The organism is Rhodococcus sp. YH1, assembly GCF_009939605.1.
GTDB lineage: Bacteria > Actinomycetota > Actinomycetes > Mycobacteriales > Mycobacteriaceae > Rhodococcus > Rhodococcus aetherivorans.
Genome location: NZ_WVTE01000033.1, coordinates 1 through 53,754 on the forward strand (window position 1 = coordinate 1; position 53,754 = coordinate 53,754).

At 71.5% G+C, this 53,754-nt stretch carries 56 protein-coding genes, 1 tRNA gene and 1 pseudogene (1 of these 58 only partly in view); 34 read left to right on the forward strand and 24 right to left on the reverse strand.

All coding sequences use genetic code 11. The features are described from left to right. Nucleotides 1–187: pseudogene (locus tag AIIKEEIJ_RS03580) on the reverse strand (glucose-6-phosphate isomerase); the annotation flags it as partial. Between the two features lie 79 nt (nucleotides 188–266). Between AIIKEEIJ_RS03580 and AIIKEEIJ_RS03585 the strand changes: the two are divergent. Beyond that, nucleotides 267–1,718, forward strand: a complete 1,452-nt coding sequence (locus tag AIIKEEIJ_RS03585) for an aldehyde dehydrogenase family protein (protein WP_161994948.1) — start codon at nucleotides 267–269, stop codon at nucleotides 1,716–1,718. Nucleotides 1,719–1,853: 135 nt separating this feature from the next. Here AIIKEEIJ_RS03585 and AIIKEEIJ_RS03590 read toward each other — a convergent pair whose 3' ends face one another. Beyond that, nucleotides 1,854–2,162, reverse strand: coding sequence for a chorismate mutase (locus AIIKEEIJ_RS03590; RefSeq protein WP_029541984.1), 309 nt, complete (start codon nucleotides 2,160–2,162; stop codon nucleotides 1,854–1,856). A gap of 289 nt (nucleotides 2,163–2,451) precedes the next feature. Here AIIKEEIJ_RS03590 and pcrA point away from each other — a divergent pair, with 289 nt between their 5' ends. Then, nucleotides 2,452–4,896, forward strand: a complete 2,445-nt coding sequence (gene pcrA / locus AIIKEEIJ_RS03595) for a DNA helicase PcrA (RefSeq protein ID WP_065922907.1) — start codon at nucleotides 2,452–2,454, stop codon at nucleotides 4,894–4,896. 77 nt (nucleotides 4,897–4,973) lie between these two features. Here pcrA and AIIKEEIJ_RS03600 read toward each other — a convergent pair whose 3' ends face one another. Beyond that, nucleotides 4,974–6,017, reverse strand: coding sequence for a peptidoglycan DD-metalloendopeptidase family protein (locus tag AIIKEEIJ_RS03600; RefSeq protein ID WP_161994949.1), 1,044 nt, complete (start codon nucleotides 6,015–6,017; stop codon nucleotides 4,974–4,976). A gap of 226 nt (nucleotides 6,018–6,243) precedes the next feature. On the opposite strand from AIIKEEIJ_RS03600, the gene AIIKEEIJ_RS03605 reads away from it, so the two are divergent. The 3 genes from AIIKEEIJ_RS03605 (at nucleotide 6,244) to sucD (ending at nucleotide 10,191) form a co-directional block, all read left to right on the forward strand. After that, the gene (locus AIIKEEIJ_RS03605) at nucleotides 6,244–7,959 is read left to right on the forward strand and encodes a hypothetical protein (RefSeq protein ID WP_161994950.1); all 1,716 of its coding nucleotides are present in this window, start codon (nucleotides 6,244–6,246) and stop codon (nucleotides 7,957–7,959) included. A gap of 144 nt (nucleotides 7,960–8,103) precedes the next feature. Continuing rightward, the gene (gene sucC, locus AIIKEEIJ_RS03610; RefSeq protein ID WP_006945023.1) at nucleotides 8,104–9,273 is read left to right on the forward strand and encodes an ADP-forming succinate--CoA ligase subunit beta; all 1,170 of its coding nucleotides are present in this window, start codon (nucleotides 8,104–8,106) and stop codon (nucleotides 9,271–9,273) included. 15 nt (nucleotides 9,274–9,288) lie between these two features. Beyond that, nucleotides 9,289–10,191, forward strand: coding sequence for a succinate--CoA ligase subunit alpha (gene sucD, locus AIIKEEIJ_RS03615; RefSeq protein WP_003937757.1), 903 nt, complete (start codon nucleotides 9,289–9,291; stop codon nucleotides 10,189–10,191). Nucleotides 10,192–10,261: 70 nt separating this feature from the next. Here the strand turns inward: sucD and AIIKEEIJ_RS03620 are convergent, their stop codons facing one another. Continuing rightward, nucleotides 10,262–10,885, reverse strand: coding sequence for a YigZ family protein (locus tag AIIKEEIJ_RS03620; protein WP_161994951.1), 624 nt, complete (start codon nucleotides 10,883–10,885; stop codon nucleotides 10,262–10,264). A 107-nt stretch (nucleotides 10,886–10,992) separates the two neighbouring features. On the opposite strand from AIIKEEIJ_RS03620, the gene AIIKEEIJ_RS03625 reads away from it, so the two are divergent. The 4 genes from AIIKEEIJ_RS03625 (at nucleotide 10,993) to purH (ending at nucleotide 16,192) form a co-directional block, all read left to right on the forward strand. Then, on the forward strand, nucleotides 10,993–12,243 hold the full coding sequence (locus tag AIIKEEIJ_RS03625; RefSeq protein WP_161994952.1) for a DUF5336 domain-containing protein: 1,251 nt from the start codon (nucleotides 10,993–10,995) through the stop codon (nucleotides 12,241–12,243). Between the two features lie 66 nt (nucleotides 12,244–12,309). Beyond that, entirely contained in the window at nucleotides 12,310–13,938 is a 1,629-nt protein-coding gene (locus AIIKEEIJ_RS03630) for a cell division protein PerM (protein ID WP_161994953.1), read from the forward strand. Nucleotides 13,939–13,992: 54 nt separating this feature from the next. Next, complete coding sequence (gene purN / locus AIIKEEIJ_RS03635; RefSeq protein WP_081637056.1) at nucleotides 13,993–14,640, forward strand: phosphoribosylglycinamide formyltransferase; 648 nt, start codon at nucleotides 13,993–13,995, stop codon at nucleotides 14,638–14,640. Then, nucleotides 14,627–16,192, forward strand: a complete 1,566-nt coding sequence (gene purH / locus AIIKEEIJ_RS03640; protein ID WP_161994954.1) for a bifunctional phosphoribosylaminoimidazolecarboxamide formyltransferase/IMP cyclohydrolase — start codon at nucleotides 14,627–14,629, stop codon at nucleotides 16,190–16,192. The genes purN and purH overlap by 14 nt, the downstream gene beginning before the upstream one ends. Before the next feature lie 23 nt (nucleotides 16,193–16,215). On the opposite strand, the gene AIIKEEIJ_RS03645 is transcribed toward purH, so the two are convergent. The 3 genes from AIIKEEIJ_RS03645 to AIIKEEIJ_RS03655 all read right to left on the reverse strand — a co-directional run bounded on the left by AIIKEEIJ_RS03645 (nucleotide 16,216) and on the right by AIIKEEIJ_RS03655 (nucleotide 18,320). Next, on the reverse strand, nucleotides 16,216–16,452 hold the full coding sequence (locus AIIKEEIJ_RS03645) for a hypothetical protein (protein ID WP_006945013.1): 237 nt from the start codon (nucleotides 16,450–16,452) through the stop codon (nucleotides 16,216–16,218). 312 nt (nucleotides 16,453–16,764) lie between these two features. After that, on the reverse strand, nucleotides 16,765–17,724 hold the full coding sequence (locus AIIKEEIJ_RS03650; RefSeq protein WP_006945011.1) for an alpha/beta hydrolase family protein: 960 nt from the start codon (nucleotides 17,722–17,724) through the stop codon (nucleotides 16,765–16,767). Between the two features lie 23 nt (nucleotides 17,725–17,747). After that, nucleotides 17,748–18,320 carry a DUF4126 family protein gene (locus AIIKEEIJ_RS03655; RefSeq protein WP_161994955.1) on the reverse strand — a complete coding sequence of 191 codons (573 nt, stop codon included), beginning with the start codon at nucleotides 18,318–18,320 and terminating at the stop codon, nucleotides 17,748–17,750. A 136-nt stretch (nucleotides 18,321–18,456) separates the two neighbouring features. Between AIIKEEIJ_RS03655 and AIIKEEIJ_RS03660 the strand changes: the two genes are divergently transcribed. After that, nucleotides 18,457–19,842, forward strand: a complete 1,386-nt coding sequence (locus AIIKEEIJ_RS03660; RefSeq protein WP_029542008.1) for a sigma 54-interacting transcriptional regulator — start codon at nucleotides 18,457–18,459, stop codon at nucleotides 19,840–19,842. Beyond that, on the forward strand, nucleotides 19,842–21,779 hold the full coding sequence (locus AIIKEEIJ_RS03665; protein WP_006945008.1) for a vWA domain-containing protein: 1,938 nt from the start codon (nucleotides 19,842–19,844) through the stop codon (nucleotides 21,777–21,779). Before AIIKEEIJ_RS03660 ends, AIIKEEIJ_RS03665 begins: the two co-directional genes overlap by 1 nt. A gap of 106 nt (nucleotides 21,780–21,885) precedes the next feature. Here the strand turns inward: AIIKEEIJ_RS03665 and AIIKEEIJ_RS03670 are convergent, their stop codons facing one another. Genes AIIKEEIJ_RS03670 through AIIKEEIJ_RS03680 form a run of 3 tightly spaced genes read right to left on the reverse strand, consistent with a single transcriptional unit; the run spans nucleotide 21,886 to nucleotide 24,398 of the window. Then, a complete protein-coding gene (locus tag AIIKEEIJ_RS03670; protein ID WP_161994956.1) occupies nucleotides 21,886–23,052 on the reverse strand; it encodes an MFS transporter in 1,167 nt (388 codons plus the stop codon). A 3-nt stretch (nucleotides 23,053–23,055) separates the two neighbouring features. Then, nucleotides 23,056–23,448: a hypothetical protein gene (locus AIIKEEIJ_RS03675; protein WP_161994957.1), complete on the reverse strand. Its 393-nt coding sequence runs from the start codon at nucleotides 23,446–23,448 to the stop codon at nucleotides 23,056–23,058. A gap of 23 nt (nucleotides 23,449–23,471) precedes the next feature. Further along, entirely contained in the window at nucleotides 23,472–24,398 is a 927-nt protein-coding gene (locus AIIKEEIJ_RS03680) for an AEC family transporter (protein WP_006945002.1), read from the reverse strand. 169 nt (nucleotides 24,399–24,567) lie between these two features. On the opposite strand from AIIKEEIJ_RS03680, the gene AIIKEEIJ_RS32495 reads away from it, so the two are divergent. Beyond that, on the forward strand, nucleotides 24,568–24,726 hold the full coding sequence (locus AIIKEEIJ_RS32495; RefSeq protein WP_006945001.1) for a hypothetical protein: 159 nt from the start codon (nucleotides 24,568–24,570) through the stop codon (nucleotides 24,724–24,726). Nucleotides 24,727–24,778: 52 nt separating this feature from the next. Here AIIKEEIJ_RS32495 and AIIKEEIJ_RS03685 read toward each other — a convergent pair whose 3' ends face one another. Continuing rightward, a complete protein-coding gene (locus tag AIIKEEIJ_RS03685; protein WP_006945000.1) occupies nucleotides 24,779–25,495 on the reverse strand; it encodes a GntR family transcriptional regulator in 717 nt (238 codons plus the stop codon). A gap of 97 nt (nucleotides 25,496–25,592) precedes the next feature. Here AIIKEEIJ_RS03685 and AIIKEEIJ_RS03690 point away from each other — a divergent pair, with 97 nt between their 5' ends. From AIIKEEIJ_RS03690 to AIIKEEIJ_RS03715, 6 genes are read left to right on the forward strand one after another with little or no spacing between them, the layout of a single operon-like run. After that, the gene (locus tag AIIKEEIJ_RS03690; protein ID WP_161994958.1) at nucleotides 25,593–26,723 is read left to right on the forward strand and encodes a TIGR03364 family FAD-dependent oxidoreductase; all 1,131 of its coding nucleotides are present in this window, start codon (nucleotides 25,593–25,595) and stop codon (nucleotides 26,721–26,723) included. Nucleotides 26,724–26,755: 32 nt separating this feature from the next. Then, nucleotides 26,756–27,433: a phosphonatase-like hydrolase gene (locus tag AIIKEEIJ_RS03695; protein WP_161994959.1), complete on the forward strand. Its 678-nt coding sequence runs from the start codon at nucleotides 26,756–26,758 to the stop codon at nucleotides 27,431–27,433. 30 nt (nucleotides 27,434–27,463) lie between these two features. Then, nucleotides 27,464–28,426, forward strand: coding sequence for a phosphate/phosphite/phosphonate ABC transporter substrate-binding protein (locus AIIKEEIJ_RS03700; RefSeq protein ID WP_006944992.1), 963 nt, complete (start codon nucleotides 27,464–27,466; stop codon nucleotides 28,424–28,426). Nucleotide 28,427: 1 nt separating this feature from the next. Further along, nucleotides 28,428–29,360: a phosphonate ABC transporter ATP-binding protein gene (gene phnC / locus AIIKEEIJ_RS03705; RefSeq protein WP_029542021.1), complete on the forward strand. Its 933-nt coding sequence runs from the start codon at nucleotides 28,428–28,430 to the stop codon at nucleotides 29,358–29,360. Continuing rightward, entirely contained in the window at nucleotides 29,357–30,958 is a 1,602-nt protein-coding gene (gene phnE, locus AIIKEEIJ_RS03710; protein ID WP_161994960.1) for a phosphonate ABC transporter, permease protein PhnE, read from the forward strand. Before phnC ends, phnE begins: the two co-directional genes overlap by 4 nt. Next, nucleotides 30,934–31,947 (forward strand): alcohol dehydrogenase catalytic domain-containing protein, encoded by a 1,014-nt coding sequence (locus AIIKEEIJ_RS03715; protein WP_161994961.1) that lies wholly within the window; start codon nucleotides 30,934–30,936, stop codon nucleotides 31,945–31,947. The genes phnE and AIIKEEIJ_RS03715 overlap by 25 nt, the downstream gene beginning before the upstream one ends. A gap of 31 nt (nucleotides 31,948–31,978) precedes the next feature. Here AIIKEEIJ_RS03715 and AIIKEEIJ_RS03720 read toward each other — a convergent pair whose 3' ends face one another. The 5 genes from AIIKEEIJ_RS03720 to rpmB form a co-directional block, all read right to left on the reverse strand. Next, on the reverse strand, nucleotides 31,979–32,872 hold the full coding sequence (locus tag AIIKEEIJ_RS03720) for a DUF559 domain-containing protein (RefSeq protein ID WP_161994962.1): 894 nt from the start codon (nucleotides 32,870–32,872) through the stop codon (nucleotides 31,979–31,981). Nucleotides 32,873–33,065: 193 nt separating this feature from the next. Then, complete coding sequence (gene rpsR / locus AIIKEEIJ_RS03725) at nucleotides 33,066–33,326, reverse strand: 30S ribosomal protein S18 (protein WP_006944985.1); 261 nt, start codon at nucleotides 33,324–33,326, stop codon at nucleotides 33,066–33,068. Between the two features lie 10 nt (nucleotides 33,327–33,336). Then, nucleotides 33,337–33,642 carry a 30S ribosomal protein S14 gene (gene rpsN, locus AIIKEEIJ_RS03730; protein WP_006944984.1) on the reverse strand — a complete coding sequence of 102 codons (306 nt, stop codon included), beginning with the start codon at nucleotides 33,640–33,642 and terminating at the stop codon, nucleotides 33,337–33,339. A 3-nt stretch (nucleotides 33,643–33,645) separates the two neighbouring features. Continuing rightward, complete coding sequence (gene rpmG, locus AIIKEEIJ_RS03735) at nucleotides 33,646–33,810, reverse strand: 50S ribosomal protein L33 (protein WP_003937781.1); 165 nt, start codon at nucleotides 33,808–33,810, stop codon at nucleotides 33,646–33,648. Beyond that, a complete protein-coding gene (gene rpmB, locus AIIKEEIJ_RS03740) occupies nucleotides 33,810–34,046 on the reverse strand; it encodes a 50S ribosomal protein L28 (protein WP_161994963.1) in 237 nt (78 codons plus the stop codon). The genes rpmG and rpmB overlap by 1 nt, the downstream gene beginning before the upstream one ends. 117 nt (nucleotides 34,047–34,163) lie before the next feature. Between rpmB and mrf the strand changes: the two genes are divergently transcribed. The 9 genes from mrf (at nucleotide 34,164) to AIIKEEIJ_RS03785 (ending at nucleotide 42,254) form a co-directional block, all read left to right on the forward strand. Next, nucleotides 34,164–35,378 carry a ribosome hibernation factor-recruiting GTPase MRF gene (mrf, locus tag AIIKEEIJ_RS03745; RefSeq protein WP_161994964.1) on the forward strand — a complete coding sequence of 405 codons (1,215 nt, stop codon included), beginning with the start codon at nucleotides 34,164–34,166 and terminating at the stop codon, nucleotides 35,376–35,378. Then, nucleotides 35,375–35,629 carry a type B 50S ribosomal protein L31 gene (locus AIIKEEIJ_RS03750; protein ID WP_006944978.1) on the forward strand — a complete coding sequence of 85 codons (255 nt, stop codon included), beginning with the start codon at nucleotides 35,375–35,377 and terminating at the stop codon, nucleotides 35,627–35,629. The genes mrf and AIIKEEIJ_RS03750 overlap by 4 nt, the downstream gene beginning before the upstream one ends. Nucleotides 35,630–35,659: 30 nt before the next feature. Continuing rightward, nucleotides 35,660–35,833 carry a 50S ribosomal protein L32 gene (gene rpmF / locus AIIKEEIJ_RS03755; RefSeq protein ID WP_006944977.1) on the forward strand — a complete coding sequence of 58 codons (174 nt, stop codon included), beginning with the start codon at nucleotides 35,660–35,662 and terminating at the stop codon, nucleotides 35,831–35,833. A 101-nt stretch (nucleotides 35,834–35,934) separates the two neighbouring features. Further along, entirely contained in the window at nucleotides 35,935–36,624 is a 690-nt protein-coding gene (locus tag AIIKEEIJ_RS03760; protein ID WP_006944976.1) for a response regulator transcription factor, read from the forward strand. Nucleotides 36,625–36,662: 38 nt separating this feature from the next. Then, nucleotides 36,663–38,051, forward strand: a complete 1,389-nt coding sequence (locus tag AIIKEEIJ_RS03765; RefSeq protein ID WP_202916546.1) for a HAMP domain-containing sensor histidine kinase — start codon at nucleotides 36,663–36,665, stop codon at nucleotides 38,049–38,051. A gap of 107 nt (nucleotides 38,052–38,158) precedes the next feature. Next, complete coding sequence (locus AIIKEEIJ_RS03770; RefSeq protein ID WP_161994965.1) at nucleotides 38,159–39,412, forward strand: trypsin-like peptidase domain-containing protein; 1,254 nt, start codon at nucleotides 38,159–38,161, stop codon at nucleotides 39,410–39,412. Between the two features lie 71 nt (nucleotides 39,413–39,483). Further along, complete coding sequence (locus AIIKEEIJ_RS03775) at nucleotides 39,484–39,981, forward strand: MogA/MoaB family molybdenum cofactor biosynthesis protein (protein ID WP_029542037.1); 498 nt, start codon at nucleotides 39,484–39,486, stop codon at nucleotides 39,979–39,981. Nucleotides 39,982–40,775: 794 nt separating this feature from the next. Next, entirely contained in the window at nucleotides 40,776–41,567 is a 792-nt protein-coding gene (locus AIIKEEIJ_RS03780) for an MspA family porin (RefSeq protein ID WP_161994966.1), read from the forward strand. 51 nt (nucleotides 41,568–41,618) lie between these two features. Next, nucleotides 41,619–42,254 (forward strand): MspA family porin, encoded by a 636-nt coding sequence (locus tag AIIKEEIJ_RS03785; protein ID WP_050034762.1) that lies wholly within the window; start codon nucleotides 41,619–41,621, stop codon nucleotides 42,252–42,254. 90 nt (nucleotides 42,255–42,344) lie between these two features. Here the strand turns inward: AIIKEEIJ_RS03785 and mscL are convergent, their stop codons facing one another. From mscL to AIIKEEIJ_RS03805, 4 genes are all read right to left on the reverse strand, one after another. After that, nucleotides 42,345–42,776, reverse strand: coding sequence for a large conductance mechanosensitive channel protein MscL (gene mscL / locus AIIKEEIJ_RS03790; protein ID WP_050034763.1), 432 nt, complete (start codon nucleotides 42,774–42,776; stop codon nucleotides 42,345–42,347). Nucleotides 42,777–42,872: 96 nt separating this feature from the next. Further along, the gene (locus tag AIIKEEIJ_RS03795; protein ID WP_161994967.1) at nucleotides 42,873–43,571 is read right to left on the reverse strand and encodes an RcpC/CpaB family pilus assembly protein; all 699 of its coding nucleotides are present in this window, start codon (nucleotides 43,569–43,571) and stop codon (nucleotides 42,873–42,875) included. Nucleotides 43,572–43,669: 98 nt separating this feature from the next. Next, complete coding sequence (locus AIIKEEIJ_RS03800; protein ID WP_006944967.1) at nucleotides 43,670–43,969, reverse strand: FmdB family zinc ribbon protein; 300 nt, start codon at nucleotides 43,967–43,969, stop codon at nucleotides 43,670–43,672. Nucleotides 43,970–44,038: 69 nt separating this feature from the next. Beyond that, entirely contained in the window at nucleotides 44,039–44,644 is a 606-nt protein-coding gene (locus AIIKEEIJ_RS03805) for a 5-formyltetrahydrofolate cyclo-ligase (RefSeq protein ID WP_006944966.1), read from the reverse strand. Nucleotides 44,645–44,706: 62 nt separating this feature from the next. Here AIIKEEIJ_RS03805 and AIIKEEIJ_RS03810 point away from each other — a divergent pair, with 62 nt between their 5' ends. The 4 genes from AIIKEEIJ_RS03810 to sepX all read left to right on the forward strand — a co-directional run bounded on the left by AIIKEEIJ_RS03810 (nucleotide 44,707) and on the right by sepX (nucleotide 48,625). Further along, the gene (locus AIIKEEIJ_RS03810) at nucleotides 44,707–45,618 is read left to right on the forward strand and encodes a UTP--glucose-1-phosphate uridylyltransferase (protein WP_006944965.1); all 912 of its coding nucleotides are present in this window, start codon (nucleotides 44,707–44,709) and stop codon (nucleotides 45,616–45,618) included. Between the two features lie 32 nt (nucleotides 45,619–45,650). Beyond that, nucleotides 45,651–46,910 (forward strand): molybdotransferase-like divisome protein Glp, encoded by a 1,260-nt coding sequence (gene glp, locus AIIKEEIJ_RS03815; RefSeq protein ID WP_161994968.1) that lies wholly within the window; start codon nucleotides 45,651–45,653, stop codon nucleotides 46,908–46,910. Continuing rightward, nucleotides 46,910–47,545, forward strand: coding sequence for a GNAT family N-acetyltransferase (locus tag AIIKEEIJ_RS03820; protein WP_006944963.1), 636 nt, complete (start codon nucleotides 46,910–46,912; stop codon nucleotides 47,543–47,545). The genes glp and AIIKEEIJ_RS03820 overlap by 1 nt, the downstream gene beginning before the upstream one ends. 225 nt (nucleotides 47,546–47,770) lie before the next feature. Continuing rightward, nucleotides 47,771–48,625 (forward strand): divisome protein SepX/GlpR, encoded by an 855-nt coding sequence (gene sepX / locus AIIKEEIJ_RS03825; protein ID WP_161994969.1) that lies wholly within the window; start codon nucleotides 47,771–47,773, stop codon nucleotides 48,623–48,625. Nucleotides 48,626–48,709: 84 nt separating this feature from the next. Here sepX and AIIKEEIJ_RS03830 read toward each other — a convergent pair whose 3' ends face one another. Together AIIKEEIJ_RS03830 and AIIKEEIJ_RS33585 are read right to left on the reverse strand one after the other, a co-directional pair. Beyond that, the gene (locus AIIKEEIJ_RS03830) at nucleotides 48,710–49,501 is read right to left on the reverse strand and encodes a class I SAM-dependent methyltransferase (protein ID WP_006944958.1); all 792 of its coding nucleotides are present in this window, start codon (nucleotides 49,499–49,501) and stop codon (nucleotides 48,710–48,712) included. Next, a complete protein-coding gene (locus AIIKEEIJ_RS33585) occupies nucleotides 49,498–51,147 on the reverse strand; it encodes a LuxR family transcriptional regulator (RefSeq protein WP_338020898.1) in 1,650 nt (549 codons plus the stop codon). Before AIIKEEIJ_RS33585 ends, AIIKEEIJ_RS03830 begins: the two co-directional genes overlap by 4 nt. A 99-nt stretch (nucleotides 51,148–51,246) precedes the next feature. Here AIIKEEIJ_RS33585 and AIIKEEIJ_RS03840 point away from each other — a divergent pair. The 3 genes from AIIKEEIJ_RS03840 (at nucleotide 51,247) to AIIKEEIJ_RS03850 (ending at nucleotide 52,613) form a co-directional block, all read left to right on the forward strand. Next, nucleotides 51,247–51,322 (forward strand) — tRNA-Ala (locus AIIKEEIJ_RS03840). 110 nt (nucleotides 51,323–51,432) lie between these two features. Next, nucleotides 51,433–51,576: a hypothetical protein gene (locus AIIKEEIJ_RS03845; RefSeq protein ID WP_006944955.1), complete on the forward strand. Its 144-nt coding sequence runs from the start codon at nucleotides 51,433–51,435 to the stop codon at nucleotides 51,574–51,576. A 176-nt stretch (nucleotides 51,577–51,752) separates the two neighbouring features. Continuing rightward, nucleotides 51,753–52,613, forward strand: coding sequence for an SDR family oxidoreductase (locus AIIKEEIJ_RS03850; RefSeq protein ID WP_006944952.1), 861 nt, complete (start codon nucleotides 51,753–51,755; stop codon nucleotides 52,611–52,613). A gap of 3 nt (nucleotides 52,614–52,616) precedes the next feature. On the opposite strand, the gene AIIKEEIJ_RS03855 is transcribed toward AIIKEEIJ_RS03850, so the two are convergent. After that, the gene (locus AIIKEEIJ_RS03855; protein WP_161994970.1) at nucleotides 52,617–53,279 is read right to left on the reverse strand and encodes an ATP-binding cassette domain-containing protein; all 663 of its coding nucleotides are present in this window, start codon (nucleotides 53,277–53,279) and stop codon (nucleotides 52,617–52,619) included. Between the two features lie 131 nt (nucleotides 53,280–53,410). Then, nucleotides 53,411–53,754, reverse strand: partial view of an FtsX-like permease family protein gene (locus AIIKEEIJ_RS03860; RefSeq protein ID WP_161994971.1) — the final stretch only. Its footprint extends 727 nt past the window's final position; 344 of the gene's 1,071 nt are visible here — the last part of the coding sequence; the start codon falls outside the window, past its right edge — the gene reads right to left on this strand; it ends in the stop codon at nucleotides 53,411–53,413.

Genomic DNA, 53,754 nt, shown 5'->3' on the forward strand with positions numbered 1-53,754 from the left:
GCAACCCCACCGTGGTGTCGGTGATCCGATGCTTGCTGTAGTCGATGTACCACTCCCCGACGGTCAGCGAGAACCGCTGCGCCCGCCCCGGATCCGCCGCGAACAACCCCCGCAGATCCACCGCCTCGAGCTCCGAACGGTGCTGGGACAGCTGCTGCCACGGTGCGGTTCGAGTCACGTCGCTCATGAATTCAGAGCCTAGTGCGGGGCCGTAGTTACCGGCGGGTTCGGAATCCGCTCGGGTCGTGGAGCGCATGATGTGGGTCATGGACACCGAAGAACTGATCCGGACCGTACCGACAGAACTGTTCCTCGGCGGGGAGTGGGTGGCCGCAGAGAACGGCGCCACCTTCCCCGTCCACGATCCCGCCACCGGCGACACGCTCACCGACGTCGCCGACGCGAGTCCGGCGGACGCCGTCCGCGCCCTCGACGCCGCGGTGGCCGTCCAGCACGAGTGGGCCGCGACCCCGCCGCGCGAACGTGGCGAACTGCTGCGTTCGGTGTTCGCGAGGATCACCGAACGTGCCGAGGACTTCGCGCTCCTGATGACCCTGGAGATGGGCAAGGCCCTGCCGGAGAGCCGGGCCGAGGCCAAGTACGGTGCCGAGTTCTTCCGCTGGTTCGCCGAGGAGGCGGTGCGGATCGCGGGCCGCTACACCCACGCGCCCGCGGGCAACGGACGGATCCTGGTGACGAAGCAGCCGGTGGGACCGTGCCTGGCGATCACGCCGTGGAACTTCCCGCTCGCGATGGGCACCCGCAAGATCGGTCCCGCCCTCGCTGCGGGCTGCACGATCCTGATGAAGCCCGCGTCGGAGACCCCGCTGACGATGCTGCTGCTCGCCCAGCTGTTCGCCGAGGCCGGCCTGCCGAAGGGGGTGCTGTCCGTGCTGCCGACGTCGTGCGCCGGGGCGGTCACCGGTCCGCTGATCGACGATCCCCGCCTGCGCAAGCTGACCTTCACCGGTTCCACCGGGGTCGGCCGGGCCCTGTCCGAGCGGGCCGGGAAGGCGATGCTGCGCACGTCGATGGAGCTGGGCGGCAACGCGCCGTTCCTGGTGTTCGACGACGCCGACCTCGACGCCGCGGTCGAGGGCGCGCTGGCCGCGAAGCTGCGCAACGGCGGCGAGGCGTGCACGGCCGCGAACCGCTTCCACGTCGCCAACTCGGTGCGAGAGGAGTTCGTGAAGAAGCTGACCGAGCGGATGGCGCAGTACCGGCTCGGGCGCGGCACCGACCCCGGCACCACACTCGGGCCGCTGATCAACGCCGGCCAGCGGGAGACCGTCGGCGCGCTGGTGCAGGACGCGGTGGGGGCCGGGGCGAGCCTCCGGCTCGGCGGATCCGTCCCCGACGGCCCGGGGTGGTACTACCCGGCGACCGTGCTCGACGGGGTGACGGCCGAGGCCCGGATCCTGCGGGAGGAGGTGTTCGGCCCCGTCGCCGCCGTGGCCGGGTTCGACACCGAGCAGGAGGCGATCGATGCGGCCAACGCCACCGAATACGGACTGGCCGCGTACATCTACACGCAGAGCCTGGACCGGGCGCTGCGGGTGGCCGAGGCCGTCGAGTCCGGCATGGTGGGCGTCAACCGGGGCGTGATCTCCGACGTGGCGGCGCCGTTCGGCGGTGTCAAGGCCTCCGGGCTGGGCCGCGAGGGCGGCAGTGAAGGCATCGAGGAGTACCTCGAGACGAAGTACATCGCGCTGCAGTGACCTGCGCGACGGTGACGCCCCCGAGCGTCGGGACCGACGGGCTCGGGGGCGTACCGGCGGGACTCGGTGACCGAATCGGCCGTGGCCTCGGTGGCCGAATCGGCCGTGGCCTCTGTGACCCGGACGGCCGTGGCGTCAGTGACCGAGACGGCCGCGGCCGAGCCGCAGCAGCAGCATGGCCAGGGTGTGACCCTCCTGGCCCAGCTCGCTGAAGCGCTCGAGAACCTTCATCTCGCGGCTGTGCACCAGGCGGGTACCGCCGGAGGCCATGCGGGTCTGGCCGATGATGCGCGAGACCTCGGTGCGGCGTTTGACCGCCGCCAGGATCTCGGAGTCGAGCCGGTCGATCTCTTTGCGGAGCTCGTCGATCTCCGCCTCGGTGGTGGGCAGGGCAGCGTCGGATGCGCTGGCTCCGGAACCGGCGGCCTCGGTGTTGGTGCTCATGTCGTCTCCTCGCGTCAGCTCTGGGATCGCTTCGGATACTGCGGGCGTTACCGGTCCGGCCGTCGGCTCGGGACTTCGGTGGCGCAGCAGCCGAAGCCTCGGGTGTGGTCAGGCCTCGGTCATCGGCTCTCACACCGATGGAAGTGTCGCCGATAGTGGCGACGTGGAGCGCATGACATGACGTTCAGTTTGCCACCCGTCCCCGAACCGGCCAAGTAAGGCATACCTGCCGAATCGCCCCGGCCCGGCCGGCACGGCTGTCGGCGATCGCCGGTAGTTTGGTACCACGATGAACACACCCGTTGCCTCCGGCCGTCCCGTCCCCGCGTCGAACTCGGGGGTGCGGGCGATGACCCCCGACGCGCTGCTCGAGGGACTCAATCCCCAGCAACGGGAGGCCGTGACCCACACGGGGTCTCCGCTGCTCATCGTCGCGGGGGCCGGTTCCGGCAAGACGGCGGTGCTGACCCGGCGCATCGCGTACCTGCTGGGTGAGCGTGGGGTGGCGCCGGGCCAGATCCTGGCGATCACGTTCACCAACAAGGCGGCCGCCGAGATGCGCGAGCGCGTCGCCCACCTCGTCGGTCCGCGCGCGAACAGCATGTGGGTGTCGACGTTCCATTCGAGCTGCGTGCGGATCCTGCGGGCGCAGTCGGCGCTGCTGTCGGGGATGAACTCGAACTTCACCATCTACGACGCGGACGACTCCCGGCGGCTGCTCACCATGATCGCCAAGGATCTCGACCTCGACGTCAAGCGGTATTCCGCGCGGCTGCTGGCGACGCACATCTCCAATCTCAAGAACGAGCTGATCGGCCCCGAGGAGGCCGCGGCCGACGCGGACCGCGAGGCGGCGGAACTGCCGCGGATCGTCGCGCGGGTCTACGCGCACTACCAGCAGCGGCTGCGCGCGGCCAACGCCTTCGACTTCGACGACCTGATCGGCGAGACGGTGGCACTGTTGCAGGCGCATCCGCAGGTGGCGGAGTACTACCGCCGACGGTTCCGCCACGTTCTCGTCGACGAATACCAGGACACCAACCACGCGCAGTACGTGCTCGTGCGCACGCTCGTGGGCGGTGCGGACGACACCGTGACGGACGATGCGGTCGCGCCGGGGGAGCTGTGTGTCGTCGGCGATGCCGACCAGTCCATCTACGCGTTCCGCGGCGCGACGATCCGCAACATCGAGGAGTTCGAACGCGACTATCCCGACGCTCGCACGATCCTGCTCGAGCAGAACTACCGTTCCACCCAGAACATCCTCTCGGCGGCCAACGCGGTGATCGCGCGCAACACCGGACGACGGGAGAAGCGGTTGTGGACGGACTCCGGCGCGGGGGAACCGATCACCGGGTACGTCGCCGACAACGAGCACGACGAGGCGCAGTTCGTGGCCGCGGAGATCGACCGGCTCGTCGACGCCGGTGAGGCCAGGTTCGCCGACGTCGCGGTGTTCTACCGCACCAACAACTCCTCCCGTGCCCTCGAGGACGTGTTCATCCGGCACGGCGTGCCCTACCGGGTGGTCGGCGGCGTGCGCTTCTACGAGCGCAAGGAGGTTCGCGACCTCGTCGCGTACCTGCGGGTGCTCGCCAACCCGGACGACACGGTCAGCCTGCGCCGTATCCTCAACACCCCCCGTCGCGGCATCGGCGACCGCGCGGAGGCCTGCGTGGCGGTGCACGCCGAACGCACGGCGGTCGGGTTCGGCCGGGCCCTGCGCGACGCGGCCGAGGGCACCGTGCCCCTGCTGAACACCCGCTCGCAGAAGGCCATCGCCGCGTTCGTCGACCTCATGGACGAGCTGCGGGGGATGCTCACCGAGACCGACGCCGACGGCAACGACCTCGTCGACATCGGCGACGTCGTCGAGGCGGTCCTCGACCGCACCGGTTACCGCGCCGAGCTCGAGGCCAGCGACGACCCGCAGGACGGCACGCGGCTCGACAATCTCAACGAGTTGGTCAGCGTGGCAAGGGAATTCAGTTCGGATGCCCGCAATGCCGCGGGTCTCGAGGAGGAACGGGAGGGCGCGGAGGGGGAGCCCGAGCCCGGCTCGCTCGCCGCGTTCCTCGAACGGGTGTCGCTGGTGGCCGACGCCGACCAGATCCCCGAGGAGGGCGACGGGGTCGTCACCCTGATGACGCTGCACACCGCCAAGGGTCTCGAGTTCCCGGTGGTGTTCGTGACCGGGTGGGAGGACGGGCAGTTCCCGCACATGCGAGCGCTCGGCGACCCGGCCGAGCTGTCGGAGGAACGGCGCCTGGCCTATGTCGGGCTCACCCGCGCGCGGCAGCGCCTCTACCTGAGCCGGGCGGTGCTGCGCTCGGCCTGGGGGCAGCCGGTGACCAATCCGGAATCGCGCTTCCTGCAAGAGATTCCGCAGGAACTCGTGGAGTGGCGCCGGGAGGATCCGGGGGTGGCCGGTGGTCACGCCATCGGAGCCGGCCGGGGCCGGGGCGGCTACGGCGGAGTCGGCTCCGGCTTCGGGGGTGGAGCGTCCCGGTTCGGCGACGACCGGCAGTCGACACCGAGTTTCGGGGCCGCGCGCTCGCGCAACAACCATCTCGTGCTCGCCGTCGGCGACCGGGTCAGCCACGACAAGTACGGCCTCGGCACGGTCCTCGAGACCCGCGGCTCCGGGCCGACGGCGACGGTGGTCATCGACTTCGGCAGCGCCGGGAAGGTGCGGCTGATGCTCGTCGGCGGCGTGCCGATGGTCAAGCTCTGACCCCGGGTTCCCGGCCGGACGCGAAACGGGCCCCGCACCAGCCGGTGCGGGGCCCGTTTCGCGAGAAACGCCGGAGGTCAGTCGTTCCGGATGCCGAGGGAGATGCCGCGGGTCGCGAGCCAGGGCAGCGGGTCGATCTTGTCGATGCCGTTGAGGTGCACCTCGAAGTGCAGGTGCGGGCCGGTCGACTGGCCGCGGTTGCCCATGGTGGCGATCTGGTCGCCGGCCATGACCTGCTGACCGACCGTCACCATGGACTGGTCGATGTGGCCGTAGACGGTGACGGTGCCGTCCGCGTGGCGCAGGCGCACCCACATGCCGAAGCCGGACGCCGGACCGGAGTCGATGACGGTGCCGTCGGCGACCGCGAGGATCGGGGTCCCGATCGGACCGGCGATGTCCACCCCGGCGTGGAGGGTGCCCCAGCGGGCACCGTAGCTGGAGGTGAAGACGCCGGCGGCCGGAAGGACGAACAGCGGGCGGCGGGCAGCGGCCTCGCGGGCGGCGCGCTCCTCGCTGAACCGCTGGCCCTTGGCGAGCAGGTTCGAGAACTGGGAGAGGTCGTTCGGGTCCGCGATGTTGAGGACCTGCGGGGCCTGGGACGGGGCGGCGCCCTCGGACTCGGTCTCCGGGGCGAACTGCGCGGCCTGCGGCACCGCGGTGGCGGTGATGACGTGCGAGTCGGTGGCGTCCGCGGCGAGGGCGACCTCGGAGTGCTCGGACTCCTGGGCGGGGCCGCTGGCGGCGGCCTGGCCCGCGGCGACGACGGCGCCGGCGGCGACCGCGAGGACCGCGGCGCGGCCCTTGAGGGCGGCGGGGGGAGTGGGAACCCGGTGGGCGCCGCCGCGACGAGTGGGGGCGGCCAGATCGCTGTCGGGTGATCCGGGGGCGGTGAGCGGCTCGGCCGGCTCGGTGCCATAGAATTCGTACTGCTCGGTGGTACTGGTGTTGCGGAAGTTCACAATGCTCGAGACGTCTAGATCGTCCGCCGGGCCCTCGTCGAGGTAACGCTCGTGCGGCTGCCAGTGGCCCGGATAGAGATGGTCGGTGGCCTCCGTGGACTCGAAGTCACCGAACCCGCTGCCGGGACGGCTGTCGGCGCGTGGAGTGCAAGTGTGCATCGACTGCCGTCCTCCGTTCGTGACCTGACCGTTATTCGGACCGAAGCGACGGTAACGAAACGATCGCAAGCGTGGCAACCCAAACGGGCTGGAAATCGGGCCTTGTGACTGGCATCACAGTTTGAGCTGGGCGTATATGGAAACGTTCCTTCGGTTACGGCGCGATACCGAATATTCACGGTGTGTCACGCCGCGATGAATCGGAACGTCGCCGTAGCGTCGGGGCGTGCCGAGCCGCCCGCCCGTCCTCGTCGCCGCGTTCGTCCTGTCCGTGCTCGGCGCCATCGCCGTGGCGGTCGCGCCGTTCCTGCCGGCGGTCCGCGCCGACGCCGGGCCCGTCGGCGCCGCCCTCGGCGCCGCGACGCTCGTCGCCGTCGCCGCCGCGCTCGCGGTGCCCGTCGGCGCGGTGAGTCTCGCCCGTCGGCCCGGGCTCCTCGCCGGAATCCGGGCCGGCGCGCTGCTTGCGGGGGCCGGGTTCGTCGCACTCGGCGCGGCCCTGCTCGACGTCGCGCTGTTCACCGACGCCCTCGACGCCGACCGGCTCGAGCTCTTCCGGCCCCTCACCGCCGCCGGCCTCACGGCGGGCCCGGGCGCGGGCGTCGTCCTCGCCGGCCATCTCGCCGCGGTCGGCGCCGGAGTCCTCGGGGCCGTCGCGGTCCGGCGGCTCGGGGCCGACCCCGCACACGTGCCCGGCGAGGACGGCCCGGTGGGTGTGCGCGTCGGGGCCCCGGCGGCGACCGCGGTGGCGGTGGCGGCCCTGGTCGCGGCCGGTGCGCTCCTCGCCCCGCCCTTCGTCTCGGACGACCCGGTGCTGCTCGGCCCCGGCGTCCTCGACGCCACCACGGCCACCGCGATCGGTTCCCTGGCCGCCGCGGTCGCGGTGGTGCTGACGGCGACGTGGGCGCTGGTGACCGGTTCGCCGGCTGCCGCGACGGGCCTGGTGGCGGGTGCGGGGCTCGGTGCGCTCGGCATCCTGGGCCCGCGCCTGGCGGCGGGCCTCACCGGTGAGCGGCTCGCGCCGTCGCCCGGTGCCGCCGTCGGGGTGGTCGCCGCCGTCGCCCTCGTCGCGGCCCCGGTCGCACTGCCCCGGCTCGTCGCCCGGTCCGCCCGCGCCGCAGGGCCGGTGCCCAGGGCGGTCACGTCCGTCCCGGCGATGCTGCGCCGGCACGTCACCGCGGGCGTCGCGGGGATTGCCACCGGCGTCGTCGCGACGGCGGGTGCGCTGCTGCCCACCCTGTCGGTCCCGGCCGGGGCGCCGGCGCCCGACCTGCCGGCCACTCGCCTGCTGCTCGCCGCAGGCCTGCTCGTGCTGGCGCTGAGCGTGTGGCTGCTGCTCTCCGAATTCGCCGCCCCGCTGCGGCCCGCCGTCGCGGTGCCGGTCGTCGCGGTGGTCACCGCCGCCGGGGCGGTGCTGCAGTCCTGGGTGCTCGCCGCGGACCTGCCCGGCGTCGGTGCCGGGCCGGGCGCGTGGCTGGCCGGCGCCGCGATCCTGGGGGCGGCGGCGACGGGGGTGCTCGTCGTGCTGGCCGGGGGTGCGGAACGCGACGGCATCGACACCTCCGTCGAACGGATCGCCGGGCCGGTCGTGCGCGCGGTGGGCGCGGCTGCGGCTCTCGTCGCCGGTGCCGGTGTGCTGTTGCCGGTGCAGCCCGGGGCCGGTTCGGTCCTGGGCTATCCGTGGGGCTACGACGTGTGGGGGCGGGTGCTGCTCGCCGTCGCGGTGGTCGCAGCGGTGCTGGTCGCAGCGCGGTCGCGGCCGGCCCGGGGCGGTGTGCTGCTGCTCGGCGCGGCGGCGTCGGTGGCCCTGTATGCGGCGTCGTGGTTGCTCGTGCGGAGCCCGGAGCAGGAGCCGGTGAACGGCGTCCTCACACTGCCTGCAATCCTTGGGGTGGTGTTCCTCCTGGCTGCGGCGTGGCTCACAATCCGGGAGGAAAATCCGTGAGGTACCCCTCGGGCCCCTCGCTCCGGTGACATGCGACACATACCAGGAGTGCGGGCGTTTGGTGGGACTTCCGACTAGTTACAGTCCGAACGGACCCGCTCATACCCCTCGAGCGGGCGTCAACGCAGACGAGACGGTGAGCAGATGGATCTCTTCGAATACCAGGCGAAGGAACTCTTCGCCAAGCATGGTGTGCCGACGTCGCTGGGTCGTGTGACCGACACGGCCGACGATGCCAAGGCGATCGCCGAGGAAATCGGTAAGCCTGTGATGGTCAAGGCCCAGGTCAAGACCGGTGGTCGTGGCAAGGCCGGTGGCGTGAAGTACGCCGCCACCCCCGAGGATGCGAAGACCCACGCCGAGAACATCCTCGGCCTCGACATCAAGGGTCACATCGTCAAGAAGCTGCTGGTCGCCGAGGCCAGCGACATCGCCGAGGAGTACTACATCTCCTTCCTGCTCGACCGGGCCAACCGCACCTACCTGGCCATGTGCTCGGTCGAGGGCGGCATGGAGATCGAGGAGGTCGCGGCCACCAAGCCCGAGCGTCTCGCCAAGGTTCCCGTGGACGCCGTCAAGGGCGTCGACCTCGCGTTCGCGCGCAGCATCGCCGAGCAGGGCCACCTGCCCGCCGACGTGCTCGACGCCGCGGCCGTGACCATCCAGAAGCTGTGGGAGGTCTTCGTCGCCGAGGACGCCACCCTGGTCGAGGTCAACCCGCTCGTGCGCACCCCCGACGATCAGATCCTCGCCCTCGACGGCAAGGTCACCATCGACGAGAACGCGGGCTTCCGCCACCCCGAGCACGCCGAGCTCGAGGACAAGGACTCCACCGATCCGCTCGAGGCCAAGGCCAAGGAGCACGACCTGAACTACGTCAAGCTCGACGGCCAGGTCGGCATCATCGGCAACGGCGCGGGCCTGGTCATGTCGACCCTCGACGTCGTCGCGTACGCCGGTGAGAAGCACGGCGGCGTCAAGCCCGCCAACTTCCTCGACATCGGTGGCGGCGCGTCCGCCGAGGTCATGGCCGCCGGCCTGGACGTCATCCTGAACGACGGCCAGGTCGAGAGCGTGTTCGTCAACGTCTTCGGTGGCATCACCGCGTGCGACGCGGTCGCCAACGGCATCGTCAAGGCGCTGGAGATCCTCGGCGACGAGGCCAACAAGCCGCTGGTCGTCCGCCTGGACGGCAACAACGTCGAGGCGGGCCGCAAGATCCTGGCCGACGCCAACCACCCGCTGGTCACGCTGGTCGGAACCATGGACGAGGCCGCTGACAAGGCCGCCGAGCTGGCGCACGCCGCGAAGTAAGGACACACGGAGAACATGTCTATCTTCCTCAACAAGGACTCGAAGGTCATCGTCCAGGGCATCACCGGCGGCGAGGGCACCAAGCACACCGCCCTGATGCTCAAGGCCGGTACCCAGGTCGTCGGCGGCGTCAACGCCCGCAAGGCCGGCACCACTGTGTCCCACACCGCCGCCGACGGCTCGGCCGTCGAGCTGCCCGTCTTCGGTACCGTCGCCGAGGCGATGAAGGAGACCGGCGCGGACGTCTCGATCGCGTTCGTCCCCCCGAAGTTCGCCAAGGACGCCATCATCGAGGCCATCGACGCGGAGATCCCGCTGCTCGTGGTCATCACCGAGGGCATCCCGGTGCAGGACACCGCGTACGCGTGGGCCTACAACGTCGAGAAGGGCAACAAGACCCGGATCATCGGCCCCAACTGCCCCGGCATCATCACCCCGGGTGAGTCGCTGGTCGGCATCACCCCGGCCAACATCTCCGGCAAGGGCCCGGTGGGCCTGGTGTCCAAGTCCGGCACCCTGACCTACCAGATGATGTTCGAGCTGCGTGACTTCGGCTTCTCGACCGCCATCGGCATCGGCGGCGACCCGGTCATCGGCACCACCCACATCGACGCCATCGAGGCGTTCGAGAAGGACCCCGAGACCAAGCTCATCGTCATGATCGGCGAGATCGGCGGCGACGCCGAGGAGCGCGCGGCCGACTACATCAAGGCCAACGTGACCAAGCCGGTCGTCGGCTACGTCGCCGGGTTCACCGCTCCGGAGGGCAAGACCATGGGCCACGCCGGCGCCATCGTCTCCGGCTCCTCGGGCACCGCGCAGGCCAAGAAGGACGCCCTCGAGGCGGCCGGCGTGAAGGTCGGCAAGACGCCGTCCGAGACCGCCGCTCTCGCGCGCGAGATCCTGCAGTCGCTGTAGGCGGCTCCGCCGCCGGTGCGTCCTTTGGGCGGTCCTGACCGCCCAAAGGACGCACCGGCAGCTCCGCTGCCTACCCGTCCACCCATTCGGTGCCGACGGGCTCGAGCTCGCCGGCGCCGGCCGTCGCCGACGCCACCACGCTCCGCAACCCGGCCGCATCCCGGGCCGCGACCGTGAAGACGACACGCTCCGTGTAGGACACGTCGAGCACGCTCACCCCGCGGCCCCGTAGTTCCGACTCCACCCGGCCGGCGTCACCGTGCCCCACCGCCAGGGTGAACACCTCCCGTCGCTCCCGCGGCACCAGCGTCGCCGCGTCGACCGCGACGGCCACCGCACCCGAATACGCCCGGACCAGTCCCCCCGCGCCGAGCTTGATGCCGCCGAACCAGCGGGTGACCACCACCGCGACGTTCACCAGATCGCGATGGTGCAGCACCTGCAGCATCGGCACCCCGGCCGTGCCACCCGGTTCCCCGTCGTCGCTCGACCGTTCCGCCCGGTGCGCCGGCTCGTCGCCCACCACGAAGGCCCAGCAATGGTGCCGCGCATCGGGATACAGCCTCCGCTGTTCCTCGACGAAGGCGAGCGCGGCGGTATCCGAGTCGACGCGACGCAGCGCGGCGAGAAAGCGGGAATGCTTGATCTCCGTCTCGGCGACGACGTCCGCTCCGGGCTCGAGGCTGCTGGGCATGCGCACATTCTCGCCGGTGGGGATTCGCCGGATTCGCGGGACTCCTGCCGCCCACGGTGATCGTGCCTAGGCTGGTCACAGAGCAGCCGACGACATCAGGAGGAGCGATGACCTACCCAGCAGGCTCGGGAACGGGCCGGTCCGACACCCCGTCAGGTCCCACGGGGTCGTCGACCGGGGGCGGATCCAGCCTCGCCTCCCGTGGCTCCGACAAGGTGGTGCCGCTGCTCCTGCCGATCGCCGTCGCGGTGCTGGCGGTGCTGAACTTCCTGCTCGGCCTGGCCCCGTACGTGCGGATCTCCTTCGGCACCCAGGTTGCGCTGTCGTCGTTCGACTTCGGGTTCGCGGTCGTGCCGCTGGCCTTCCTGCTCTTCGGTGGCGCGGCTGCGGCACTGTCGCTGCTACCGGGTCAGGACCTGCGCTCCGTTGCGGTGGCGGCCTCCGCGGTCGGCTTCGTGGTGTCGCTGTTCCAGCTCTTCCACCTGCCCGACGACACCGGCATCTCGTGGGGTGGGGTGTCGATCCTCGTCCTCGGCTTCCTGCAGACTGCGCTCGCGCTGATGGCGCTGCTCTTCGGGATCGGCATCCTGGTGCCCGGCCAGCGCCGCGCGCCCGCGCAGTCGTTCGGCGGCCAGGGAGGCGGCGGGCAGGGCGTGGGCCAGGGGTACAGCGGCGGCCAGGGCTACAGCGGTCAGGGGTACGGCGGCCAGGGCTACGGAGCGCAGGGTGCCGGCGCGGGGCAGGGCTATCCGTCCGGTCAGGGCTACGCTCCCGGCGCGGCGTCGAGCGGATACGGAACGCAGGGCTCCGGCTACCCCTCGGGGTCCTCGGCCTACCCCTCGGGGTCCTCGGCCTACCCCTCGGGGTCCTCGGCGCAGTACCCCGGCTACCAGCAGCCGCAGTACTCCACCGGGCAGTACCCGTCGGGGCAGTACTCCACCGGCCAGTATCCGTCCGGGCAGCACCCGTCCGGACAGTACCCGGGATCCCAGTACCCGGGCACCCAGTACTCGGGCGCGCAGCCGCGCGAGCACTACCCCAGCCCGGACTACGGCGCCCAGACCGAGCACCTGAGCCAGCCGCTGCGCGTCGACCGGCCGCAATCCGAGGGGCAGCACCCCGGCCAGCAGGCCTACACCCCGACGGGAGCCCAGGCCCCGTACGGCGCCGGGTCGCCCGGTCCTTCGGGCCGGCCGGGGGAGCCCGCCGGTGGCGGCGCGGACGAGCCGACCGTGCTCGCCCCCCGGCACGCCGACTCCGAGCAGGATGCCGCGGGGCGTCCGTCGGAGGACGACGCCGAGCGGACGTCGGACCCGGCGCCGACGCAGGCGTTCCGCCCCGGTGACGAGCCGCGGTGACGGCTCCCGCACGTGCTGCGGCGCGCCTGACCGTCACGACCGTCGCCGGGTGACACTCTCGACACGATGACCTCGACGCTAGGCCGGTCCGACCGGCGTACCACCCCGGAAGGCAACCCGGTCGAACCGGAGCAGCTGCGGATCCTGCTCGGCACGGCGGCCAGGGTGCCGGCAGTGACCCTCGCGTTGATCGCCACGCTGGTGGTGACCACGATGGTGGCCGCGAGCAGCGACCTGACCGGCATCTACGCGGCGATCGCGGGAAGCTGGCTGGCCCTGCATCAGGTGACGCTGACGATCGACGGGGTAGCGCTCGGCGTGCTGCCGTTGCTGCCGACGGCGGTGCTGGTGTGGCTGACCGCCCGGGCTGCGCGTTCGGCCACCGACGCCTTCGTCGCGCTCGGCGGCCGTCCGCTCGATCGTCGGAACGCCTCACGCATCGCCGTGGCCACCCTCGCCGGTCCGACGGTGATCACGATCGTGGCACTGATCGTGATCCAGGATGCGGCGAGTGTCCTGCCCGTCGTCACCCCCAATCCGGCGGCCGCGCTGGCCTGGGTGACGGCCCTCTACCTGCTCGGGGCCGGGCTCGGCATCGGTGCCCGGACGTGGCGGCCGCTGTCCGTCCGCTACGGCGTGCCGAACTGGCTGGTCGCCGCCGTGCGCCCCGCGGCCCGCGCGGTGCTGGGGATGTTCGCCGCGGCCGGGGTGGTGACCGTACTCGGGCTGCTGTGGTCGTGGACCGTGGTCGGTGACCTGATCGGCCGCGGCGGGGGAGTGACCGGAGCACTCGGGTTGACGGTGCTGTCGGTGCTGTACCTGCCCAACGTGCTGATCGGGGCCGCCGCCGTGGTGGCCGGCAGCACGGTGCAGTTCGGCGACGTGACCCTGAGCCTGTTCGAGGCGACCGGCGGTGACCTGCCCGCACTGCCGGTGCTCGCCGTGATCCCACCGGGACCGGCCGCGCCGTTCTGGCCGGTGCTGCTGGCCGTTCCCGCGACGGTGGGTGCGCTGCTCGGACGGTACGTCGCCCAGCGCCACCTCGAGGCGCGGGCCCGGGGGGAGTACGTGTCGTCCACCGACGCCGCGCTCACGGTGGTCGCTGCGGCGGCGCTCACGGGCGCGACGAGCGCGCTGGCCACGTGGGTCGCCGGTGGCCCCCTGGGGATCTTCGGCGTGGTCGGCGGAAACTGGTGGCTTGCCGGGGTTCTGGTATTCGCGTGGTCGGGGCTGCTGGGCCTCGTCACGTCGCAGCTGCTGCTGTGGCGCGAGCACCGCCTGGCCGCGGCGGAGGCCGCCCGAGCGTCGGCCGCCGCGGAGGAGTCCGCCACGGAGACCGCCGCCGCCGAGAATCCCGATGACGACGAGCCGGTCGCGGAGGCCGACGCCACCCCGCTCGACGAGGCGAAGGCGCTCGAGGCGGGCCCGGCGACGCCGACCGCCGACGTGCTCGAGGCCGAGATCGTCGAGGACGGCCCCGAGGGGCAGCAGGACCCCGCCGACGCCGGCACCGAGGGCGAGGACCCCGCCGAGCGCGTGGACCCCGCCGACGACGAGCGTGTGGACGTCGCCGACGCGGAGCTCGAGGACGCCGCCGACGAGCCGGGCGGGTCCGGCGTAACCGAGCAGGATGCCGGCGCGCCGCCGGAGCGCAACGGTGACCTGCCGGAGGGGGCCGCACCCCCCAAGGGCTAGGCTCTACCCGGCCGAGCATCCGGCCGACCCCTCTCGAGTTCCAGGAGTAGAGCGCTGACTGCCTCGCGTGACCAGCTGCCGCCGACTGCGCCGGCACGGGTCGTCGTCCTCGCCTCGGGCACCGGAAGCCTGCTGCGGTCGCTGATCGACGCGACGCACACGGACGGGTACCCCGCCCGGATCGTCGCCGTCGGAGTGGACCGCGAGTGCGCCGCCGAGGGGCATGCCGAGGCCGCCGGCATCCCGCATCTCCGCGTCGTGCTGCGTGAGCACCCGGACCGCGCCGCGTGGGATCGCGCCCTCACCGACGCCGTCGCCGCGCACGAGCCGGACCTGGTGGTCTCCGCCGGTTTCATGAAGATCCTGGGGCCGACCTTCCTGCACCGGTTCGGCGGCCGCATCGTCAACACCCACCCTGCGCTGCTGCCGGCGTTCCCCGGCGCGCACGCAGTCCCCGACGCCCTCGCCTACGGGGTGAAGGTCACCGGGTCGACCGTGCACCTGGTCGATGCCGGTGTCGACACCGGCCCCATCCTGGCGCAGGAACCCGTGCCGGTCCTCGACGACGACGACGAGGCCACCCTGCACGAACGCATCAAGGTTGTGGAGCGACGGTTGCTGGCCGACGTGGTCGCCGCCGTCGCCACCCGTGGAGTTGTATCCGATGGACGAAAGGCCGTGATCCCCAGTGACCGAACGTAAGGCTGTGCGACGTGCACTCGTCAGCGTCTACGACAAGACCGGTTTGGTCGAACTGGCGACGGGTCTGCACGAGGCGGGTGTCGCGCTGGTCTCCACCGGCTCCACGGCCGCGACCATCGCCGGCGCCGGCATCCCCGTCACCAAGGTGGAGGACCTGACCGGCTTCCCCGAGTGCCTCGAGGGCCGGGTCAAGACGCTGCACCCGCGAGTGCACGCCGGCATCCTCGCCGACACGCGCAAGCAGGACCACCTCGACCAGCTCGCCGAGCTCGGTGTCGAGGCGTTCGAGTTGGTCGTGGTGAACCTGTACCCGTTCACGCAGACCGTCGCCTCGGGGGCCACCCCCGACGAGTGCGTCGAGCAGATCGACATCGGCGGCCCGTCCATGGTGCGTGCCGCCGCGAAGAACCATCCGTCGGTCGCCGTCGTCGTCGACCCGGCCCGGTACGACGACGTGCTCGACGCCGTCAAGGCGGGCGGCTTCACCCTGCCGCAGCGCAAAGCCCTTGCCGCCCAGGCGTTCCAGCACACCGCCGCCTACGACGTGGCGGTGGCGAGCTGGATGAACGCCGGTTATGCCGTCCCGGAGGCGGACGCCGCCGAGCGGTTCCCGGCCTGGGCCGGTGCGACGTGGCAGCGTGCGGCCGTGCTGCGGTACGGCGAGAACCCGCACCAGGCGGCGGCGCTGTACGTGAACGAGGCCGGCGAGCCGGGCCTGGCCCGCGCCGAGCAGTTCCACGGCAAGGAGATGTCCTACAACAACTACCAGGACGCCGACGCGGCCTGGCGCGCCGCGCACGACCACGACCGGCCGTGCGTCGCGATCATCAAGCACGCCAACCCGTGCGGCATCGCGGTGGCCGACACCGTCGCCGAGGCGCACCGCAAGGCGCACGAGTGCGATCCGGTGAGCGCGTTCGGCGGCGTGATCGCCGTCAACCGCGAGGTGAGCGTGGCGATGGCCGAACAGGTCGCCGAGATCTTCACCGAGGTGATCATCGCCCCGGCGTACGCGGCCGGCGCGGTCGAGGTGCTCAGCCGCAAGAAGAACATCCGCATCCTGCGGGCCGACTCGCCGCAGGCGGCGCAGATCGAGCTGCGTCAGATCTCCGGCGGCATGCTGCTGCAGGAGCGCGACACCCTCACGGCGCCGGGTGATTCGGCCGGGAACTGGGAGCTGGCCTGCGGCGAGGCCGCCGACGCCGAGACCCTCGCGGATCTCGAGTTCGCCTGGCGCGCCTGCCGGGCCGTGAAGTCCAACGCGATCCTGCTCGCTGCGGGCGGCGCCACCGTCGGCGTCGGCATGGGCCAGGTCAACCGCGTGGACTCCGCCCGGCTCGCGGTCTCACGCGCCGGGGACCGTGTCACCGGATCCGTCGCCGCATCGGACGCGTTCTTCCCGTTCGCGGACGGCCTGCAGGTGCTCACCGAGGCCGGCGTCAAGGCCATCGTGCAGCCGGGTGGTTCGGTGCGCGACAACGAGGTGATCGAGGCCGCTCGCGAGGCCGGCGTGACCCTGTACCTCACCGGCGCACGGCACTTCGCGCACTGAGCGCCGCCCGGCCGCCCGCGCCGTCAGGCCGCGTGCGGGTGGCCGGTCGCCGGGCGGGTCACGGTCCGCGGCGCGGCGTCGCGGGCGTCGGAGATGACCAGCCGGGCGGCACCGCGGTCGAGCAGTTCGCGGATGAGGTCCGCAGCGGCCGCGGCCTGTTCGGTGCCGACGTGGCTCAGGTCGATCGTGATCGCGTGACCGGTGAGATCGTCGGGCAGGTCCTTGGGGACGGCGCCGGTGGCGCCGAGTCGCAGTTTCATCGTGTTCTCCTCTTACTGGACAAGATCGGTACGGGATAAAGAAAGGCACCCGAGGCGATGTGCCCGGGTGCCCGAGAAGGAGTCTTTCGAGTCGTCGACTCATTCCCGGGGTTGCCACTTGGCGAAGTGGAAGTACGCGTAGGTGTGTCGGCACCAGGTGGGTACGGCAATGCGCATCGACTTCGCCGCGATGACCTTGTCGTCTCGCATCGGACCGTACCTTTCTCGTGTGTTCCTACGGGTTAACCGGACACCATACCCGAGTAACGCGAATCTGACATCTCTTGTTTTCCGCCCATCTCGGGCGGCGGGTCAGAGCTTGGCGAGCCACGCCTCGAAACCGCGGGTGAACTCGTCCGAGAAGGGCAGATCGGCGATGTAGTCGGCGCCGGTGGACTGCTGGTCGCCGATGTCCTTGAGCACGTGGTTGGCCCGGTGCAGGCGCAGCGAGGTCAGGCTCGTGTGCACGAGTGCCGAGTCGAGGGCGTCGACGTCCTCGACCCGCACCTGGATGTCCTTCGCGGAGACGCTGGTGAGTACCGGCAGCGCCCCGTCGAGCTGGGCCGCGAGCATCCGCGGATCGAGGGCGTCCTCCTCGGCGAGGGCCTTTGCGTTGGCCGAGACCAGTCCGGCGTTGCGGAGCGGCTCGGGCAGGGTGTCGCTGAGGGTGCCGTCGGCCCGCAGCGATTCGACGGCGTCCGCGAGGGCGAGACGCAGTTCGTCGGCCACCTGGATCGGGAGCTGACCGGCGTCGACGACGGCGTCGAGCTGGGCGTCGATCTGGGCGGTGAGCAGGTCCAGCAGCCGCACCGCCAGCGGCTCGAGCAGGGCGATGCCCGCGACGGGCGCGCCGGCGTGGGCGAGGGAGAGGGCGATGAGCGCGCCCTCGCTGTGCCCGACGACGTAGAGCCGCTCGGCGTCGACGCCCGGCTGTCCGGCGAGGAACCGCAGGCCGTCGGTGGCGGCGTCGATGAAGGTGGAGAATCCGAGGTCGGCGACGTCGGAGACGTCGTACGGACCGAGGCCGGTGACGCCACTGCCGAGCTTGTCGTAGCGCAGGCTGGCGAAACCGTTGCGTTCGAGCACGTCGGCGAGGTGACGCAGGGTGCCGATCGGGCCGGGCAGCAGCGCGCTGTCGCCGTTGCGGTCGGTGGGACCGCTGCCGGCGAGCAGCAGCACGGCGGGGACGTCCCCGTCGCCCGCGGCGGGCACGCGCAGGCTGCCGTGCAGGGTCACGTCGCCGCTGGAGAAGGAGATGTCGGTGTCCGCCATGGCGTCGTGTCTATCAGAACCGGTCAGCCCGTCCGCAGGCGGCTCAGCCCTCGGTACCCGCGGTGGACGGCCCACGCGAAGCCGGCGAGCAGGGGCACGACGAGCAGCGGGACGACGAGCGCGATCAACGACGTGACGAAGGAGAGCAGGTCGTCGAGCAGTGACAGCGCCGGGTTGCCGAGTCCCGCGGTCGTGACCGTGCTCGCCGCGCGGGTGCCGGTCTGCACCGTGCTCACCGCCATCGCGGCCGGGGCGCCGACGACGATGCCGGCGAGGGCCGCCATCGCCGGGTCGAGATCGGCGAACGCGGCCCAGGCGGCGAGCGCGCCGGCGACGGGCCGCACGACGGTGGCGACGGCCGAGAGGACGTTGTCGACGAGGGGGACCAGGTCGGCGCCGATCTCGACGACGGTGGCGATCGCCAGGGCGGCGAGCGCGCCCGTCGACCCGACCCACTGCATCGACTCGTTGAGCGCGATCCCGAACAGGCCGAAGTGCACCGCGGTGCCGAGCATCAGCAGCGGGAGAAAGGTGCGCAGGCCGGTGGCGGCGGCCAGCCCGAGGCCCAGCAGTGCCGCGAGGAGCCAGGTGTCCATGGCGGGAGTGTAGGGATCGCCGCCGACATCGGGTACCGAACCGGGCCGGGCAGGCGCTCCCGCGCGGCGTTCCCGCCGCGGCGACGCGCCGCGGCTGCAGGTGCCGAAATCACCGAACGCTCGTACCTTGGGAGGGGTGACGTCACCCACAGTCAGGCCGTCCACCCTCGGCGAGCTGCGCGCCTCGGGCCATGTGCACCGCTCCGTCAAGGACGAGATCCGGCAGAACCTGCTCGCCGCCCTGCGCGACGGCATCGACCCGTGGCCGGGCATCGTCGGATTCGACGACACCGTCGTTCCGCAACTCGAACGCGCCCTCCTCGCGGGCCACGACGTGGTGCTGCTGGGCGAACGCGGTCAGGGCAAGACCCGGTTGCTGCGCACCCTGCCCCTGCTGCTCGACGAGTGGACACCGGTGATCGCCGGCTCCGAGCTCGGGGAGCATCCCTACGACCCGATCACCCCCGCCTCGATCCGCCGCGCCGCGGAGCTCGGCGACGACCTGCCCGTCGCCTGGCGGCACCGCAGCGAGCGCTACGCCGAGAAGCTCGCCACCCCCGACACCTCCGTCGCCGACCTGGTCGGCGACGTCGACCCCGTCAAGGTCGCCGAGGGCCGCAGCCTCGGCGACCCCGAGACCATCCACTTCGGTCTCGTACCCCGCGCCCACCGCGGCATCGTCGCCGTCAACGAGCTGCCCGACCTCGCCGAGCGCATCCAGGTCTCGCTGCTCAACGTGATGGAGGAGCGCGACATCCAGGTGCGCGGGTACACGCTGCGGCTCCCGCTCGACGTGCTGCTCGTCGCCAGCGCCAACCCGGAGGACTACACCAACCGGGGCCGGATCATCACCCCGCTCAAGGACCGGTTCGGCGCCGAGATCCGTACCCACTACCCGACGCAGCTCGACGACGAGATCGCCGTCATCGAGCAGGAGGCGCAGCTGCAGTCGCGGGTCCCGGACTTCCTGCTCGAGATCCTGGCCCGCTTCACCCGCCTGCTGCGCGAATCCACGTCGGTGGACCAGCGTTCCGGCGTGTCCGCGCGCTTCGCCGTCGCCGGCGCCGAGACCGTCGCGGCCGCCGCGATGCGTCGCGGGGCCGTGCTCGGCGAGGCCGACCCCGTCGCACGGCCCGTCGACCTCGGCACCGTCGTGGAGGTGCTGCGCGGCAAGGTCGAGTTCGAATCCGGCGAGGAGGGACGGGAATTCGAGGTGCTCGACCACCTGCTCCGGCGGGCCACGGCGGACGCCGCCCGAACCCGGCTGGCCGGGGTGGACCTCGGTCCGCTCGTCGCGGCCGTCGAGCAGGGCCGGCCGGTGGTGACCGGCGACCGGATCACCGCCAAGGCGCTGCTCGACGAGCTGCCCGACCTGCCCGTCCTCGACGTCGTCGCCGAACGGCTCGGCGCGGACGGCATCGGAACCCGGGCTGCCGCCGTCGAACTCGCCCTCGAGGGCCTCTATCTGGCGCGGCGCATCGCCAAGCACGCCGACGACGACGGTGCCGCGGTGTACTCCTGATGAGCCGGGGCGCGAGGTACGGACCTTACGACGGCGGCGACCCGCTCGCCCCGCCGGTGGATCTGCGTGAGGCCCTCGCCGCCATCGGCGAGGACGTGCTGTCCGGCAGTTCGCCGCGACGGGCGCTGCGGGAGCTGCTGCGCCGCGGGCACGGGTCCATGCGCGGCCTGGACCGGCTTGCCGCGCAGGCGAATCGGCGTCGCAGGGACCTGCTGGACCGCACGAATCTCGACGGCACCCTGCGTGAGGTGCGCGAGCTGCTCGACCGGGCCGTGCTCGAGGAGCGCAAGGCGCTCGCGCGCGCTCTCGACGACGAGGCCCGGTTCGCGGAGATGCGGATCGAGGAACTGCCCGCCTCCGCCGCCCAGGCCGTGCAGGAACTCGCCGACTACGACTGGCGCAGTTCGCAAGCCCGGGAGGACTACGAGAAGATCCGCGATCTGCTCGGGCGGGAGATGCTCGACCAGCGGTTCGCCGGGATGAAGCAGGCCCTCGAAGGCGCGACCGACGAGGACCGCGAACGTGTGAACCGGATGCTCGAGGATCTGAACGATCTGCTGGACAAGCATTCCCGCGGGGAGGACACCCAGGAGGACTTCGAGCAGTTCATGGCCGAGCACGGCGACTTCTTCCCGGAGAACCCCCGCAACGTGGAGGAACTGCTCGACTCGCTCGCCCAGCGCGCGGCGGCGGCGCAGCGACTGCGCAACTCGCTCAGCCAGGAACAGCGGGACGAGCTCGACGCCCTCGCCCAGCAGGCGTTCGGCTCGCCGAGCCTGATGTCGCAGCTCGACCGCCTCGACTCGCACCTGCGCGCCGCCCGTCCCGGCGAGGACTGGACCGGGTCGGAGCGGTTCCGCGGCGACCAGGGCATGGGCCTCGGCGAAGCGACCGGGGCGCTGCAGGAGGTTGCCGAACTCGACGCGCTCGCCGAGCAGCTCTCCCAGCAGTACGCCGGGGCCTCCCTCGACGACATCGACCTCGACGCGCTGGCTCGCCAGCTCGGCGACGAGGCCGCGGCCGACGCGCGCATGCTCGCCCAGCTCGAGAAGGAACTGCAACGGCAGGGGTTCTTCGACCGCGGCGCCGACGGGCAGTGGCGACTGTCGCCCAAGGCGATGCGCGAACTCGGCCGGACCGCGCTGCGCGACGTCATGGACCAGCTGTCCACCCGCGGCGGGCAGCGCGAGACCCGCCGTGCGGGGGCGACGGGCGAGCCCACCGGGGCGTCGCGTCCGTGGGAGTTCGGAGACACCGAGCCGTGGGACGTCGTGCGCACCCTCACCAACGCCACCCTGCGCGCTCCCGCGCGAATCCCGGTGCGGATGGACGTCACCGACGTCGAGGTCGTCGAGACCGAGCAGCGCACCCAGGCCGCCGTGGCACTGCTGGTGGACACCTCGTTCTCGATGGTGATGGACGGTCGATGGGTGCCGATGAAGCGCACGGCACTGGCCCTCAACCACCTGGTCTCGACCCGGTTCCGCGGTGACGCGCTGCAGCTGATCGCGTTCGGCCGGCACGCTCGGGTCGTCACCGCCACCGAACTCGCCGGGCTGGACGGGGTCTACGAGCAGGGCACCAACCTGCATCATGCGCTGATGCTGGCCGGCCGGCACCTGCGCCGGCATTCCAACGCCCAGCCGGTGGTGCTGGTGGTCACCGACGGCGAACCCACCGCGCACCTCGAGGCGGACGGCTACGCGGCGTTCGACTATCCACCCAGCGCCCGCACCCTGGGGATGACGGTCCGCGAATTCGATCATCTCGCCCGCGCCGGTGCGCACGTGACGATCTTCCGGCTCGGCGACGATCCCGGGCTGGCACGGATCGTCGACCGTATGGCCCGCCGGGTCGGTGGGCGGGTCGTCGCGCCCGACGTCGACGGACTCGGCGCCGCCGTCGTCGGTGACTACGTGCGGCTGCGCCGGCGGTGACTATGCGCGGCTGCGCCGGCGGTGACTATGCGCGGCTGCGCCGCCGCTGACGCGGCCGTGCGCGGTTCCGGTAGTGGGAGCTACCGAAAGCGCGCACGGGTGGCGTCTACCTGCGCAGCGCCCGCCACGTGCTCACCGCGGCAGCCGACAGCAGTCCCGCGGTCACCAGGAACACCGAGGCGGTGCCGGCGACCCCGGCGATCGCGCCGGCTGCCAACGGCACCGACACCTGGCCGAGACGGTTGCCGGTGAGGCGTACCGCCAGCGCCGACGCCCGGTCCGCCGGTGCCACCAGTTCGACCACCCACGTCATGGTCAGCGGCTGCCCGAAACCCCAGAAGGCGCCGCAGAGCGCCAGGAGCGCGCCCAGCGCCCACGGGTTGGGCAGAAACGGCAGGGCCGCGACGGGCAGCGCAGTGCACGCCGTCGCCGACAGCAGCAGACGTCGCCGCGGGATCGTCCGCAGCGCCCACGGCAGCACCGCGCGCGAGACGATCGACGCGACGGTGCGGGCGGTGAGCAGAGCCGACACGAGCAGCACCCCGAATCCGAACTCCTCACCGAGCAGCGGCAGGTACGCGACGACGATGTCCACGGACGCCAGCACCACGAGGCTCGAGAACATCGCGGGCTTCATCCCGCGCGTGCGCAGCATCGACAGCACCGACTGCGGGGGCGCGTCGTCCGGGGTGCGTCCGGAGCCGGGTGGTTCGCGCAAGCCGACGACGAACGGCAGGGCCATCGCGGCCAGAACCGTCATCACGAGCAGCGCCGGCGTGGTCTCGACGGTCTCGCTGTTGCTCGCCGCAGCGATCACGCCGGCGAGCGGCACCCCAATCGCCTGACCGACCGACACCCCGAGGGTGATGCCCGCGAAGCCGCGATCGAGCTCGCCCGGCGGCGACAGGATCGACACGAACGCCTGCCCGGACACCGTCACCAGGAGCTGACCGAGACCCAGGACGGCGTTGCCGAGACCGAGCACCAGCAGGTCCGGGCTGAGGGCGATGATCAGCGCACCGGCCACCGACACGACCACCCCGGCCCGGAGGATTCCGGCCGCGTGCCGGCGGTCGACGGCCCGGCCGAGGGGCACCGCGAGCACCAGCGGAACGAGGGCGAACAGGGCCGTCACCACGCCGATCACGGCCGCGTCGCCGCCGAGGGCGAGAACGCGGTAGGAGACGAGGACGCGCACCGACTGGAACGTCGCGTGCAGCAGCGCCGTCGCCGTGCACAGGAGCAGCAGCCAGTGCCGGGGGATGCGGGCCATCGATCAGCCGGCCGTCACGATCCGGTCGGCGAGCGGCGCCCGCAGCGTCAGTTCGAGCACACCGGTGACGGCGATCATGAGGCACGCCCGGTCCACCGCCTCGGGCAGCGTGCCGCCGCGCAGCGCCACCGTCACGGAGGTGCCGGACTCGGTGACGGTGGCGTCGACCCCGAAACACTCGGGTGTGCCGGTCTCGAAGTGGACGGCGATGCGGTCGCCGCCGACGCGGGTCCACGACTGTATCGGGATCGGGTGCGGGTCGACGAGATCGTCGCGGGCCGTGAAGACCGTTGCCCCCTCCGGCGTCGGCGCCTCGGGCAGGGCGGGGACGCCGGCGCCGCCCGGACCGCACGCGACGGCCAGGACGCAGCAGGCGGCGAGCAGCAGCAATCGCATGGGTCTCAACCTAGCCGTGCCCGTCATGCCAGCAGCGCGGCGACGACGCCGATCGCGGGTATCGAGGCGAGCGTGGTGACCAGCGCGGCGTCGCGGGCGAGCACCATGCCGCGGCCGTAGCGGCTGGCGTAGACGAACACGTTCTGTGCGGTCGGCAGCGTCGCCACCACGACGATCGCGAAGAGCTCGTGCCCGTCGAGGCCCATCAGGTGGCGGGCCATGACGTAGGCGAGGACGGGCTGCACCACGATCTTGAGTACCGAGGCGAGCGCGACGTCGCGGCGTGGGCTCGTGCCCTTTTCGAGCACCCGCACGCCCTGGAGCGACAGGCCGAACGCGAGCAGGGCACCCGGCACCGAGGCGCCCCCGAGGAGGTGGAACGGCTGCATCAGCGCGGTGGGCAGCGTCCAGCCGGCGACGGCGACGGTGAGCCCGGCCGCACCGGCCAGCACGATGGGGTTCTTGAACGGGGCGGTGATCGTCTCCATCCGGGACGCCCCGGCGCGCATCGTGGACAGGTCCAGCATCGTCAACGCGATGGGGGAGAACAGCACGATCTGGAACAGCAGGAGCGGCGCGACGAAGGAGGCGTCGCCGAGGACGAACACCGCGATCGGGATGCCGAGGTTGGCGGAGTTGACGTAGGAGGCGGCGAGCGCGCCGATCGTCAGTTCCGGCAGGGGCCGGCGCAGCCACAGCTTCGCGACGACGAGGTAGAGCGCGGCGACGGCGAACGCCGTGGCCGCGGCGACGTACAGGGTGGGGGAGAAGATCACCGACAGGTCGGAGGTGGCCAGCGAGTCGAACAGCAGCGCGGGGGTGGCGACGAAGAACACCATCCGGCTGAGCACGAACTGTCCCTCGGGTCCGAGCGTGCCGGTGCGGCCGAGCGCGAATCCGATCGCGATGATCACGAAGATGACGCTGAATCCCGCGATCACGCCCGACACCGACCGTCACAACCCTTCGTCACCACCCGACACTCAGGCGCTGCACGCCAGGCCGAGAACCTTACCGGCGGTAACGGCACCGCGGCTCACCGGGCGTGCCGGGCAGCAGGAACGATGAGGTTGGGAGCCCGGCGGGGCATCGCGGGCGAAAGTCTGCGATGCTGAAAAAATGCCGACCGACCCGATTGTTTACCCTCCGGCCAACGTCATCGCGCTGGCTCAGCATCCGCGCTACCAGCACGCCGACTGGACGATCTCTGAGCGGCTGGTGCGACGGCAGGAACTGGTCCTGCAGCATCTCGGCGTGTGCGGCGACGACGGTTCCTGAGGGGCTCCGGGCCCGGGACCGGCGCACCTCGCCGCCGTGCTCCGGGGCGGACTCAGGGCGTCACCGTGGCGACGAACGTCATCCGGTCCCCGCGGTAGAGCGACCGCCGCTGCTCGATCGGCGCGTCGTGCTGATCGTAGGAAACGCGGTTGAGCAGGAGCATGGGCGTGCGGATGTCGGCGTCGAGGAGTGCCGCCTCGCGGGCGTCGGGCAGGGTGGTCTCGATGTACTCGACCGCGCGCGCGAAGGTGATCCCGCGCGCGCGGATCGCCGCGTACAGCGACGACGTGGAGTCGAAGCTGTCGACGAGTCCCGGATAGCGATCGGCGGGCAGGCGCGTCCGTTCGAGTCCGACGCGGACGCCGTCGGTGAGCAGGACGCGTTCGAGTTCGAGGACGGGGTCGCCGACGGCGATCGCGAGTACCTCGGCGAGGTCGGGGTCGGCGGCGAGGTCGGTCCAGCCGACGAGAATGCGTCCCGCGCTGCGGCCCTCCGCGAGGGCGGCCTCGGTGTAGGAGCCGATGATCAGCGGTTGCAGGATCTTGGGCTTCGCGACGACGGTGCCCCGGCCGCGGCGTTCGATGCGGCCGTCGACGAGGAGCTCGCGCAGCGCCTGGCGCACGGTCTCCCGGGCCACGTCGAACCGGGTGGCGAGGTCGCGCTCGGAAGGCACCGGGTCGCCGACGGAGAGCTCGTCGAGCAGGGCGTCGACCTGATGCCGCACGATCTGGTGCTTGGGGACCCGGGCCTCGCGAGCGGTTGCTGTCACGCTCGAAGCGTACCGGATTTTGGTCTATACCAATTGTTCACCGCGCGTTCGCCTGCCGTCCCCTCATTGGTCTAGACCATCGCTCAGGCTCGGGGCCATGCGAATCCTGATCATCGGCGGCGGCATTCTGGGCACCGCCCACGCCGATGCCGCCGTCCGCCGCGGACACGACGTCGTTCACCTCGAACGCGAACCGGAGGCCCGGGGCGCCACCGTCCGCAACTTCGGCCTCGTGTGGGTCTCCGGGCGTACCGAGGGCGAACTGGCTGCCACCCTGCGCTCCCGCGAGTTGTGGGCCGACCTCGGCGCCCGCGTCCCCGGCATCGGTTTCCGGGCGAACGGATCGATCACCCTTCTTCGCACCGACGCCGAGGTGGCCGTCGCCCGGGAGGCCGCGGACCGCGCCGACGCGCGTGACCGGGGCTTCACCCTGCTCGAGCCCGAGGCGGTCCGGCGGCTCAATCCCGCCCTGCGCGGCAAGTTCGTCGCCGGTCTGCACTGCAGCACCGACGCCGCCGTCGAATCCCGCGTCGCCCTGCCCGCGATCCGGTGGCACCTCGCCACCTCCGGGCGGTATCGATTCCGGCCGGAGACCGAGGCGCGCACCGTGACCCGCACCGCCCACGGCACCGTGCAGGTGCGCGACGACCACGGCGCCGTCCACGAGGCCGACCTCGTGCTCGTGTGCCCCGGAGCGACCCTGTCCGGTCTCGCCCGCGAACTCGGCGGCGACCTGCCCCTGCGCCGCGTGCGATTGCAGATGATGCAGACCGCGCCGCTGGGGGAGAAGCTCACCACGTCCGTCGCCGACGGCGACAGTCTGCGCTACTACCCGGGATTCGCCGGGGCCGCGCTGGAGGAGCTGAAGGCGCGCGAACCGCAGGCGCTCACCGCCGAGCGGCACCGCATGCAGCTGCTGTGCGTGCAGCGCCTGGACGGCGGGCTCACTCTCGGCGACACCCACGAGTACGACGAACCGTTCGCCTTCGACGTCGACGAGGCCCCGTACGAGCACCTCGTCACCGTCGCGGAGGACCTGCTCGGACGCCGGCTCCCGCCGGTGATGCGGCGCTGGGCCGGGGTCTACAGCCAGTGCCTCGATCCCACCGAACTCGTCCACCGTGCCCGCGTCGACGACGACATCTGGATCATCGCCGGGCCGGGCGGCCGCGGCATGACCCTCGGCCCCTACCTCGGCGAGCGGACCGCCGATCTCCTCGAGCTCTGAACATCCTCTCCCGCAACGATTCCGGAGTAGCAATGACTGTGATCCGACTGGCCGTGCTCGACATGGCCGGCACCACCGTCGCCGACGGCGGCCTCGTCCTCCGCGCCTTCGACGCGGCCGCCACCAGCGTCGGACTGCCCACCGACGGGCCCGAACGCGACGCCGCCCGGGGCTACGTCCTCGACACGATGGGCCGGTCCAAGATCGTCGTCTTCCGGTCCCTGTTCGGCTCCGAGGAACGGGCCCGCGCCGCGAACGCCGCCTTCGAACGGGCCTACGACGAATTCGTCGACGCCGGCGAGGTCGAGCCGATCCCCGGGGCCGCCGAGGCGATCATCCGGTTGCGCGACGCCGGCCTCGCCGTGGCCCTCACCACCGGCTTCAGCCGCGCCACTCAGGACCGGCTGCTCGCCGCCCTCGGCTGGGAGGACCTCGCCGATCTCACCCTCGCGCCGTCCGACGCCGTTCGCGGCCGGCCGTACCCCGACCTGGTGCTCACCGCGCTGCTGCGCGCCGAGATCGACGACGTTCGCGAGGTCGCCGTGGTCGGCGACACCGTGGGCGACATGCTCTCCGGCCGCCGCGCCGGTGCCTCCGTCGTCGCCGGCACCCGCACCGGCGCCCATGACGAACAGGCGCTGCGCGACGCCGGGGCCACCCACATCGTCGATTCCGTCGCCGACCTGCCCGATCTGCTCCTGCAGTCCTGACAGACACCCCGACCCCGAGGACTTCCCGACATGCACTGCTCCAGCCGAACGGTCGCCGCGACCGCGCTCGCGACCGGCCTCGCTCTCGCCCTCACCGCCTGCGGCGGCTCCGATCCCGACGCCGTCAACGCCCAGGGCTTCCCCGAGAAGCTCACCCTGGCCGCGATTCCCGCCGAGAACTCGGCGGACCTGCAGGCCGGTTACGACCCGCTCATCGCGCTCCTCGAGCGCGAGACCGGCGCCGATGTCGAGTTCGTGCAGGCCTCCGACTACGCCGGCGTGGTCGAGGGCATCATCGCCGACAACGTCGACCTCGCCTTCTTCGGCCCGTTCGCCTACGTCGTGGCCGGCGTCAACGGCGCCGATGTCAGCCCGCTCGGCGCCGTCGTCCAGGCCGCCGGCGGCGAGCCGGGTTACCGGTCCTACGGCCTCACCCGCTCCGACAACACCGAGATCGACGGCATCGACGACTTCGCCGGCAAGGACGTGTGCTTCGTGGACCCGGGATCCACGTCCGGATTCCTCTACCCCTCCGCGGGACTCATCGAGGCCGGCGTCGTCGAATCCGGCACCGAGCAGGCCGTCGCCGCCGGTGTGAACCCGATCTACGCGGGCGGCCACGACGCCTCGGCCCTCGCGATCGCTGCCGGCGACTGCGATGCCGGATTCGCCTTCGACACCATGGTCGACGAGACCATGATCGCCAGCGGCGACCTGAAGGAAGGCGAACTGAAGAAGGTCTGGGAGTCCGAGACGATCGCCGGCTCGCTGTTCGTGGCGAGCAACTCGCTCGGTGCCGACACCGTCGACCGGCTCCGCACGATCTTCGTCGACAAGGCCAATGCCGATCACATGCGCGCCGCGGGACTGTGCGACGGCGAGTGCCGCATCACCGACGAACGGGCGTGGGGCGTCGTCGCCGCGACCGACGCCGACTACGAGGGCGTGCGCGAGGTGTGTGCCCTGACCGAGTCCGACAAGTGCAAGGGCTGAGTTGAACAGCGATCACACCGTCGCGGGCGACGAAGACCTCACCGTCGCGGGCGACGAAGACCTCACCGTCGCGGGCGACGAAGACCTCACCGTCGCGGGCGACGAAGACCTCACCGTCGCGGGCGACGAAGACCTCACCGTCGCGGGCGACGACGTCGTCGTCTCCGCCCGTCGCGTCACGAAGAAGTTCGGCGACACCGTGGCTCTCGACGGTGTCGACCTCGAGGTGCACCGCAGCGAACTCGTCGTGCTGCTGGGCCTGTCCGGCTCCGGCAAGTCGACGCTGCTGCGCTGCCTCAACGGTCTGCACAGCGTCACCGAAGGGGCCGTGGAGGTGGCCGGCACCCGCGTCGATCTGGCGTCCCGCGCCGAGCTGCGCATGCTGCGGCGGGAGGTCGGGTTCGTCTTCCAGCACTTCAACCTCGTCGGCCGGCTCAGCTGCCTCGAGAACGTCCTCGTCGGCGGGCTCGGGCGCCTGCGCCTGCCCCGCTACGGCGCCGCGACGTACCCGAAGCGGATGCGCACCGAGGCCCTCGACCACCTCGACCGCGTGGGGCTGGCCGACCTCGCGGATCGTCGCGCCGACACCCTCTCCGGTGGGCAGCAGCAACGGGTCGCGATCGCGCGGACGCTGATGCAGCGTCCCACCGTCCTGCTCGCCGACGAACCGGTCGCGTCCCTCGACCCCGAGAACGCCGGGGTGGTGATGGACCTGCTCTTCCGTGTGTGCATGGAGGACAAGCTCACCGTCGTGTGCACCCTGCACCAGGTGGACCTCGCGCTGGGCTGGGCCCACCGGATCGTCGGCCTGCGCGGCGGACGGAAGGTGCTCGACCGGCCGGCCGTGGAGCTGAGCAGGGGTGAGGCCATGGACATCTACCGGCGGGTCGACCCGGCCGCCCGGCCGGCCTCGGCGCCGACGGGACCGTCGTGAGCACCGCCCTCGCGCCGTCGCCGCCCGACCGTGTCGGGCGGCGCCTGCCGCGGTCGGCCGTCCGCCGCCGGCGTCTGCTGGGAACGTGCGCGGCTGTCGCGCTCCTCGTCGTCCTGGTCTCCGCCCGCTACATCGACTTCGCCCCCGCGGCACTGCTCGACGGGCTCGACGACGTCGCCGGCCTGCTCGGCCGCATGTTTCCACCCACCCTCGACGATCCGGGCCGGATCTGGAAACTCGCCCTCGACACGCTGCTGATGGCGGTGCTCGGGACGGTGCTCGCGACCGTCGCGTCGGTGCCGCTGGCCTTCCTGGCCGCCCGCAACACCACCCCGCACCCCGCCGTGTACACGGTGGCGCGCGCGGTGATCACCTTCTGCCGGGCGGTGCCGGACCTGCTGTTCGCGGTGCTGTTCGTCCGCGCCCTCGGCATCGGTGTCCTGCCCGGCGTGCTCGCGCTCGCGCTGCATTCCATCGGCATGCTCGGCAAGCTGTTCGCCGACGCCGTCGAGCAGACCGATCCCGGACCACGGGAGGCGGTACGCAGCACGGGTGCCGGCTATGTCCGCGAGATGCTCAATGCCGTGGTGCCCCAGGTGGTTCCGTCCTGGATGGGTACCTTCGTCTACCGCATCGACATCAACCTGCGCACCTCCGTCGTGCTCGGTTTCGTCGGTGCCGGCGGCATCGGGTTCGCGCTCCAGGACGCCCTGCGCGGCCTGGTGTATCCGCGCGCGTTGGGCATCGTGTGCGTGATCCTCGCGATCATCGCCGCGATGGAGGTGCTCGCGGTCGTCGTCCGGCGGGTTCTGCTGGCACCCTCCGTTCCGGATCCGCGCCGGGAAAGAGCCGCGCGACTCATCTTCTCCGGCACGGTCGCCGCCGCCACGATCGGTGCACTGATCAGCCTGCGTATCGACCCGCGTGCGCTGGTCACGTGGATCGGTCCGTCACTCGAGGTGTTCACCCGGCTGCTCCCGCCGGACTTCACCGCCGTCGGCGGCAGGCTGCTCGACGCCGTCCTGCAAACCCTCGCGATCGGTGCGCTCGCCACGGCCGCCGGGATCGTGCTCTCCCTGCCGTTCGGGATACTCGCCGCCCGCAACGTGTCCCCGAACTCGGCTGTGTACTGGTCGGCTCGCTCGGTGATCCTGTTCGTCCGCGCGGTGCCCGAGCTGATCCTCGCGGTGATCTTCGTCGCCGCGATCGGCCTCGGCCCCGTCGCGGGGGCGTGCGCACTCGCTCTCGGATCCGTGGGATTCCTCGGCAAACTCGTAGCGGACGCCGTCGAGGAGATCGATCCCGGGCCGGTCGAGGCGGTGCGGGCCGTCGGCGGGGGCTGGTGGAAGACGTTGTTCGCGGCGGTGATTCCGCAGGCGGTGCCGTCCGTCATCGGCTCGAGCCTCTACCTGCTCGACGTCAACATTCGCACCTCGACGGTGCTCGGCATCGTCGGCGCCGGCGGCGTCGGCTTCCTGCTGTTCGAGGCGATCCGCACCCTGAACTTCGAGTTCGCCGGAGCGATCGTGATCATCGTGTTCGCCGTCGTCTACCTGATCGAAAGGATGTCGGGATGGATCCGGTCGCTGGTGGTCTGACGCGCGCGGCCGTGTGGACCGGCGACGGCGTCGACGTGCGCGACGTCCCCGTCCCGCGGCTCGGTGACGGGGAACTGCTGGTGCGTGTCCGGCTCGCAACCGTGTGCGGCAGCGACCTGCACACCGTCGCCGGACGGCGGCCCGGGCCGCGGCCGTCGGTGCTGGGGCACGAAGCCGTCGGTGACGTCGTCGCGGCCGGTCCCGGTGCCGGGACCGTCGTCGGCGCGCGCATCGTGTGGACTGTCACGGCCTCGTGCGGCGCGTGCGACAGGTGCGTGTCCGGGCGGACCGCCAAGTGCCGGGCCGTGCGCAAGGTGGGGCACGAACCGTTCGACGGCGACTGGGCGTTGTCGGGCGGCTACGCCCACCACATCGTGCTGCCGGCCGGGGTGGGCGTGGTCCGGGTGCCGGACTCGGTGCCGGACGTCGTCGCGGCCCCGGCGGCATGTGCGACGGCGACGGCGGTCGCCGCTGTCGAGGCGGCCGGTGACGTCGCCGGACGGCGGGTGCTGGTGTGCGGCGCCGGCCTGCTCGGGGTCACCGCGATCGCGCTGTGCGCGGCGGCCGGTGCCGATGTGCGCGTCGCCGACCCGGATGCGGAACGGATCGCGGTGGCCGAGCGGTTCGGGGCCCTCGGCGACGAGGGCGGCCCCGTCGACGTCGCGCTCGACTTCTCGGGATCCGTCGCGGCGGTGGGGGAGTGCCTGCGCCGGCTCGACGTCGGGGGCCGCCTCGTGCTGGCCGGGTCCGTGACGCCGGGCCCTTCGGTGCCCCTCGACCCCGAGGCCGTCGTGCGGGGGTGGCTCACCGTCACCGGAGTCCACAACTACGAGCCCGCCCACCTCCGTCGTGCCGTGGCGTTCCTGACCCGCACGGCCGGTACCTACCCGTGGGACGAACTCGTCGCCGAACCGGTCCGGCTGGACGATCTCGCGGACGCCCTGAGTCGGCCCGCCGCGCCCGCCCTGCGCGCGTCCGTCGCCCCGTGAGCGCGCACTTTTCGTGACGACACGCCGTGACTCAGCGCGAATTGTGCGCACTCGGCGGTCGGACGGGAGCGCCTGCCGCTCGAAGCCGCATCCGCACGCGCTCCACGACCGATCCGGGGCGCAGGCGCAGTTGTTCGGAGTTGACGCGGACCACGGACCAGCCCAGCGCCGCGAATGCCTCGTATCGTTCGATGTCCTTGGTGCGCTGTCGCTCGTCCGTCCAGTGATGGATGCCGTCGTACTCGACGAGGGTGCGCCATTGCTTCCAGCCCAGGTCGGCCCACCCCAGGATGCGTCCGTCCACGCCGGCGACCGGGACCTGGGTGCTGGGGCGGGGTAGGCCGCCACGCACGAGAAGCAGCCGTACCCGCGTCTCCGGGAGCGACTCGGCTCCGGGGTCGACCAGTGGGAGCGCCTGCGTCAGCCGCCGCACGCCGCGGGCGCCGCTGTGCCGATCGGCCAGTTCGGCGACATGCGCAGGGTCCAAGCGGGTGGCACGGCACAGCGCGTCGAGCTGTTCGACCGCGGTATCCAGGACGAGACGACGGCCGAGATCGAACGCGGTCCGGGCCGGAGACGTCACCCGCATGTCTGCCAGCGTGCACACTTCGTCGTCGAGGATAGTCTCGGCGTGCACGACGACCCCGTCCGTACCCCGGCGGCTACCGCGTCGGATCAGTTCGGCGGGCGCGGTCGCGTCGATCCATCGGCTGCCGAACAGGGCAGCGGCCGAGTAGCCGGCCAGCACGCCGTCGCCTCCCGCCCAGAGCCATGCGGCCCGTGCGCGGCCGTACGGTGTGACGGCCGCGTCCCGGTGGATGTACACGTCCCGGTGTACGCGCCGGAAGCGCCGAAGTTGGTGCGGCGTGAGAAGGCCCGCCCGTACGGCCTGCGTCCCCAGGAACGGTTCGTCGAATTCCCCCATGGTCGCCGAGGATGCCCGGTGACCGTGCGGGAGGGAACCGCGGTCGCGACGGCCTGTGGACAACTCGCGCGAGTGTGCACATCTCGGGACGACACACCGTGAGCCAGCGCGAATTGTGCACACTCGACGGTCCACAGATACGACGAGGGCCGCGCGGGCACGTGCCCGCGCGACCCTCGTCGCGAGTGGAGCTCTACTTGCTGGTGGTGGTGAAGGGCAGCAGCGCCATCTCGCGGGCGTTCTTGACCGCGACGGCGACCTGCCGCTGCTGCTGCGGGGTCAGGCCGGTCACGCGACGGCTGCGGATCTTGCCGCGATCGGAGATGAACGTGCGGAGCAGGTTCACGTCCTTGTAGTCGACGTACTCGATCTTCGCCGCGAACAGCGGGTTCTTCTTGGGCTTGCGGCCTTCCACGGCACGCGACTTCTTCGACGGGCCCCTCTTGACTGCCATGACTCGCTCCTCACCAGCTCGACTTGTGGACGCCGGGCAGCTCGCCGCGGTGCGCGAGTTCCCTCACGCGCACGCGTGAGAGCCCGAACTTCCGCAGGTGGCCGCGCGGACGTCCATCCGCAGCGTCTCGATTGCGCAATCGTACCGGACTGGCGTCGCGCGGCAGACGCTGCAGGGCCGTCCGGGCGGCGAGGCGTTCCGCGTCGGTGCTCGACGGGCGCCGCACGATCTCCTTCAGTTCCGCGCGACGTGCGGCGTAGCGGGCGACGACGAGCTTGCGCTGCTCGTTGCGGGCGATCTTCGATTTCTTGGCCATGGCCTACTTTTCCTCGCGGAAGTCGATGTGGCGGCGCAGCACGGGATCGTATTTGCGCAGGACCAGCCGGTCGGGATCGTTGCGCCGGTTCTTGCGGGTGACGTAGGTGTACCCGGTGCCGCCGGTGGAGCGGAGCTTGACGATGGGTCGGATCTCGTTGCGGGCCACTAGAGCTTTTCTCCTCGGGTGCGGAGGCGGGCGACGACGGCTTCGATGCCGTCGCGGTCGATGGTCTTGATGCCCTTGGCGGAGAGCGTCAGGGTGACCCGGCGTCCCTCGGAGGGCAGGTAGTAGGTCTTGCGCTGGATGTTCGGGTCCCAGCGGCGATTGCTGCGGACGTGCGAATGGGAGACGGATTTCCCGAAGCCGGGCTTGCGTCCGGTCACCTGGCAGTGCGCCGACACGGCGGGCTCCCTCCTGTCGGCGCCCCGAGGGCGTAACGACAATCGTTTTCGACAAATGGCCCGAGCGACTGTACGCTCCCTTCGAGCTAATGACAATCGTTACCGAAAGGGGTTCCGGTGGACACCAGAACGCCGCTGATCGTCGTCTCGGGCCGGCGCGGACCCACCGAACGCACCGCGCGGGCCCTGCTGCGTCCGGGAACCGTCGTCGTGCACCACGACCTCGACCACGTCGGTGAGGGGGTCGTGCGCCGCACCCTCACCACCGTGCACGACCACCGCCTCGACGTGCTCGAACTGGCCCACGGCTGCGTCTCCTGCACCCTCCGCGAGGATCTGCTCCCGCTGCTGCGGCGCCTGCACGCCCGCAGCAACGTCGACCGCATCGTCCTGCTCCTCGACCCACGGCTCGAACCCGAGGCGCTGTGCTGGGCCGTCGAGCACGTCGTCGTCTCCGGCGTGGTCGGGCAGATCGACGGACCCGCCGCCCACGACGTGCGGATCGAGGCCACCGTCACCTGCATCGACGCCGCCACCTGGCTCGCCGATGCCACCGGCGACGAGGAACTCGACGACGACCGCACCGTCGCCCAGGTCGTCGTCGGCCAGGTCGAGTTCGCCGACGCCCTCGTCGTCCGGCCCGGAGCCGACGGCTGGCAGCAGGCGAAGCTGCACGCGGTGCTCTCGCGGCTCGCGCCCGACGCACCCCTGGCGTGGGGCGAGGACGTCGACGTCGAACACCTGCTCCGGCAGATCCCGCCCGGCGCGCGGCGCGGGACGGTGTCCGACGCGCACTCTCCGCTGCTGCGCGGTCAACCACCGCTCGGCGAGGACTGCGGCGTGCGGCTGCTCGAGTTCGGTGCCCGCCGGCCCTTCCACCCGCAGCGCCTGCACGAGGCGATCGACGTCCTCCTCGACGGCGTGGTCCGCGCCCGCGGCCGGGCCTGGGTCGCGACGCAACCGGACAACGCGCTGCTGATCGAGTCCGCCGGTGAGGGCCTGCGCGTCGCCCACGCCGGGCCGTGGCTCGCCGCGATGACTCCCGAGCAACAGCAACGCGTCTCCGGCGAACGGCGGGCCATGGCGGCACTGCGCTGGGACGACACCCACGGGGACCGCGACACCTCGATGGTGATCCTCACCCACGACGCGAACCCCGACGAGATCCACCGCGCCCTGGAGTGGGCACTGCTCACCGACGAGGAGTTCGCCGACCCGGCGGCCTGGCCGACGTGGGACGACCCGTTCGGCGAGTACCACGAAGACCCGTGCGACGACCTGCCGGCACCCACCGCCGGCACCGCACCGACAGAAGGAGAAGGACGAGCATGAAGCCCGGCATCCACCCCGACTACCACCCCGTGGTGTTCCAGGACGCCAACACCGGATCGGCGTTCCTGACCCGCTCCACCGTCACCGCCGACCGCACGGTCGAATGGTCCGACGGCAACACCTACCCGCTGATCGTCGTGGACGTCACCAGCGAATCCCACCCCTTCTGGACGGGGACTGCCCGCGTGCTCGACGCCGCCGGCCGGGTCGAGAAGTTCGAACGCAAGTACGGCAAGCGCCGCCGGCCCTGACCCCCACCCGGACACCCGAGGAGAACCACCATGGCAGTACCCAAGCGCCGGATGTCCCGGTCCAACACTCGCAGCCGCCGCTCGCAGTGGCACGCGCAGGTCCCGGCCCTGGTGCCGGTCACCGTCGCCGGTGTCACGCACCACGTCCCGCGACGGCTCGTGAAGGCCGTGCGGCTCGGGGTGATCGACCCGAACGAGGTGTGACGACCCGCGAGGGGGAACCGCGGCGCCGGGCGGGTCCCCCTCGCCGGACACGCCGCCGCCCTCTCAGACACCTCTCAGCGGTCGGGTCCACACTGGAGGCCATGCGCATTCTGGTGGTCGACGACGACCGGGCGGTGCGGGAGTCCCTGCGCCGATCACTGAGCTTCAACGGATACACCGTCGAACTCGCCACGGACGGGCAGGACGCCCTCGAACAGGTCGCGGCCGAGCGGCCCGACGCGATGGTCCTCGACGTGATGATGCCGCGGGTCGACGGCCTCGAGGTGTGCCGCCGACTCCGCAGCACCGGCGACGACCTGCCCATCCTCGTCCTGACCGCCCGTGACTCCGTCTCCGAGCGCGTCGCCGGCCTGGACGCCGGTGCCGACGACTACCTCCCCAAGCCGTTCGCGCTCGAGGAACTGCTCGCCCGGCTTCGCGCGCTGCTCCGCCGCGCCTCGCCCGACCCGGCCACCGAGTCGGAGGAGACGCTGCGTTTCGCGGACCTGACGCTGAACCCCTCCACCCGCGAGGTCACCCGCGGCACCCGGTCGATCAGCCTCACCCGCACCGAGTTCGCGCTCATGGAAATGCTCATGGCGAACCCCCGCCGGGTCCTCAGCCGCAGCCGCATCCTCGAGGAGGTGTGGGGCTACGACTTCCCCACCTCCGGCAACGCCCTCGAGGTGTACGTGGGCTACCTGCGCCGCAAGACCGAGGCCGACGGGGAGCCGCGCCTGATCCACACGGTGCGCGGCGTCGGCTACGTCCTGCGGGAAACCCCGCCGTGACCCGGCTCGACGGCGCCGACCCGGATTCGAAGCGCCCCATGCGCCCCCCGCTGCTGCTGACCCGGTCGGTGCCGCTGCGCCGGCGTGTCACGTTGCTGGCCGCCGGCGCGGTGGCGATCGCCGTCGCGGTGACCTCCATCGCGGCGTACGCGGTGGTGGCCCGCGCCCTCTACGCCGACGTCGACAAGCAGTTGCGGGCGCGGGCTGCCGCGCTCGTCGAGAGCAGCACCCTGATCACCTACGACCCCCGCTACATCGGTGGCGCCCAGCTCTACAGCTCCGACATCAGCGTGGCGCTCATCTACTCCAACCTGGGGCAGTACGTGCCGCCCGGGTCGTCCGTCCCGATCGGCGGCGCCGAACTCGCCGTCGCGAAGGGCGAACGGGAGTCGTCGCTGCGCACCGTCGGCCATCAGCGGGTGCTCGCGCAGCGCATCCCCGACGGCAGCACCATCGTCATCGCCCAGCGCCTGCAGCCGACGGCGGACATCCTCAAACGGCTCGCGAGCGTGCTGTTCGTCGTCGGGGGGTGCGGCGTGGTGCTCGCCGCCGCTGCCGGCGCGACGGTGGGACGCACCGGTCTGCGCCCCGTCGCGCGCCTCACCGCGGCGGCCGAGCGGGTCGCCCGCACCGACGACCTGCGGCCGATCCGCGTGACCGGGCACGACGAGCTGGCCCGGCTCACCGAGAGCTTCAACACGATGCTGCGCGCCCTCGCCGAGTCGCGGGAGCGGCAGAGCCGGCTCGTCGCCGACGCCGGCCACGAGCTGCGCACCCCGCTGACGTCGCTGCGCACGAACATGGAGCTGCTCATCGCGGCGAGCCGGCCCGACGCGCCGAACCTGCCCGAGGAGGACATGGCGGAGCTGCGCGCCGACGTGGTGGCGCAGATCGAGGAGCTGTCCACCCTGGTGGGCGACCTCGTCGACCTCGCCCGCGAGGACGCCCCCGAGACGGTGTTCGAACCCGTCGACATCTCGGAGGTCGTCGAGCGCAGCCTCGAACGCGCCCGGCGCCGCCGCTCCGACATCGACTTCACGGCGCACACGGAACCGTGGTTCGTCTACGGCGACCACGCCGCGCTCTCCCGGGCGGTGCTCAACGTCCTCGACAACGCTGCCAAGTGGAGTCCCGCCGACGCCGAGGTGCTGGTGTCGATGCGCCAGCTCGGCACCGGCCTGATGGAACTGACCGTCGACGACGCCGGGCCCGGCATCCCCGAGGAGGACCGCGAGCTGGTGTTCGAGCGGTTCTACCGCTCCACCGCGTCGAGGTCGATGCCCGGATCCGGCCTCGGCCTCGCGATCGTGCGGCAGGTGGTGATGAAGCACGGCGGCACCATCGCGGTCGACATCTCGTCGCGTGGGGGTGCCCTCGTCCGGATCGTGCTGCCCGGCACCCCGCAGCTCGAACACCCGGCGGATTGACAGGAAAATCGCCGTCGGATCTAAGCGGACTCTCAGCCGCTGCGGGCATGCTGGAAGCCGAACGACGAGCCGCCGACCCGGCGGCCGTGTAGACCGAAAGCGATGAGATGAGCGAGGACCCCACACCGGGTGGCGGCCGCCCCGAGCCGCACCAGCCGACACCGCAGCAGCCGAATCCCTACCAGGCTCCCTCCGGTCCCTATGCCGGGTACGGGCACACCGCGCCGTTCGGCGCCCAGCCCCAGCCCGCGCCGGGGCCCCAGGGCTCACCCCGATCGGCGCGGGGCCTGCTCGCCCTCGGCGCCGTCGCGCTGGCGCTGGTCAGCGGCGGGATCGGCGGCGCCGTCGGCGCGTGGACCACGCAGCAGTCGACCGGCGGCACGGCCGTCACCAACGCCCTCGACGCGCCGCGGCCGTCCACGACGACCGTCGCCGCCGCCCCCGTCGGTTCGGTGCAGGCCGTCGCGCAGAAGGTCGTACCGAGCGTCGTGCGCATCGAGGTGGTCGGCCGCACCGCGCAGGGCGAGGGCTCGGGCGTGATCCTGTCCTCCGACGGCCTGATCCTCACCAACAACCACGTCGTCGCCGGGGGCGGCGCCGGCGCGCAGCTCACGGTGTACTTCTCCGACGGCAGCTCGGTCCCCGCGACCATCGTGGGCACCGACCCGATCTCCGACATCGCCGTGATCCGCGCGGAGGGCCGCATCGACCTCACCCCGATCGAGCTCGGCGACTCGAACGCCGTGCAGGTGGGCCAGCAGGTGGTGGCGGTCGGCTCGCCGCTCGGTCTCGAGAGCACGGTGACCACCGGTATCGTCTCGGCCCTGGACCGGCCCGTGTCGACCAGCGGGGAGACCGGCAACCAGAACACCGTCATCGATGCGCTGCAGACCGACGCCGCGATCAACCCCGGCAACTCCGGCGGCGCGCTGGTGAACATGGACGGCCAGCTGATCGGCGTCAACACGGCGATCGCCACGGCCGGCGGACAGTCCGGATCCATCGGCCTCGGCTTCGCGATCCCGGTCGATCAGGCACGCCGCATCGCCGACGAACTCGTCGACACCGGCAAGGCGACCCACGCCGTCATCGGCGTCCAGGTGCCGTCGCAGAGCGACGTGCGCGGCGCTCGGGTCATGGAGGTCACCGGCGGCGGGCCGGCGGAACGGGCCGGTATTCCGAGCGGCGTGATCATCACCAAGGTCGACGACCGGCTCGTCACCGACGGGGACTCGCTGATCGCGGCGGTCCGCTCGTACGCGCCCGGCGACACCGTGCGCATCACCTACACCGACGCACAGGGTGGCAGCGAGAAGACCGTCGACGTGCAGCTCGCGGCGGCCGAGGCGGGTGGCCGATGAGAAGAGACGCCGCCGGGTTCATTCTCGGACATACAGCTCGTTCGACGGACAGGGCAACTACGGTGGGCATCATGGAATTCGAAACCCCCAGGACTGGGCGAGCCCTCGTGGTGATCGTGGACGACCGGGTAGCGCACGGCGACAACCCGGACTCCGCCGGGCCCCTGGTCACCGAGCTCCTCGCAGAGGAGGGATTCGCCGTGGACGGTGTCGTCACGGTGTCGGCCGACGAGGTGGAGATCCGCAACGCCCTCAACACCGCCGTCATCGGCGGCGTGGACCTGGTCATCTCCGTCGGCGGCACCGGGGTGTCGCCGCGCGACGTGACGCCCGACGCCACCTCCGATGTGCTCGACCGGGAACTCCCGGGGATCGGCGAGGCCCTGCGCTCGTCCGGCTTCTCCGCCGGCGCGATGGACGCCGGTCTGTCCCGCGGTCTGGTCGGCCTGTCCGGCTCCACGTTGGTCGCGAACCTCGCCTCCTCGCGCGCGGCGATCCGCGACGGCATGGCCACGCTCCTGCCGCTCGCCTCGCACGTGATCGAGGAACTGTCGCGGGTGGAGGGATAGCCATCACCGGCACGGACGAGAGCGCGTCCGGCGCGTCGTCGGACGACGCACCACGGCGCGACGACGCGAGCCGGGCCCGGATCGACCGGGCTCGGCTCCGCCGCATCTTCGGCGACGTCCTCCCCGACACGACCCGCGACGAGCGCTCGCCGGGAGACGATTCGTCCGACTCGGAAGAATGGCTGCGCCGGCAGGTACCGCCGCACCACGGCCACATGTGATCTACCCCACTTGTAGAAGTCGGCCGATGCCGAATCGTTAATTTCAGCGGTGGGATTCCGCAACCTTCTCGTAACCCTGCAACGCGGCGAGTCGCGGCCGACGCGCGCCCGGCTTTCGGTGGCGCGCATCACGGAAGTACCGGCAGTATGTATTCGGCCACAGCGGCGCATGGCGTTGCATGAACCCGCCACCAGGGGGTATGCGGCTCTATTCATGGGTGAGAGACGGTTTTCGGCGCCTCCGCAACCCCTTCGGGGCGTCCGTTGAAATGGCACCGATTGTTTCATCGGGCCGAAACAATTTCGGGTTCGACGAGGCCTCGCCCCGGGACGTAGCCGTTGCTGGCTTCAGAGGTCACGGTCTAGTCTCTGTCCTGGTTCGCTCAGGTCAAGATCGGTAGCTAATGCGACGGTCTTCATCACGAATCGGAAACGCAACCGTGCGGATGACGCACACGTCGGCACCGGTGAGCACGCTCGCCGGTGTCTCAGGTGTGGCATGCCTCGCGGGCGACAGGGCAGTTGTCGGACGCGTGTGCGTGACCCGGCACGCAGAGAATGGATGAGGCATTCATGAAGATGCAGACGCGACGCGGTGTGAAGGCCGCCCGCAACGTCACGGTGGCCGCCGCCGCCGTGTTCGGCCTGGTTCTGGGATCGACCGGGACCGCCGGCGCTGTGGTCGACGACCAGAACCGGATCGTGTCGGACGGCCACGAGGTCATCGTGACCCAGGAGGACACCTTCATCCAGGGTGTTCCCCCGATCGGGGGCAGCCCGCTCAGCCGCGAGTGGTTCCACAACGGCCGTGGCATCGCCAACATCGTCGGCCCCGACGCCGCGGACTTCGAGGGCTCGACCTTCCAGTTCGGCTACCAGTTCGCGTGGTCCGCCGCTGTCGACGGCTCGATCGGCATCGCGTGGTCCAGCCCCGAGCTTGAGACCGAGGTCGGAATCTCTCGGTCTGACGCCTATGAGCCCGTTATGATCCCGAACTCTGCCTACGATCCCGAGGATCCGGAGTCCGAAGAGCCCGAGTTCATCCAGGACGAGGACGCGGAAGGGAATCCTGTCTTCCGGCAGATCGAAGGTGGTGGCGACCTCGAGGTCGACAGTGTCGATCACACGGTTTCGAGCATTCTTCCGCAGCTCACCGCGGGCATCGAGCTGACCCCGGCCCCGGGCATCGAGGAGCTCGTCGTCGCCGAGGGCGAGTTCGACGGCGACTTCAAGTCCGTCCAGTTCGCCAACGTTCATGGTGCCGCCACCGGCGTCATCGGCGCGGTCTCGGTCCGCCCGTTCGTCCGCGTGATCACCGCGAACGGCGACAACGTCACCACCTACGGCAAGGTCTGGACGATCTAGTCCTGCTCGCCCCACCCCGCAGTAATCCCCACCAAGAAATACGGAGAAATCATGGGAATCAAGTCGCGTGGCTTCAAGGCCGCACGTAACGCCGCGGTGTCCGGTGCCGCTGTCCTGGGCCTGGTCCTCGGTGCGACCGGCTCCGCGCAGGCTGCGGTCGACGATCAGAACCGGATCGTCTCCACGGACGGCTACGAGGTCGTGGTGACCCAGGAGGACACCTTCATCCAGGGTGTTCCGGCCCTGGGTGGCAGCCCGTTCAACCGCGAGTTCTTCCACAACGGCCGCGGCACCGCGAACCTCGTCGGTGAGTCCGCTGCCGACGCCGAGGGCACCACGTTCCAGTTCGGCTACCAGTTCGCGTGGGCCGGCAGCATCGACGGCGCCATCGGCGTCACCTACTCCACCCCGCAGCTCGAGCTGGAGCTCGGCTCGGATTCCGTTGCCACCGTGACCGACATCCTCCCGCAGGCCTACGCCGAGCTCGAGTTGACCCCGGCTCCGGGCATCGAGGAACTCGTCGTCGCCGAGGGCGAGTTCGACGGTGACTTCAAGTCCGTGCAGTTCTCGAACGTTCACGGCACCGCCTCCGGCGTCATCGGCGCCGTTCAGGTCCGTCCGTTCGTTCGCGCCATCACCGCGAACGGCGACAACGTGACCACCTACGGCAAGCCCTGGACCGTCTGACACGACGTCCTGCCGACAGGCTGAACACGGGTTGGGCCCGCTCGGAATTCCGAGCGGGCCCAACCTTTTTCGTCGGTCGCACGGTTGCGCCTACTGTTCCCTCTCCTCGAGGCTCAGCTTGGCGTGTGCGCCGGTCTGGCCGGACTGCACCTGGAGGAGGTCGCGGATCTGGATGAGCAGATCCTCGGCGCTCGCCTTGGTGTCGTCCCTCTCGGTGGCGAACCGCTTCTTGGCCGCGTTCGCCGGGAGGATCAGCACGAAGTAGACGACGGCGGCGATGATGACGAAATTGATGATCGCCGACACCACCGCGCCGATGTTGACGAAGGTGGCGGGATTGTCCGCGAGGATCTGGAAGCCCCAGCCCATCTCGTTGTCGCCGCCGAGCGCGGCAATCAGGGGTTCGATGACGTTGCTGGTGAAGGCCGTGACGATGGCCGTGAACGCGGTGCCGATGACGACCGCGACAGCGAGGTCGAGTACGTTTCCGCGGAGCAGGAAGTCCTTGAAGCCTTTCAACATGGCGCTTCTCCTAGACGTGTCTTGTCGTCATGCTCGCAGTCGCACCATAGACCAGTAGGTATGTCGCAAAGTCCGGAATGCGGATCCCGGCCCGGATCAGTGCAGGGTCACCGTCAACGCGCTCACGAGCGATGCAGCAGCCACAGCCGTCGCCGGCTCGGGCGGCAGGGCGAGCAGGACCACCTTCTCGCCGCGGTCGCTCGTCCGGTCCGTTCCCTGGGCCAGCACGACGGTCGCCCCCGTGGCCAGCACCCGCACCTCCGGCGCCGCACCCGACGGCGGGGAGCCGTCCTCGGCGACGGTGAGGACGTCGACGAGGTCGCCTTCGCGCAGCAGATCCCCGACGCCGGGATCGGCCAGGCGCACCGGGACCACCCGGGCCGCCGCGTCGCCGGTGGCGGACGCCGCCAGCCGCGGCCCGAGCATCCGCACCCCGACGAGGGCTTCGCCGGCGGGCACCGGTCCTGCCAGGGTGTGGCCGATCGCCTCGGCGGGGTCGGTGAGTGCCCCGGACGGGAGTTGGGACGAGTCGCGCTCGACGACGGTGACGTCGTCGGCGGTGAGGGTCTGCCCGGGCCGCAGGTCGCGGGCGGCGACGACCGTGGGGGTCCGGTCGCCCGACGGGCCGCCGGTGAGGGCGGAGACCGCCGCGACCCCGACGAGACCGGCCGCGATCGCGCGGCGGACGGCGACGGTGCGCGCCCAGCCCGGCCGTGTCAGGGCCGTGAGGCGGTCGGGCAGGGTGGGATCGAGCGGATTCCGCAGGGGCGGGAACGAGAACGGACCGGCGGGCATGGTCCGAACCCTACGAGTTCGGCCGTGCCCGCCGGCCCGGTGAAGTGCCGGTCACGGGCGGACTGTGGATGAACCGTCCGCCTGTGGATGAAACTGTGTCAGCTCGCGGCTGCGGCCGGTGCCGACGAGGTGCTCGACGACGAGGAGTCCGACGACGAGGTGCTCGACGAACTGCCGGACGACGAGTCGGACTTGGCCGGCTCGCTGGCGGTGCTGCCTCCGCCGCGGGAGTCGGTGCGGTAGAAGCCGCTGCCCTTGAAGACGATGCCGACCGAATTGAACAGCTTGCGCAGCTTGCCCGAGCACTCGTTGCATTCCGTCAGGGCGTCGTCGGTGAACGACTGCACGATGTCGAATCGGTTGTCGCAGGACGTACAGGCATAGGAGTAAGTGGGCACCGGTGGATCCTCCGCGAATTGGTTGGCGACCGCAGCATTAGCACTCTACAGCCGACAGTGCCAACGTGGCTACCTGGGTGCTCTATTCCCGGTGTCGCGCGACCCGTTCAGCGGCACCAGGCCGCGGCCGGGGGTCAGGGCCCAGCCCATCCGGATGTCGTGGGGATCCTCCGGCAGCTCCGGCACGAGTTCGTCGTCCCGGACCACCGCGACCAGGACGGCGTCGGCGGCGGCGAGGTGCAGGGTCCGGTCGTAGAAGCCGGCCCCGCGACCGAGCCGCACGCCGCGCTCGTCCACTGCGAGCGCCGGCACCACCACGGTGTGCGCCCGCCGCACCTCCTCCGGGCCCAGCGCCGGCCCGGTGGGTTCGAGCAGGCCGTACCCGGCGGGGGCGAGGGCGCCGGGGCCGGTGTACTGCGCCCAGTCCAGGGTGCTGTCCGGGCGGGTGAGCGGGAGCAGCACCCGGTTTCCGGCCTCGCGCAGGGCGTCGAGCAGGGACAACGCACCGGGTTCCGAACCGACCGGCACGTACGCGCAGACCGTCGCCCGGGCGGGGGCCAGCGACCGTGCCGCCGCGGCGAGGGCGTCGTCCTCGCCGCGGCGCTCCCCGTCGCTGCGGGCCCGTCGCGCAGCAACGATTCGGGCCCGCCATTCCGACTTGGAGAGTGCGCTCATATCCGCCACCTTAGGATCTGACGTATCTACCGGGTGGTAGCCGAAAGTTAGGGTGGGTGTTTATGACGAACAGAGCGACCGGTGAAGCCGGCCACTTCCGGACGGCGGTGGTTCCCGCAGCCGGTCTCGGTACGCGCTTTCTGCCCGCGACCAAGACCGTGCCGAAGGAACTTCTTCCGGTGGTGGACACGCCCGGAATCGAGCTCGTGGCGGGGGAGGCCGCGGACTCGGGTGCCGAGCGCCTGGTGATCGTGACGGCTCCGGGTAAGGACGGCGTCGTCGCGCATTTCGTCGAGGACCTGGTCCTCGAGTCGAAGCTGAAGGAGAGCGGCAAGTACCACCTGCTCGAGAAGGTCCGCAAGGCGCCGGGCCTGCTCGAGGTGGAGTCGGTGGTGCAGGAGAAGCCGCTCGGGCTCGGGCACGCCGTCGCGTGTGCCGAGGTCGCCCTCGATCCGGACGAGGACTCCATCGCGGTGCTGCTCCCGGACGACCTCGTGCTGCCGCGCGGCGTCCTCGAGACCATGCAGCGGGTGCGTGCCAAGCGCGGCGGCACGGTGCTGTGCGCGATCGACGTGCCCAAGGACCAGGTGAGCGCCTACGGCGTCTTCGACGTCGAGGAGGTGCCCGACGCCGTCAACCCGGACGTGCTGAAGGTCGTCGGCATGGTCGAGAAGCCGGCGCCCGAGGATGCGCCGTCCACCTTCGCCGCTGCCGGCCGCTATCTGCTCGATCGAGCGATCTTCGACGCGCTGCGCCGGATCACCCCCGGTGCGGGCGGCGAACTGCAGCTCACCGATGCGATCGCCCTGCTCATCGAGGAGGGTCACCCCGTGCATGTGGTGGTGCATCGCGGCACTCGACACGACCTCGGAAATCCCGGCGGCTATCTGCGCGCTGCGGTTGACTCTGCGTTGAACAGCGAGGAGTACGGCCCCTCCCTGCGGGAGTGGCTGGTCGAGCGCCTGAAGCACTGACGGCGCGACAGGTCGGGAGGACGAGAAGCGGTATGCGGTCGGTCGAGGATCAACAGGCCAGGGTCACGGCGGCGGCGGTGGCGCCACGGCCGGTCCGGGTCGCCATCTCCGAGGCCCAGGCGCTGCTCTGCGCGGAGGAAGTGGTCACCGAGCGGCCACTGCCCGGCTTCGACCAGGCCGCGATCGACGGTTACGCGGTCCGCAGCGTCGATGTCCAGGGGGCGGGCACCGACCGGACCGGCGAGGACGGCGAGCCGATCGAGCTGACCCTGCCCGTGGTGGGGGAGGTCTCGGCCGGCTCGCGTCAACCGATCCGGCTGCAGCCACGGCAGGCCGTGCGGGTGGACACCGGGGCGCCGCTGCCGACCCTCGCCGACGCCGTCCTCCCGCTCGACCGCACCGACGGTGGCCGCGCGCGCATCAAGGTCCTGCGTCCCGTCCGGACCGGCGACTACGTGCGCCGCGCCGGCGACGACGTCCAGCCCGGTGACGTCGCGGTCCGGGCCGGCACCATCATCGGGGCCGCCCAGGTCGGGCTGCTCGCGGCGGTCGGCCGCGACAAGGTGCTGGTCCATCCGCGTCCCCGGCTCTCGGTGATCTCCATCGGCGGCGAACTCGTGGACGTGGACCGCACCCCGGGCCCCGGCCAGGTGTACGACGTCAACTCGTATGCGCTCGCGGCGGCCGCCCGCGACGCCGGCGCGGACGTCAACCGCGTGGGGATCGCCAGCACCGACCCGAAGCGCCTGCGGGAGGTCGTCGAGGGCCAGCTGATCCGCTCCGAGATCGTCGTCGTCGCGGGGGCCGTCGGTGGCGGCGCGCTCGAGGACGTGCGCGAGGCGTTGTCGGACCTCGGCAAGCTCGAAGTGGAGCGGGTGGCGATGCACCCAGGCTCGGTGCAGGGGTTCGGCCAGCTCGGCCGCGACGAGGTTCCCACCTTCCTGCTGCCGGGCAACCCGGTCAGCGCGCTGGTCGTGTTCGAGGTGATGGTGCGGCCGCTGATCCGTATCGCGCTCGGCCGCCGGCAGCCGATGCGCCGTGTCGTCACCGCCCGCACCGTCACGCCGATCACCTCGATCCCGGATCGCAAGGGATTCCTGCGGGGGCAGCTGATGCGCGACGAGGCGACCGGCGAGTACATGGTCCAGGCGCTCGGTGGGGCGGCGGGCGCGTCGTCGCACCTGCTGGCGACCCTGGCCGAGGCGAACTGCCTGGTGCTGATCGAGCCGGAGGTGACCGAGGTGCGCACCGGGGATCCGGTGGACGTCGCCTTCCTCGGACAGCGCGGCTGATGACCCGTCATCCGGGATGGCCGGCGGAGCTGGGCCCGCTGCGGGTGGCCGGCGGCCTGGTCACGGTGCGGCCGATCCGGCTGCGGGACGCGGCGGCGTGGAGCCGGTTGCGGATCCGGGACCGGGCGCATCTCGAGCCGTGGGAACCCACCGGCGACGTGCCGTGGGAGATGCGCCATCACATCACCGTGTGGCCGGGGCTGTACCGCAGCCTGCGGGCGGAGGCCCGCCGGGGCCACATGCTGCCGATGGCGATCGAGCTCGACGGCGAGTTCTGCGGGCAGATCACCGTGGGCAACGTGGTGCGCGGCGCGCTGCGGTCGGCGTGGATCGGGTATTGGGTGGCCAAGCACGTCAACGGTCTGGGCGTGGCGACGGCGGCGGTGGCGCTGGGGCTCGACCACTGCTTCGGGCCGGCCGGACTGCACCGGGTGGAGGCCACGGTGCGGCCGGAGAACGTCGCGAGCCGCGCGGTCCTGCGCAACGTGGGCTTCCGGGAGGAGGGCCTGCTGCAGCGCTACCTCGACGTCGACGGGCGGTTCCGCGACCATCTGCTGGTCGCGATGACGGTCGAGGAGGTCCCCGGAAGCGTGTCCGATGTGCTGATCCGGGGCGGCCGGGCCACCTGGGCCTGATCTTGTAACGCAGATTACGTGCATCGCTGCGTAGTAATACCCACACGGTCCTATATCTCTGTGACTAGAGTGAAGAGAGTGTCACATGATTCGCGTGACTCGTGTGACAGCTGTAGTCATTTGAGTCGGCGTTTCTGTCCGGGTGACGGCTTCGGGGCCGCTAACCTGACGGGGTCAGTGGCGTCGACGGACTGGTAGGCGACAACTGGGAGGAGGGCCGCCGAAATGCCGAACTCGCTCCTGTGGATCGGGCTGGTTGCCGTGTGGTTGTTCGTTCTGGTGCCCATGCTGGTCACGAAGCGCCCCCGTATTCGCCAGACGACCGACGCCGCACTCGCAACCCGGGTCCTGCACCGAGGTGACGACGAGCCACTCGCCCCGCGCGGGCCGGCCGCCGGTCATCGCACCGACCCCCACTGGCGTCCGAGTCGGGATTCCGCCCGTCCCACAGCCGGCGACGACTCCGGTCGCGCCCGCACGGTGGACGACCGCAGACACCGCCACCCAGCGGAGGACCGCATGGACACACAGCTCGAGACCGACCACGACACCGACATCGACTTCGAGGAGCGTCCCGACCGGGCTCCCGCCCGGGAGTTCGTGCCCCAGCGCCGCGGACGCGGCGGATTCGACCCGCAGGCCGACGCCATGGCCCGGGCCGCGCGCTACGAGTTCCGGCAGCGCACCGTGCTCGGCCTGCTGTTCGCCGCGATCATCACCGCCGCCCTCGCCCTCATCGTCTCGTCGGCCCTGTGGTGGCTGTGCACGGTGGCGACGGCTGCCCTCGCCGGCTACCTGATCTACCTCCGTCGTCAGGTGCGTGTCGAGCAGGAGATCCGCCGCCGTCGCATGGCGCGCCTGAACCGTTCGCGGCTCGGCGTCGAGTCACACAGTGACGACGAGCTGCGGCTGGTCCCGGCCCGGCTGCGACGCCCCGGCGCGGTGGTGCTCGAGGTGGACGACGAGGACCCGGTGTTCGAGCACCTGGACCACTACACGGACGACGAGCCCGCCCACGAGACGTACGAACCCCGTTACGACGCCGACGACTACCCGGTGCGTCGGGCCTCCGGGGAGTAGTCACCGATCCGTTCGGGCCGAGCGAATGTATCGTTCATCTCCTCAGCGGTAGCGGGCGATACGTTCGCTCGGAGCGGGGCGTATTCAGCGCGCGGTGACGATGTGTGCCACGAGAGGCGCCGACACCGAGCCGTCCGGGTCGGTGAACCGGGCCAGCACCGTTCGGGCCTCCGAGGTGATCGCCTCGTACGTTCCGGCGTCGAGCCGTTCGATCAACGGGCTGCCCTCGACCTCGGTCGCCACCATCGCATCCACGGACGGGAACCGCGCGCTTCCGGTGTGCGTAGTGAACCGATCGACGGTGAGTCCGGCGTCGCGGAACCATCCCCGTAGTTCGTCGCGGTCCCCACAACTCCAGTAGGTGCCCAGGAGGGATGCCGCGGGCGGGCCGGCGTGCCGCACCGCGACGTCGACGAAGTCTCGGTATGCCGGCTGCTCGTCCAACGCGGCCGGCACACACACGGCGACCATCTCCGTCGCCACGCGGCGCATCTCGCGCAGTGCCCGTGCACGATCGGGAAAGAACATCAGCGCCATCTGGCACAGCGCCGCATCGAACGAACCGTCCGCGAACGGCAGCGCGCCGGCGTCACCCCGGTGCCATTCGAGGTCGGGACGCAACCGACGTGCCACCGCCAGCATGGCCTCACTGGCATCGACACCGACCACCCGTCCCGACGGGCCTACCCGGTCGGCGGCTACGCGCGCGACGATCCCGGTTCCGCATGCCACGTCCAGCACCCGCGTGCCCGTCGTGATCGCAGCCTGGTCCAGCAGCCGTGGCGCCCACTGCGCGAAGATCGCGGGTACGAAGCGTGACTCGTACACCTCCGCGGCCGCCGGTGAAATCCCGAAGTTCTCGCTTGTGTTCGTCATACACCGAGGATGGCGCCGCGCCCGGGTGCCGCGCATCGGGCAGGTGACCCATCTTCCGGGTGGGCGGCGGCATACGCGGCGGCCTCCGAGCGGTTCCGCACGCCGAGCTTGCGGAGGATGTGGCTCACGTGGTGCGCCACCGTCTTGCGTGAGACGAACAGCCGGCCGGCGATCTCCGGATTCGTCAAACCCCTCGCGAGCAGGTCCAGTACTTCGCGTTCGCGGGGGGTGAGGCCGCTGTCGAGATCCGGGCCGGCGCGAGTGGTGGCGCGGATGCCGGGGCCGCGCACCCCGAAACGCCGCAACACGGCCGCGGAACGGTCCGCGGCGGCGACGGCTCCGAGTTCCCGGAAGATCGTCACCGCCGTTCGCCCGCGTGCGGTCGCGAGGACAGGATCGTCGTTCATCGCCGACTCGGCCAGTTCGAGCAGGCATCGGGCCTCCTCGAACGGCGCCGAGCGGTCCGCCCAGCGAGCGGCGGCCGTCTCGAAGGCATCGACGGCGGCCGCCACGCAGCCCTGCGCCGCGGCAGTCAGCGCCGACGCCTCCACCGCCTCGGGACCGTCGGGATCGAGCGCCGCCGCGGTGGTCGTCGCCGCGTTCAGGTCGCCCGTGGCCGCCTGGGCCCGGGCACACAGCAGGGACGTGGTGCCGTGACGTTCGAGCAGCCGCCGGGCGGTTGCGGGATCGCCGTCGGCGAGGGCGACCTCGGCGCGGGCGGTGTCCAATTCCGTGGTCGGGCGGCGGGATCGGTCCAGCATCGCCCGGGCCTCGTCGAGCCGCCCCTGCCGGACCCGGAGCGTGGCGAGGGCCGCGACGGCGCGCGCGTGGACGGCGGGGCAGACCTTCTCGTCGAGCGTGAGAACCGCCGTCAGGAGCCGGTCCGCCTCCGCCCAACGGCCCGCGGTGAGCAGCAATGCCCCGTAGAGGGTGCGGCACTCGACGTACAGGAAGGGACACCCCCAGCGGGAGGTGAAGTCCTCGGCGACGCGGCACCACTCGTCGGCGCGACGGGTGTCGCCGGCGAGCGCACACGCGCCCAGCATGTCGCAGCAGACGAACACGACGGTGTCGAATCGGCGGTCCGCATCGCCCAGAGCGGCCGCCGCGGCCTCGTCCAGCAGCGCGAATCCGGGTTCCAGGTCGCCCCGGGCCACAGCCACGTGACCGGACTGGGCGAGTGCCACCAGTTCGAGATCCCGGTCGCCGCATCGGTGTGCGGCGTCCAGGGCGCGCGCCGCCCACGGTCCGGCCGCTGCGGCGTCCGGGAGCAGGCGGTGGGCGTGTGCCACCCACACCAGGGCGTGCAACGCGCCCGGTGCACCCTCGGGCAGCAGTCGCTGCGCCCGGCGGACCCAACCGTGGGCCACCGACCGGTTGCCGAAATCGGACGTGTAGCTGATGCTCAGCCACGCCGCGCAGCGAACCGCACTCTCTCGGTCGCCGCTCCGGAGAGCCGTCGTGTAGGCCCTGCGATAGGCGGCGACGCTGTCGTCGAGGCGCCCGAGCCACCACGACGCCTCGCCGACGCCGAGCCACGCCGCCGGATCGTCGGTCGCGGCCGCCACCGACGTCAGGTCGGCCAGCGCGGCGGCCCACCGACCCTCCCGCAGGGCCCGGTCCCCGCGGAGGCGCACTGCATCCACATGTCGATTGTCCGCCGCCGTGACCTGTGCCGATACCGCAATTTCGTCTCCGGCTCGCACGTTTGCTACAGTTTGCGAGCGGTTCCGAACGGAACCTGCGGGGCTGTGGCGCAGTTGGTAGCGCGCTTCGTTCGCATCGAAGAGGTCAGGGGTTCGATTCCCCTCAGCTCCACCACCGAAGGGCGTCTCCCGGACAGGGAGGCGCCCTTCGTCGTCGATGCCGTGCCGCCGATTGCCGGCCGAACCGGCCCGCGGTCGGGGAGACTGTGTGACATGGAACACAGAATGAGTGACGACGAACTGCGGCGCGCTATTCGAGTGCTCCGCGAACGTGCCGACAGCGCTCGCAGCGAAGGGCGCGAGGCCGACGCCGACGGCATCGAGGAGACGATCCGCAAGTACCAGGAGGAGATGGCCCAGCGCCTCTGAGCCGTCCGCGCGCATCGGTGCCGCCCGCGCGCATTCGTCGCGCACACGCACTGTCGAGCGCGCGGCCGGCGGTCCCATACGCCCTCAGCCCCTCGCTCTCACCGCGGCGCCCGCGCGGCGCCGCGGCGGATCGCGCCGCGCTAAGGTGACCCGCACACGACGAATCGGGGGCGGAGATGGCGATCAAGGACCTGCGGGGCCGGAAGTTCCTCGTGACCGGGGCGGCCAGCGGCATCGGCCGGGCGCTGGCCCTGGCCGCCGCCGCGGAGGGTGCCGAACTGGTGCTCACCGACCTCGCCGCCGACGGTCTCGACGACACGGTGCGGACGGTGCGCGAAGGGGGTGGGTCGGTGCTGCACGCCGCCGCCCTCGACATCTCCGACTACGACGCGGTCACCGCCTTCGCCGCCGACGTCCACGACCGCGCCGGCGCCCTCGACGTGGTCGCCAACGTCGCCGGAACGTCGGTGTGGGGCACGGTCGACGCCCTCGAGCACCGCCACTGGAAGCAGATGGTCGACGTCAACCTGATGGGCCCGATCCACGTCATCGAGAACTTCGTGCCCCCCATGATCGAGGCCGGCCGCGGCGGGCACCTCGTCAACGTCTCCTCCGCGGCGGGCCTGCTGGCCCTGCCGTGGCACGCGGCGTACAGCGCGAGCAAGTTCGGCCTGCGCGGAGTCTCCGAGGTGCTGCGCTTCGACCTGCACCGGCACCGCATCGGGGTCTCGCTCGTCGTGCCCGGCGCTGTGCGTACCCCGCTGGTGAACTCGGTGCAGATCGTCGGCGTGGACCGCGACCATCCGGCTGCCCGAAAGCTCACCTCGCGGTTCGAGCGGCACGCCGCGTCGCCGGAGAAGGTCGCCGGGTGCATCCTCGCCGGGATCCGGAAGAACCGTTTCCTGGTGTACACGTCGTTCGACGTGCGCTTCGGTTACTGGTGGGCCCGCAAGTTCGCGCCTCCGTACAACGTGGTGATGCAGCTCGCCAACAACTACTTCTCCCGCACGCTCGAGGCGGTGCGTACCCGCCGGTGACGCTCAGGCGGGCGTCTTGTCGAGGGCGAACTCGCGCAGCCGTGTTCCCGCCCGCAGCGCCTCCCGATCGTGCGTGACCATCACGACGGCGACGTCGCGTTCGCGTGCCATCCGTTCGAGCAGCTCGACGATCTCCCGGCTGCGCTCGGCGTCCAGCGCCGAAGTCGGCTCGTCGACCAGCAGCACCGCCGGATCGTTGACCAGGCTCCGGGCGATCGCGACCCGCTGCCGCTGCCCGCCGGAGAGCTGGTGCGGGCGGCGGTCGGCCTGCTGCGTCAGGCCCACCGCGACGAGCAGGTCGCGGGCGCGGGCCCGGTCGAGCCGGCGCCCGCTCAGGTGCGCGATCAGCGAGAGCTGTTCGGTGGCGGTCAGCGAGGGAAGCAGATTCGCCTGCTGGAACACGAAGCCGATCCGTTCGCGCCGCAGCCGCGTGCGGGCCGCCGCGTCGAGGCCCGTGGTGTCCACGCCGTCGAGGACGACCCGCCCGGAGTCGGGCACGGTGAGCAGCCCCGCGACGGCCAGCAGGCTCGACTTGCCGGATCCGGACGGACCGGTGACGGCGACCGTCTCGCCGGGCTCGGCGTGGAAGTCCAGGCCGTCGAGGACGCGCAGCGTGGCGTCGCCGTCGGGATAGGTGAGGACGATGTCGGTGAGCCGCACGCTCATGGTGGTGCCTTTCTCGAACGGGTCGGTGTCTTTCGAACAGCGTCGGTGTCTCGAACAGCGTCGGTGTCTCGAACAGCGTCGGTGTCTCGAACAGCGTCGGTGTCTCGAACAGCGTCGGTGTCTCGAACAGCTCAGTGGGCCGCGGCGAGCGCGGTGAGCGGGTCGACGGAGCCGATGCGTGCGACGGCCGCCGCGGCCCCGAGGAGGCCGACCCCGACCAGCGCGACGAACGGCAGCACGGTCGTGGCCACGCTCAGCGTGAACGGCACGACGGTGGCTGCGGCTGCTCCCGCGGCTGTCGCGGCGACGGTGCCCAGGCCGGTGCCGAGCACGAGCACCACCGCGGCCTGTCCGAGGGCGTCGCGCAGCAGGTAGGAGGTGGAGGCGCCGACCGCGCGCAGCACCGCGATGTCCCGGCTGCGGTGGACCGTCCACACCGTGAAGAACGCACCCACCACGAGGGCGCCGACGACGA

Coding starts and splice junctions, on each gene's coding strand:
- AIIKEEIJ_RS03585 (WP_161994948.1), top strand. CDS start 267: ATGGACACCGAAGAACTGATCCGGACCGTACCGACAGAACTGTTCCTC.
- AIIKEEIJ_RS03590 (WP_029541984.1), bottom strand. CDS start 2,162: ATGAGCACCAACACCGAGGCCGCCGGTTCCGGAGCCAGCGCATCCGAC.
- pcrA (WP_065922907.1), top strand. CDS start 2,452: ATGAACACACCCGTTGCCTCCGGCCGTCCCGTCCCCGCGTCGAACTCG.
- AIIKEEIJ_RS03600 (WP_161994949.1), bottom strand. CDS start 6,017: ATGCACACTTGCACTCCACGCGCCGACAGCCGTCCCGGCAGCGGGTTC.
- sucC (WP_006945023.1), top strand. CDS start 8,104: ATGGATCTCTTCGAATACCAGGCGAAGGAACTCTTCGCCAAGCATGGT.
- sucD (WP_003937757.1), top strand. CDS start 9,289: ATGTCTATCTTCCTCAACAAGGACTCGAAGGTCATCGTCCAGGGCATC.
- AIIKEEIJ_RS03620 (WP_161994951.1), bottom strand. CDS start 10,885: ATGCCCAGCAGCCTCGAGCCCGGAGCGGACGTCGTCGCCGAGACGGAG.
- AIIKEEIJ_RS03625 (WP_161994952.1), top strand. CDS start 10,993: ATGACCTACCCAGCAGGCTCGGGAACGGGCCGGTCCGACACCCCGTCA.
- AIIKEEIJ_RS03630 (WP_161994953.1), top strand. CDS start 12,310: ATGACCTCGACGCTAGGCCGGTCCGACCGGCGTACCACCCCGGAAGGC.
- AIIKEEIJ_RS03645 (WP_006945013.1), bottom strand. CDS start 16,452: ATGAAACTGCGACTCGGCGCCACCGGCGCCGTCCCCAAGGACCTGCCC.
- AIIKEEIJ_RS03650 (WP_006945011.1), bottom strand. CDS start 17,724: ATGGCGGACACCGACATCTCCTTCTCCAGCGGCGACGTGACCCTGCAC.
- AIIKEEIJ_RS03655 (WP_161994955.1), bottom strand. CDS start 18,320: ATGGACACCTGGCTCCTCGCGGCACTGCTGGGCCTCGGGCTGGCCGCC.
- AIIKEEIJ_RS03665 (WP_006945008.1), top strand. CDS start 19,842: ATGAGCCGGGGCGCGAGGTACGGACCTTACGACGGCGGCGACCCGCTC.
- AIIKEEIJ_RS03670 (WP_161994956.1), bottom strand. CDS start 23,052: ATGGCCCGCATCCCCCGGCACTGGCTGCTGCTCCTGTGCACGGCGACG.
- AIIKEEIJ_RS03675 (WP_161994957.1), bottom strand. CDS start 23,448: ATGCGATTGCTGCTGCTCGCCGCCTGCTGCGTCCTGGCCGTCGCGTGC.
- AIIKEEIJ_RS32495 (WP_006945001.1), top strand. CDS start 24,568: ATGCCGACCGACCCGATTGTTTACCCTCCGGCCAACGTCATCGCGCTG.
- AIIKEEIJ_RS03690 (WP_161994958.1), top strand. CDS start 25,593: ATGCGAATCCTGATCATCGGCGGCGGCATTCTGGGCACCGCCCACGCC.
- AIIKEEIJ_RS03695 (WP_161994959.1), top strand. CDS start 26,756: ATGACTGTGATCCGACTGGCCGTGCTCGACATGGCCGGCACCACCGTC.
- AIIKEEIJ_RS03700 (WP_006944992.1), top strand. CDS start 27,464: ATGCACTGCTCCAGCCGAACGGTCGCCGCGACCGCGCTCGCGACCGGC.
- AIIKEEIJ_RS03715 (WP_161994961.1), top strand. CDS start 30,934: ATGGATCCGGTCGCTGGTGGTCTGACGCGCGCGGCCGTGTGGACCGGC.
- AIIKEEIJ_RS03720 (WP_161994962.1), bottom strand. CDS start 32,872: ATGGGGGAATTCGACGAACCGTTCCTGGGGACGCAGGCCGTACGGGCG.
- rpsR (WP_006944985.1), bottom strand. CDS start 33,326: ATGGCAGTCAAGAGGGGCCCGTCGAAGAAGTCGCGTGCCGTGGAAGGC.
- rpsN (WP_006944984.1), bottom strand. CDS start 33,642: ATGGCCAAGAAATCGAAGATCGCCCGCAACGAGCAGCGCAAGCTCGTC.
- AIIKEEIJ_RS03750 (WP_006944978.1), top strand. CDS start 35,375: ATGAAGCCCGGCATCCACCCCGACTACCACCCCGTGGTGTTCCAGGAC.
- rpmF (WP_006944977.1), top strand. CDS start 35,660: ATGGCAGTACCCAAGCGCCGGATGTCCCGGTCCAACACTCGCAGCCGC.
- AIIKEEIJ_RS03760 (WP_006944976.1), top strand. CDS start 35,935: ATGCGCATTCTGGTGGTCGACGACGACCGGGCGGTGCGGGAGTCCCTG.
- AIIKEEIJ_RS03765 (WP_202916546.1), top strand. CDS start 36,663: ATGCGCCCCCCGCTGCTGCTGACCCGGTCGGTGCCGCTGCGCCGGCGT.
- AIIKEEIJ_RS03770 (WP_161994965.1), top strand. CDS start 38,159: ATGAGCGAGGACCCCACACCGGGTGGCGGCCGCCCCGAGCCGCACCAG.
- AIIKEEIJ_RS03775 (WP_029542037.1), top strand. CDS start 39,484: ATGGAATTCGAAACCCCCAGGACTGGGCGAGCCCTCGTGGTGATCGTG.
- AIIKEEIJ_RS03780 (WP_161994966.1), top strand. CDS start 40,776: ATGAAGATGCAGACGCGACGCGGTGTGAAGGCCGCCCGCAACGTCACG.
- AIIKEEIJ_RS03785 (WP_050034762.1), top strand. CDS start 41,619: ATGGGAATCAAGTCGCGTGGCTTCAAGGCCGCACGTAACGCCGCGGTG.
- mscL (WP_050034763.1), bottom strand. CDS start 42,776: ATGTTGAAAGGCTTCAAGGACTTCCTGCTCCGCGGAAACGTACTCGAC.
- AIIKEEIJ_RS03795 (WP_161994967.1), bottom strand. CDS start 43,571: ATGCCCGCCGGTCCGTTCTCGTTCCCGCCCCTGCGGAATCCGCTCGAT.
- AIIKEEIJ_RS03805 (WP_006944966.1), bottom strand. CDS start 44,644: ATGAGCGCACTCTCCAAGTCGGAATGGCGGGCCCGAATCGTTGCTGCG.
- AIIKEEIJ_RS03810 (WP_006944965.1), top strand. CDS start 44,707: ATGACGAACAGAGCGACCGGTGAAGCCGGCCACTTCCGGACGGCGGTG.
- glp (WP_161994968.1), top strand. CDS start 45,651: ATGCGGTCGGTCGAGGATCAACAGGCCAGGGTCACGGCGGCGGCGGTG.
- AIIKEEIJ_RS03820 (WP_006944963.1), top strand. CDS start 46,910: ATGACCCGTCATCCGGGATGGCCGGCGGAGCTGGGCCCGCTGCGGGTG.
- sepX (WP_161994969.1), top strand. CDS start 47,771: ATGCCGAACTCGCTCCTGTGGATCGGGCTGGTTGCCGTGTGGTTGTTC.
- AIIKEEIJ_RS03830 (WP_006944958.1), bottom strand. CDS start 49,501: ATGACGAACACAAGCGAGAACTTCGGGATTTCACCGGCGGCCGCGGAG.
- AIIKEEIJ_RS03845 (WP_006944955.1), top strand. CDS start 51,433: ATGAGTGACGACGAACTGCGGCGCGCTATTCGAGTGCTCCGCGAACGT.
- AIIKEEIJ_RS03850 (WP_006944952.1), top strand. CDS start 51,753: ATGGCGATCAAGGACCTGCGGGGCCGGAAGTTCCTCGTGACCGGGGCG.
- AIIKEEIJ_RS03855 (WP_161994970.1), bottom strand. CDS start 53,279: ATGAGCGTGCGGCTCACCGACATCGTCCTCACCTATCCCGACGGCGAC.